A 54,277-nucleotide genomic window follows, 5' to 3' on the forward strand; every position below is an offset into this window, starting at 1 on the left:
AGGCAACACCGCAATCCCCCTTTACCGCGCCGAAGTGCCGGTGTACGCCGTGCTGTTTCAAGCTGCCGAGCAAATCGTGCAAGGCATGCTGGGGACTTACCACGAGCGCGTGGGCGATCAGCGCCAGCAGCAACAAACCGGGGTATTCCCCACGGGTTGGGCCAGGGTGTACGGCGGCAACAGTCGCCAGAGTTTCGCGGGAACGGTCAGCCCGACACTGGACAGTTCGCTGTCGGCCTTCCAGGTGGGCAGCGACCTGTACGCCACCACCACGGACAGCGGCCAGACTCACCGGCTTGGCTTCTTTGTGGGCCACAGCCGCCTGCAAGGCGACGTCAAGGGTTTCAACGCTGGCTTCCAAGACAAGGACGCAGGCCGCCTGACCTTGCGCGGCGACAGCCTGGGCGCCTACTGGACACTGATCGGCGCCAACCGCGCCTATCTGGACCTGGTGGTAATGGGCACCCGCTTCACCGGCAACAACGAGTCCGACCGGGGCATCAAGATGAAAACCAAAGGCAGCAATGCATTGGCGTCCGCCGAAGCGGGCTGGCCTTTTACTGTGAGTGCCCAATGGAAACTGGAGCCACAAGCCCAGCTCATCGTCGACCGCACGCGGCTGGACAGCCAGAACGACCGAATCTCCGCCGTCTCCTACGACGCTGACACGCATGTCACCACCCGCCTGGGTGCCCGCTTGCGTGGCAGCTATGAGGTGAGTGGTATGCCCCTGCAGCCATACGTGCGTGCCAACGTCTGGCATGCCCGCGCCGGCACCAACACCGTAAGGTTCGATGATGCTACCGACATAAACACCGAGCAAAAGTCGACCACGCTGGACCTCAACGTCGGCGCCACCTTGACCGTTGCCCAAGGCATCAGCCTGTACGGCCAACTGGGCTACAACCGCAACCTGGACAGCAATGCCCTCAACGGCCGCCAAGGCACGCTGGGGCTTCGAATGGATTTCTGATCCGCGTATGTGTATCGCACTGTATCCAGGGCCCGTTGCGATACACAACGTTTAACCCATGGCACTTGCTGAAACACAGCCGATACAGCACGACGTTCAACTGAGCACCCGGCACACATCAAGCCCCAGGAGGCTCGCCATGCACGCTCAGTTGAAACGCCACCCACTTTTCCTGGCTTTTGCCCTGTTGCCATTCGTGGCCATGGGCATGGCCCATGCCGAGATGCCCGAACCGCAAACCCCGGCACCGCAGCATCAATCGGCGTTCGGGACGCTCAAGCACATCAAGGCCGGCCTGCTGGACGTGGCCTACGCCGAGGTCGGCCCGGCCAATGGCCAAGTGGTGATCCTGTTGCATGGCTGGCCCTACGATATCGACAGCTACGCCAACGTCGCACCGCTGTTGGCCGCCAAGGGCTACCGCGTGTTGGTCCCCTATGCGCGGGGTTATGGCGACACGCGTTTTCTGTCGGATAAAACCTTGCGTAACGGTGAACCGGCGGCGCTGGCTCAGGACGTGATCGATTTCATGGATGCGCTGAAGATCAATCAAGCGGTGCTGGGCGGTTACGACTGGGGCGCGCGCTCAGCAGATATCGTCTCGGCGCTGTGGCCGGAACGGGTCAAGGCATTGGTGTCAGTCAGTGGCTACCTGATCGGCAACCAGGCCGCCGGTAAGAACCCGCTGCCACCCAAAGCTGAGTTGCAGTGGTGGTACCAGTTCTACTTCGCCACCGAACGCGGCGCCGCCGGCTACCAGAAAAACACCCACGATTTCGCCAAGCTGATCTGGCAGACCGCCTCGCCGAAGTGGGCCTTTGACGAGGCCACCTTCGAACGCAGCGCCAAAGGCCTGGACAACCCCGATCACGTGGCCATCACCGTCTTCAACTACCGCTGGCGCCTGGGCCTGGTACAGGGCGAAGCGCAATACGCTGCCCTGGAGCAAACACTTGCGCAGTCGCCGAGCATTGGCGTGCCGACTATCACGCTTGAAGGCGACGCCAACGGTGCGCCGCATCCATTACCCGAGGACTACGCCAAACGCTTTACCGGCAAGTACCAGTTCCGTCTGGTGAGCGGCGGCATCGGCCATAACCTGCCGCAAGAAGCGCCGGCGGCGTTTGCCAAGGCCATAGTGGACGCCGATCACCTGTGAAGCGACGTGAACTGCGTAGCAGCCGTGCCTAAAGTCGCCCAAAGGAATGCCGATACGCTTCTGGCGCCGCCCTTTGGCGTTCCTTTTGCGAGCCGTCATGGCACGCCGCATGCTTTGTTCCTGGCTCGACCACATGGAGTAAGAGTGAATGCCCGAACGCGCCCGCTTCCTGGAGCACTACCGCAAAGCCGACCGCATCATGCTGGCGTTGATCTGGCTGATGTTTTTATTCTCCCTGGGCCTGGCCTTCTGGCACGACACCTGGCTGCAAGCGGTGATCGTCGGCGGCGGCGCCAGCGTGGTGCTCACCCTGCTCTATCGCGCCCTCGGTGGCACCCGTTTGATGCGTTGTTTGCTGGGCGCCGGCCTGATGGTCATGGCGGCGCTGCAGATTAACCAGGCGCAGGGCTTGATCGAAGCGCACTTCGGTATCTTCGCGCTGCTGGCGGTGCTGACGTTTTACCGCGACTGGCTGCCGATCCTCGTCGCGGCGGTGACCATCGCCGTCCACCACGTGGTGTTTCACGCGTTGCAACATCAGGGTTTCCCGGTATTTGTAATGGACCATCATGGCGGTTGGAACATGGTGTTCGTGCACGCCTTCTACGTTGTGATGGAGACGGTCGCCTTGCTCTACCTCGCCATTCATAGCCAGGCCGAGGCGGTCGAAAGCCAGGAGATGCTGGAAAAAATGCTCGCCGTGACCTCCCAGCTCACCGTTGAAACCGCCCAGGGTGAAGGCAAGGTGCATGTGTCCCTGGCCAAGCGTTTCGACCACTTCCTGCAGCAGATCACCCACCTGATCGATGGCGTGACCCGTGACTCCCAAGGTCTCGGCCAACTCGGCCAGGCATTGGCCAGCGCCAGCGGTACCCTGGAAACCGGCGCACGCCATCAGTTGGCGGAAATCAACCAGATGACCGGCTCCATGCAGCGCATGGAAGACGCCACGGCCCATATCACCCAGCACGTCGAACACGCGGTGGAACACGCAGGCCAGGCCCGCGAACAGATCGTGCGCGGCCAGCAAAGCGTCGGCCGTGCCCAACATGAAATCACCCAACTGGCCTCACGCATCGACGGCACCAACCAAACCGTACAAGGCCTGGCCACCCAGGCCGAACAGATTGGCTCGGTACTCGAAGTGATCAACAGCATCGCCAACCAGACCAACCTGCTGGCGCTCAACGCCGCCATCGAAGCCGCCCGCGCCGGCGAGCAAGGCCGGGGTTTTGCGGTGGTCGCCGATGAGGTCCGCAGCCTGGCGCAACGCACTGCCGTCTCCACCCAGGAAATCAAACAGATCATCGAAGGCCTGCAACACGGCAGCCGCCAAGCCGTCGAGGCAATGCACGACAGCCAGGCAGGTGTAGCGCGTTGTGTGGAGGACAGCCAACTGGCGGTGGACATGTTGCAGGCCGTGGGCGCCGACATCGCGCATATCGACGAGCTGAACGGGCGAATCGTGACGACCACCCGCGAACAAACCTCGGCCAACCTGGAGATCGTCGGGCGCCTGCAGTCCGTGCAGAACATTGCACAAAACACCGCGGATGATGTGGAAACCCTCGCGCGCAGCAGTGAGCAGTTGCCGCCGATTGCGGTAAGGCTGGATGCGTTGGGGCGCAGGTTTCACCCCTGAAAAACGCCTCAACGTGAGGATGGCTCAGCCTGGCAAAATCCCCAGGTTTTTAGCCCGCATGCGCGCCAAGGCATACACGGTGCGCGTGCGAGGTATCGGTGCCCCGATGCGATCAGCCACTGAAACAAGCGTGCCAAGGATGGCCTCGATCTCCACCGGTTTGTGCCCCTCAACGTCTTGCAGCATCGAGGTTTTCACCTTGCCGAGCTTGCGGGTGATCGCAATGCGTTGCGCGGAATCAATCTGAGGCGCGATGCCCAGTGTGCGTCCCAAATCCAGCAACTCATCCATCATGCCGATGAACAGTGCGTGCAGGAATGGGTCGTCGATCAACTCATCGGTTGCGCAGCCCACCAACAGGCTGACCGGGTTGAAGCAGGCATTGCCCAGCAGCTTCAACCATATTTCTTCGCGCACATTGGCGTGGGCGTGGGCATCAAAACCTGCCTCACGAAAAGCCTCGGTGGTTGCATCTACGCGCGCGCTATTACCACCGGCCGGCTCACCGAACACCATTCGGCTTCCGGACATGTGCTTGATCACACCGGGACTCAACACGGTACATGAGGCAAATACAACGCAACCGACAACGGCTGCAACGGGCACAGCCTTTTCTATCACGCCACCGGGGTCGACAGCCTCAAGACGCATACCCGCCAAAGCGCCTGCCGACTGCAGGAAATACCACCAGGGTAAGCCGTTGAGTGCAGGAATAACCAGGGTTTGCGGGCCAATCAATGCCTTGGCCTGTTCCACCACACTGGGCAATGCCGGCGCCTTGACGGCAAATATGACCATCTCCTGAATGCCAAGCTCTTCAGGTGCGCAGGTCGCTTTCAGTGGGGCAACCAACACCTCATCGCCCGTGTGCAGCTTCAGCCCATGCTCGCCAATGGCGGCGAGTGTTTCGCCACGCGCGATCACGCTGACGTCGTGGCCGGCGGCGAACAATTTGCACGCCAGGAAACCACCGATTGCTCCAGCACCTACGACCGTGACGCGCATGGGTAAACCTCACTGAGGGAGTGGAACAGAATACTGGCTAAACAGGCCGGAACAAGCCCGTCTCATTGAAAAACAGCCGCACTTGGCCCACACCCATCAGCCAAGGCAAACACAACCACTGTGGCGAGCGGGCTTGCCCCGCGCTGGGTGGCGAAGCCGCCCCACTTCAGGCAACGCGGTTAGTCAGTTAGCAAGGCAGGGGCTGCTACGCAGCCCAACGCAGGGCAAGCCTGCTCGCCACAGGTTACTTTTGCAGCGCATCCAGCGTGCGTTTCAGTCGCCTCAGGTTGCTGTTGACGATCAGCTTGTGCGCCGGCCCCACCGGCAACATGTACAGACGCCCAAAGGTGTTATGGGTAAGCACCGATGAGGTAATCGTAAACACCCGATCAGTGATCGACAGACAAATCATCACATCCAGGTGCCGGTCGCGCTCGGTCAGCACCAACACGTCCGGGGCGCTGTGTTCTACCAGGAAAAAATCCAGCCGCTCGCCCACCTGCACGCTGATTCGCGGCGAGCCCGAGAACCCACCGATGCGTTTCACACCGAACAACGAAGAAATCCGGTCGCGGATTCGAAAGGCCAACCGCATGAACATGCCAGGTTCGGCGGTCATGATGTTCCACGCCGCCAGTGCAGTGATATCAACGGGCAACACAACCGACCTGTGGTCGTAGTAATCAAGCGCTGTCGGTGCACCCAGCGTGTGAACAATGTTCGTGGTAACCAACTGATTTTCTCCCTGAAAAACGCGGTTTGTGATGAAACAGGGCGATGCCTGCAGGGCGCAGGTTATTTTGCACCGCAACTCAAGTAAAGCGCGGGACAGGCTGGGTATCGTGGTAAGCCAAGATAAACCTGACCTCACGGGCTGCCTTCTTGATTGTGCCCCACGCGCGTTGGGGTTCACGTGCTAATTGCTCAAGCGCCTCAACTGCATTTATCCTCAACGCTTCCATCCGCCCCCACCCAGAGCCGCCATGGACCTCGCCACCCTCGCCCTATTCTTGCCCGCCTGCTTCGCCCTGAACATGGCGCCCGGCCCCAACAACCTGCTGTCCGTGAGCAACTCCACGCACTATGGCTATCGCACTTCTTGCCTTGCGGGTATTGGCCGTTTGCTGGCCTTTGCCGGCATGATCGCCCTCGCCTCTGCCGGCTTGGCGGTGGTGCTGCAGACTTCGGAGCTGTTGTTCTACGGGATCAAGATTCTCGGTGCGGCGTATCTGTTTTATCTGGCGTTCCAGTTGTGGCGGGCTAATCCGCAGAAAGAAGCTGAATCAGCCACGCACAAAGTGGGATTGTGGGCCTTGGCACGTCAGGAGTTCCTGGTGGCGGCTGGCAACCCGAAAGCCATCCTGATCTTCACCGCGTTCCTCCCGCAATTCGTAGTGCCAGGCCAACCAATCACCCCCCAATTCGCGCTGCTGGGTGCGATGTTCCTGGGCCTGGAATGGATAGCGATCAGCGCCTACGCTTACATGGGCACGCACATGCGCCGCTGGTTTGCCGAACCCAGCGGCAAGCGCCTATTCAATCGCTGCTGTGCCGGGTTGTTGTCGGCGGCGGCGACGGTGTTGTTGATGGCGCGCAGGGCGTGAGGGCGGCCCCGCGCACTCAACCACCATGCAAATCAAAAAATTTGAGCCAACAAAGTCAGCACCGAGTGCTGTTCTTCATGGCGGCACTAAAATGAAAGAATATTTGATTTAATATATTGCAGACGGGTACACCAAGACATAATATTTATTAAAATTATCATGAGCATCATCTATCCCACCTACCAACGTAAACCCAGGACAGCAGGTCAATTACTAAATGGATTTAAGAAAAGCCCCCTCCCTATATTTCCAACTTAAATTTGGGTACCCTCCACCACCCAACTTCGAAAAATTCGATGCCAATATAGGCGTCGCGGGATACTGCGCAGCGATACGAAAGTACTTGATGCCCGACTCAACGCCCGAAACGTTCAGTGTCGCGCAGCTACCCTTTGAGTCTCGCCTATACTGCAAAGGATCGATTTTCTCAAGGGTCCGGAGAATAAGAAATGAAAAACTTGATGAGTTCCTAAGCTCGCCCTTAAAGAATAGCGACTTCTGCGCTCCAGAAGTTGAAAAAACCCGTGCGGGTCGTTTCAATGCACAAGGAGAACGCACACTTTATCTGGCCGACCATCCTTTCGTTGCTTTAAAAGAATGTGAAGTTGAGCCAGGCGATCATTTCCTACTCAGTTACTTTGTATTCAAAACTGATACACAATTTGTAAGCGCCAGTGCTAGCAAATCCAAATACACCAAGCTTTTAAACTCACTACTCACAACTAAAGATAAAAACTTCTACGAAGTCATCACACGCACCTATAACAACCTCCTGAACTATAAAACCCATCATGGAATTGCTTACAACTCCGTAAAGATCCCAGAAAAATACTGCCACACAACGTGGGGAGAAATAGATTCTATTACAAATCTCGCCATGACCGAGGAAAAACTTTCCGCCGCCGAGCTACAAGTCGGCTGGCTTGCCCGATGCGACGAGCATTATCGCCCTTACTATATAAAAATTCTGTCACACGACGTAAAAAACGAAAAAAGAATATTCACATCGCAGGATTATCATAAAAATAAATCAAGATTCATGACTGAACATCGCAAGGCAATGAGGCAGATCTATCAACTCAGTAAAAGGACAAAAACACTCATCAAACGAAAAGACCATGAAGGCGTCAATGCCGCCCCGCTGAAACTGCTCACTCAAGAGTGGAGTTTATGACCGCGCAAAACAACAAACCAAACCAACTAGCACAGCTTTGAATACTTATAACTGGAGGAATGATGCAATTTGCAGTAGCACTTATAGAGTATTTGATTTCTGGCGTCGTGGCGTCGGCTTGGCTAACTGCGGTATTTGCCAACTACTACCCACTTGTGCTGCACACTATTCATGACTATAAAGAATTCATTATCATCATCTATCTACCCATTGCCTATATCCTGGGAATCTATGTGGACACCACGTCGTCGTTTTTCATACGACGATCGGGAGAAATAACCAAGTTGGCAAGCAAAGCAATAATACTTCCGCCTTCAATCCGTGACACAACGTTAGCAATGTATCGTACTGTCGCAGGAAAACCAAAAGAAGACCCTTACAAAAAAGGCGCCGCGATCCTCGCATTTTCCCCTTCCGATGCAATTAGGACGATGGAGGCTTATATCAGCAGAGATCGAATTGCCCGCGGCGCGACCTTAAATTCTTTTGCTGGGGCAGTCACTGCTTTATGTTACGCGCCTCCTGAGCACAAGTTTCTGGTGACGATTATCTGCAGCATCGCCTGCGTATACTCCTATATGATGCACAGACGACTAAGCCGGCTATCTTCAAGCTTTAAAAAAGTGGCCTTGGCGAATCTGCAAATGCGCACACCTACCGAAGCCGGGAAACTGCAAGCGTCTACAATTGAATGCGCGCAGGATTGCAATAAGCCCTAAGAAATCAATCCTCCTGAGGCTTCAACACACAGAACCCCACCATCCCAAACAACGGTGAATTAACCGACACCAAACTCCCGATTTTAATCGAGCAACCTGTAATTCAAGATGTCCTTGGCGTTCGTCAACACAGGTTGGATTTCACCCTTCTGTGGCCATTCTCATCAGTTCGAACCGGCACAACAGGCTCAAGTAAACTGTATTCTGTAGTGCTTTACCACCTCCCAAGACAAGGAAAAAGTCGATGAAAACCCTGGTAGTCGGTGCAAGCAAAGGCCTTGGTAAAGCCTTGATGGAAGGCCTTGGCGAGCCTGGGGACACGCTGATCGGTGTGTCCCGCAGCCGTCCTGAAAACCTCGCGCCGCTTGCCGGTGTACACCTGCATTGGGTCGAGGCCAACCTGGCCGAGCCCGCCAAGTCTGCGCAGGTCATCGTCGACGCAGTCGCAGAACACGGGTTGGACACGCTGATCTACAACCTCGGCATTTGGGAAGAATTGGCCTTCGACCCGGCCTACCGCTTCACGGCAGACAGCGACGACCAATTGGAGGCCATCGTCAGTTGCAACATCACCTCAACGATCCTGCTGATCAAACGGCTGCTACCGGTGTTACTCAAAAGCACTAACCCGAGGATTATCCTCACCGGCTCCACCTCCGGCCTGCCGCAAAGTGGCCGCCCGGAAGTCGCCTTTGGTGCCTCCAAATTCGCCCTGCGCGGAATCGCCGATGCATTGCGCGAAGGCTACCGACAACAGCACCTGGCGGTGACCTGCCTGAACCTGGGCTACCTGAACACCGAAGACCCGCTGAGCACACCACGTGCCGAGGCCGCGCAACGCGATGAAGGCCACTCGATTCCCGTGCACGATGTAGTGCAGGTGGTGCGTATGACCTTGAGTTTGTCTTCCGCCAGTTTCGTCAAGGACATCACCTTGCCAGCCATCCTTGACGAGCGCTTTTGAACCAGGAGAACGCAGCATGACCCGAGCCGAACTCGCCGACTTTTACCAAGGCTACATCGACTGCCTCAACCGCCAGGACTGGGAGCACCTGGGCCACTTCGTCCACCCGCAGGTGACCTACAACGCCACCACCGTCGGCCTGGCAGGCTACCGCGCGATGCTGGAACGCGACTTTCGTGAGATCCCGGACCTGGTGTTTCGCATCCAGCTGCTGGTAGCCGACCCGCCTACCATCGCCAGCCGGTTGAATTTCAACGTCAGCCCCAGAGGCGAGTTCTTCGGGCTGCCGATCAACGGCAGGACCGTGGCCTTCGATGAAAACGTATTCTACGAGTGCTGCGACGGGAAAATTGCGCAGGTCTGGTCGGTCATCGACAAAGCCGCGATAGCCCAACAGCTGACACCCGATAAACCTTGCTCGACCGTCTAGACTCTCTACACCCAACCACCCCGTGGAGACCCAAGATGAACAAAAACACCCTCTGCCTCTGGTACAACGGTACCGCCCTGGAGGCAGCCACTTTCTACGCCCGGACGTTTCCGAACAGCGCTGTGACGGCCGTGCATCACGCCCCTGGCGACTTTCCGGCGGGCAAGCAAGGCGATGTGTTAACCGTCGACTTCAGCGTGCTGGGCATTCCCTGCCTGGGCCTGAATGGTGGCCCGGCGTTCCCGCACAGCGAGGCGTTTTCGTTTCAGGTGGCGACGGACGACCAGGCCGAAACCGACCGCTATTGGAATGCCATTATCGACAACGGCGGCCAGGCCAGCGCTTGCGGCTGGTGCAAGGACAAATGGGGCGTGTCCTGGCAGATCACCCCGCGCGTCTTGTCTGCGGCGGTGACGCATGCCGACCCGGCCATCGCCAAGCGTGCGTTCGATGCGATGATGACCATGACCAAGATCGACGTGGCCGCCATCGAAGCTGCGATAGCTGGGCGTTGAACGCAACACAGACCAGTGTGGGAGCGGGCTTGCTCGCGAATGCAATCTTTCAGACAGGCAGATATTGACTGACCCACCGCTTTCGCGAGCAAGCCCGCTCCCACACCCGCCCGCAGTCTGGCATTCTTGCGGCCTCAGTCGTCGAACACGAGTCTCAGGCCCATGAACCATGGCGTAAAACTTGAACCGCGCACCATCCCGGTCCCAAGCTCGATCAGCGCCCCAGCCCAGGCGACACTCCAGCGCCTGGTCGGGGCTGATGGCGTGCCGTTGAACGCACTGCACAGCATGCCCGCGCCGCACGACCACGATGGCTGGCGCCAGCTGCAAGCCGTCGTCGACCAGAACTACACCAGCGCCAATGCCGGGCAGGCGGAAGCCCTGCGCGCCAACCTGCACACCATCACAGTAGAAAGCGCCACCGTGCACGTGGCCACACCGCCGGGCCACACGCCCTTTGCCTACATCGATCTGCACGGCGGCGCACTGGTGTTCGGTGGCGGCGAAAACTGCCGTATTGCCGCCGGCAAGCAGGCCGACCTGCACAACCTGATGTGCTACGGCATTGATTACCGCATGCCGCCTGATCACCCGTACCCGGCGGCGCTGGATGACTGCGTGGCCACCTACCGCCATGTACTCAAGCACCATGCGCCTGAGCACATCGTGATTGGCGGCCGTTCGGCAGGCGGTAACCTGGCGGCGGCAATGGTCTTGCGCGCCCGTGACGAAGGGTTGCCAATGCCAGCGGCGCTGGTGCTGCTCTCGCCGGAGGTCGACCTGACCGAATCCGGCGACAGTTTCCACGTCAACCGAGGCGTCGACGTGGTTCTGCCCATGCCGCTGATGAGCACCAACCTGCTGTATGCCAATGGCGCGGATTTGTCCCACCCGTACCTGTCGCCCCTGTTTGGTGATTTGGCCGGCTTCCCGCCGACCTTCCTGCAAAGCGGTACACGGGATCTGTTCCTGTCCAACACCGTGCGCATGCACCGCGCCTTGCGCCAGGCGCAGGTGCCGGCGCTGCTGCATGTGTTCGAGGCCATGCCCCATGGCGGCTTCATGGGCGCACCGGAAGATGCGGAACTGGCAGCCGAGGTCGCCGCATTTGTGCGCGAGCACCTTCGGCGGAGTTGACATATTCAGTCACATCCCCTGAAGATGCAGATCTTATTCAGGGTGTGCCAGCGCATGTCAGCAACGTCTTTCGTCAACCTTTGTGCCAGTGGCTTGATTGCCAAGGCGCAAGGTTGCGTGGCGCACGCCCTTAAATCGAAGAAACAGTCGCTCATGTGACCGGGGCGCGCTGTCCCGTCAGATGAGCTGACAGGACATTGAGCGCGGCGGCCCCCTCCTCCTTCTGCACAATCCCTCTGCCCTTCTGACGGTGACTTTAGCGGTCAACCATCAGGAGAAAGTGCATGTCATCGTTTCAAGGTATCTGGGTTCCCATAGTCACGCCGTTTCAGGATGGCGCCATCGACTTTATCGGCCTGCACCGGCTGGTCGGTCACCTGCTGGAAAAACACGTCGCCGGGATCATGGTCTGCACCACCACGGGCGAAGCCGCGTCGTTGAGCCGTCAGGAGCAGCTCGCCGTGCTCGATGCCGTGCTGCAATGGGTGCCCGCACAGCGGGTGGTGATGGGGCTGGCGGGCAACAACCAGATAGAACTGCTGCACTTTCAAAGCGAAATTCTCCAGCGCCCGGTAGCCGGTCTGCTGGTGCCCGCGCCCAGCTATATCCGCCCTTCCCAGGCTGGCCTCCAGGCGTTTTTCCGCACGGTGGCGGATGCCTCCAGCGTGCCGATTGTGCTCTACGACATTCCCTACCGCACCGGCGTGACCTTTGAGCAGGCCACGTTGTTGAGCATCGTCAAACACCCGCGAATCAGCGCGATTAAAGATTGTGGCGGCAACCTGGCCAATACCCTGGCGTTGCTGGCCAGTGGTGACGTGAATGTGTTGTGCGGCGAAGACGTCCAGATTTTTAACGCGCTGTGCCTGGGCGCCAGTGGCGCGATTGCGGCCTCGGCGCATCTGCACACCGAGGCCTTTGTGGCGCTGTGCCAGCAAGTGCGCGATAACCAATTGGCCGAGGCCAGGGCGACGTTTTTCACGTTATTGCCACTGATCAACACGATGTTCATAGAGCCCAACCCGGCGCCGGTGAAGGCTGGGTTGGCGTTGCAGGGCTTGATCGGCAGCGAACTGCGCGCGCCGATGCAAGCTGCCAGTGCGCGCGTACAACAGGCGTTGGGCGCGCTGCTGTAAACGCCCTGTCGGGTTCATGCGCCAAAAAAAGACATCCAGCGGACCGCCCGGTTGCGACCGGCGCGATCCCGGCCTATGTTCCAAGGCACGCCTTTACTTTGCTGCTCCACCTCTGTCTGCTCGCAACCAAGGTGAATTCATGCCCAGCCTCCCACGTCCCGCCGTGCTCGAACTGATCGGCAACACGCCGCTGGTCAAGGTCAGCCGTTTCGATACTGGCCCTTGCACGCTGTTTCTCAAGTTGGAATCGCAAAACCCCGGTGGCTCGATCAAGGACCGTATCGGCCTGGCCATGATCGACGCCGCCGAACGTGACGGCCGCCTGCAACCGGGCGGCACCATTATCGAAGCCACCGCCGGCAACACCGGCCTGGGCCTGGCGCTGGTCGGCCGGGCCAAAGGCTACCGTGTGGTGCTGGTGGTGCCCGACAAGATGTCGACTGAAAAGGTCTTGCACCTCAAGGCCATGGGCGCCGAAGTACACATCACCCGTTCCGATGTCGGCAAGGGCCATCCCGAGTACTACCAGGATGTGGCCGCTCGCCTGGCCAAAGACATTCCCGGTTCATTCTTCGCCGACCAGTTCAACAACCCCGCCAACCCGCTGGCCCACGAAACCAGCACCGCCCCGGAAATCTGGGCGCAAACCCAGCATGATCTGGACGCGATTGTGGTCGGTGTCGGCTCGGCCGGCACCCTCACCGGGCTTACGCGCTTCTTCAAACGCGTGCAGCCCGAACTGGAAATGGTGCTGGCCGACCCCGTGGGCTCGGTGATGGCCGAATACAGCCGCAGCGGGAAAATGGAAACGCCCGGCTCCTGGGCCGTGGAAGGCATCGGCGAAGACTTTATCCCCTCGATTGCCGACCTCTCCAGTGTGCGCCATGCCTACTCCATCAGCGATGAAGAAAGCTTCGACCACGCCCGTCAGTTACTCAAGGCCGAAGGCATCCTCGGCGGCTCATCCACCGGCACCCTGCTTGCCGCCGCACTGCGTTACTGCCGCGAACAAACCGAGCCAAAACGTGTGGTCACCTTCGTCTGCGACACCGGTACGCGCTACTTGTCCAAGGTCTACAACGACCAATGGATGAACGACGCGGGCCTGTTGCAATACAAACACTACGGCGACCTGCGCGACCTGATCGCGCGGCGCTTCGAAGACGGCCGGGTGATCAGCGTGAGCCCCGACGACAGCTTGCTCACCGCCTTCCAGCGCATTCGCCTGGCGGATGTCTCGCAGCTACCGGTGCTGGTGGACGGCCGTGAATTGGTCGGCGTCATCGACGAATCCGACATCCTGCTGGGCCTGCATCAGGACGCCACACACTTTTCCATGGTGGTGGCAGACGCCATGAGCAAAACCTTGCAAACCCTGGCCCCCAGCGCCAGCCTGGCCCAATTGCAGGCGGAACTGGATCGCGGCCTGGTCGCGATTATTGCCGACACATCCGGCTTCCATGGCCTGATCACCCGCGTCGACCTGCTTAACCACCTACGGAGATCCCTTGCATGAGCCTGCCCGATAAAAGCGCGTTTGCCACCCGTGTGATCCACGCCGGGCAATCCCCCGACCCAACCACGGGCGCGCTGATGCCGCCGATCTACGCCAACTCCACCTATTTGCAAGACAGCCCCGGCGTACACAAGGGGTTTGATTACGGGCGCTCCCACAACCCCACGCGGTTTGCCCTGGAGCGCTGCGTGGCCGACCTGGAGGGCGGCAGTGCGGCGTTTGCGTTTGCTTCGGGGCTGGCGGCGATTTCCACTGTGCTGGAACTGCTGGATGCCGGTGCGCATATTGTCTCCGGCAACGACCTGTATGGCGGCACGTTCCGGCTGTTCGACAAGGTGCGTCAACGCAGTGCCGGGCACCGTTTCAGCTTTGTCGATTTAAGCGACCTGTCGGCCTTTGAAGCCTCACTGCAGAGCGACACACGCATGGTCTGGGTCGAGACCCCGAGCAACCCGCTGCTGAGCCTCACCGACCTCAGCGCCATTGCGCGTATCTGTCGCGATCGCGGCATCATCTGCGTGGCCGATAACACCTTCGCCAGCCCATGGATCCAGCGCCCACTGGAGCTGGGCTTCGACATCGTGGTGCACTCCACCACCAAATACCTCAACGGCCACTCCGACGTGATCGGCGGTATCGCCATCGTCGGCCACAACCCGGAACTCGCCGAGCGCCTGGGCTTTTTGCAAAACTCGGTCGGCGCGATTGCCGGCCCGTTCGATGCGTTCCTGACCCTGCGCGGGGTAAAAACCCTGGCACTGCGCATGGAGCGCCATTGCAGCAACGCACTGGACCTGGCCACCTGGCTGGAACAGCAGCCGCAAGTGTCGCGGGTGTACTACCCAGGCCTGGCCTCGCACCCGCAGCACGCACTGGCGCGCAAGCAGATGCGCGGGTTTGGCGGGATGATTTCGGTGGATTTGAACAGTGACCTGGCGGGTGCCACACGTTTTCTGGAAAACGTGAAAATTTTCGCGTTGGCCGAAAGCCTCGGCGGCGTGGAAAGCCTGATCGAACACCCGGCGATCATGACCCATGCAAGCATTCCTGCGGCGACGCGGGCGCAGTTGGGGATCGGCGATGGGTTGGTGCGGTTGTCGGTGGGGGTTGAGGATGTGGAAGATTTGAGAGCCGATCTGGCTCAGGCGCTGGCCCTGATCTAGACGCCTGTGGGAGCTGGCTTGCCTGCGATACAGACACCTCGGTGTATCAGTTGCACCGCGGTGATGCTATCGCAGGCAAGCCAGCTCCCACACAAGCCAGCTTTCACAAGGGGGATTGTGTCAGGCTGAAGTGACGTTGGCCCGCGCCGAGTGCAGTTTTTTATAGCTCTCGATCAAGCGCAAATGCCGATCCAGGCCTTCCAGCTTCATGCTGGTCGGGGTCAAGCCATAAAACCGCACACTGCCATCGACCGAACCCATCACCGCATCCATCCGCTCGTTACCGAACATCCGGCGGAAGTTGGCCTCGTAATCGGCGAGGTCCAGGTCGTCGTCCAACTGCATCTCCAACACTGCGTTCACAGCCTGGTAGAACAGGCCGCGTTCAGCGGTGTTGTCGTTGTATTGCAGGAACATCTCCACGCACTCCTTGGCCTCCTCATATTGCTGCAAGGCCAGGAAGATCAGCAGTTTCAACTCCAGGATGGTCAACTGGCCCCACGCCGTGTTGTCGTCGAACTCAATGCCGATCAAGGTGGTGATGTCGGTGTAATCGTCCAGCTCGCTTTCGATCAGACGCTCGACCAACGCCTGCAGCGCCTCCTCATCAAGGCTGTGCAGGTTGAGGATATCGGCACGGAAAAACAGCGCCTTGTTGGTGTTGTCCCAGATCAGGTCGTCCACCGGGTAGATTTCCGAGTAGTCCGGCACCAGGATCCGGCAAGCCGTGGCGCCGAGGTGTTCGTACACCGCCATATAGGACTCTTTGCCCATGCCTTCGAGAATGCCGAACAGGGTGGCGGCTTCTTCGGCGTTGGAATTTTCACCTTCGCCCGAGAAGTCCCACTCGACGAACTCATAGTCCGACTGCGCACTGAAGAAGCGCCACGACACCACGCCGCTTGAGTCAATAAAGTGCTCGACAAAGTTGTTCGGCTCGGTCACCGCCTGCCCTTCAAAGGTCGGCTGCGGCAGGTCATTCAAACCTTCAAAACTGCGGCCCTGGAGCAGTTCGGTGAGGCTGCGTTCCAGCGCCACTTCCATGCTTGGGTGTGCGCCGAACGAGGCGAATACGCCGCCGGTGCGCGGGTTCATCAGGGTGACGCACATCACCGGGAACTCGCCGCCCAGGGATGCGTCCTTGACCAGTACCGGGAAGCCCTGGGCCTCCAGGCCTTCGATACCCGCGACAATGCCGGGGTATTTGGCCAACACTTCTGCGGGCACGTCCGGCAAGGCGAACTCGCCTTCAATGATTTCGCGCTTCACGGCGCGCTCGAAAATCTCCGACAGGCACTGCACCTGGGCTTCAGCCAAGGTATTGCCCGCGCTCATGCCGTTGCTGAGGTAGAGGTTTTCGATCAGGTTGGACGGGAAATACACCACTTCGCCGTCGGACTGGCGCACGAACGGCAGCGCAACAATCCCGCGTTCTTCATTGCCCGAGTTGGTGTCGAACAGGTGCGAGCCACGCAGCTCGCCCTCACGGTTGTAGACCTTCAGGCAGTAGGCATCGAGGATTTCACTCGGCAGCTCGTCCTTGGGCCCAGGCTGGAACCAGCGTTCGTCCGGGTAATGCACGAACGGCGCGTTGGCCAGCTCCTCACCCCAGAACTGGTCGTTGTAGAAGAAGTTGCAGTTCAGCCGCTCGATAAACTCGCCCAGGGCAGACGCCAATGCGCCTTCCTTGGTTGCGCCCTTGCCGTTGGTGAAACACATCGGCGAGTGTGCGTCGCGGATATGCAACGACCACACGTTGGGCACGATATTGCGCCACGAGGCGATTTCAATCTTCATGCCCAGGCCGGCGAGAATGCCGGACATGTTGGCGATGGTCTGCTCCAGCGGCAGGTCCTTGCCGGCGATGTAGGTGCCCGCCTCGGAGGTGGAATTGGGCATCAACAATGCCTGCGCATCCGCGTCGAGGTTTTCCACTTCCTCGATCACAAATTCCGGCCCGGCCTGCACGACTTTCTTCACGGTGCAGCGGTCGATGGAACGCAGGATGCCCTGGCGGTCCTTGTCGGAGATGTCCGCTGGCAACTCGACCTGGATCTTGAAGATCTGGTTGTAGCGGTTTTCCGGATCAACGATGTTGTTCTGTGACAGGCGAATATTCTCGGTGGGAATATTGCGTGTTGCGCAGTACAGCTTCACAAAGTACGCCGCGCACAACGCCGACGAAGCCAGGAAGTAATCGAACGGACCCGGGGCCGAACCGTCGCCTTTGTAGCGAATCGGCTGGTCGGCAATCACCGTGAAGTCATCGAACTTGGCTTCAAGCCGAAGGTTGTCGAGAAAGTTGACCTTAATTTCCATGCGGGCACACCAGAATAACGAGCTAAACAAATTGGCCGCCATTATGAAGATTTTCGCCGGGAAGTCTCAGGGTTTTGCGAATCGGCTGCCGATCGGTGCTAACGTCCACCCACCACACTTTGAGCCATCGGCCCATGTCCATTACCGATAACCTCCTCGCCTTTACCTTCGCCGCCACCCTGCTCACGCTCACGCCGGGGCTGGATACCGCGCTGGTGCTGCGCACCGCCACAGTCGAAGGCAAACGCCAGGCGCTGCACGCCACCTTCGGCATCAACGCCGGTTGCTTGCTGTGGGGCGCGGCCGTGGCGTTTGGCCTGGGCGCTTTGATTGCAGTGTCGGAGCTGGCGTACAACCTGCTCAAATATTGCGGCGCGGCTTATCTCGCGTGGCTGGGCCTGAACATGTTGGTGCGCCCACGCCGCTCACTGTCACCCGCCAAAGCCGAGGGCAAACCGGGCGGCAACTGGTTCCTCAAGGGCATGTTGGGCAATGTGCTGAATCCCAAAGTGGGCATCTTCTACGTGTCCTTCCTGCCGCAATTCATCCCCCAAGGCCAGCCGCTGATTGCCTGGACCTTTGGCCTGGTCAGCATTCATGTGCTGCTGGGCCTGCTGTGGTCACTGCTGCTGATTGGCGCCACCCGGCCGCTGTCCGGTTTCCTGCGCAGGGAAAAGGTGATCCGGTGGATGGACCGCACCACCGGCATGATCTTCGTGTTGTTCGCCGCGCGCTTGGCATTGAGCAAGCGCTGAACCTTAGCCGAGGCGGATCGACAGTTCGATATCATCGGCAAACGGCACCGACAGATAGCCGTTCCCAGGTTCGCGCACGTGCGCCAGGTATTCAGGGCAGTAGTTGGTGTTGTCAGCCACCACCAGCGCGCCCGGCCGCAGGTGCTTCTCTACCAGGTTCAACACATCGCCATACAGCGACTTGGCGCCATCGAGCAGCAGCAGGTCGACCGTTTGCGGCAGGTTTGCAGCCAATGAGACCAGCGCGTCGCCTTCGCGCACCTCGATCAGGTCGCTGACGCCGCCTTCGATGAAATGTTCGCGCGCCAGGGCAATCTTTGACGGTTCGAATTCGCTGCCGATCAACACGCCGCCGCCGTTGTCGCGCAGTGCGGCAGCCAGGAACAAGGTGGACAACCCGAACGAGGTGCCGAACTCGACAATAGCTTTTGCATGGCTGCTGCGGGCCAGCATATAGAGCAGGTTGCCGGTGTCACGCGAGACGGGCAGCCACAGATCCTTGAGCATCGTGTAAAGCTCAAGGTACTCGGTTTTGCTGTGCATCAGGCGGTTGCGCTCTTGCGGCGACACAGTGTCGATGAGCGGGCTGGTCGCCGCATTGGCGTGGGCGTAGAGGCGTTCGATCAGGGCTGCAAGAGGCGCGGTGGTCAGGGTGGTCATGATTGATTTCCGTCGAAGGGGGACTAAGATGCGATTAATTCGTCGCATTAAAAGTATGCGAGTGATTCATCGCCTTCGCTATTCGCGTTCGCCCAGCGCTCGGAGCCCGAAATGACCACCCGCCAGACTCCCCGTATTGCCTCGCGCAAACAGCCACAACAGGCACGCTCGACCGAGTTGGTGGCGGCGATTCTCGAAGCCGCTATTCAGGTTTTGGCCAAGGAAGGCGCTACGCGTTTCACCACCGCGCGGGTCGCGGAAAAAGCCGGCGTGAGTGTCGGCTCGGTGTATCAATATTTCCCCAACAAGGCCGCGATCCTGTTTCGGCTGCAAAGTGATGAATGGCAGCAGACCACCCAAATGCTGCGCGACATCCTCGAACAAACCGAAATAGCACCGCTGACCCGCCTGCGTACCTTGGTGCATGCATTTATCCATTCCGAGTGCGAGGAGGCGCTGATGCGCGGTGCGCTCCACGACGCGGCGCCGCTGTACCGCGATGCACCGGAAGCGGAGCAAGTGCGCGCGGCCGGCCGGCAAGCCTTTGAGACATTCATGCACGAGTTGCTGCCCGAGGTGCCCGACGCAACCCGCGCACTGGCGTGCGACCTGATCCGCAGCACGCTGGGTTGCGTGGGCAAGGACTTTTCCTTCAGCCCGCGCACCGCTGCCGAAATCGAGGTGTATGCCGATGGCATGGCCGCTATGTTCAGTGCTTATGTGAATACACTCAATCGGCCCTGATTGCTTACGAAGCCGTAGCGGAAGGTTCACACGGCGATTGAAGGCACCAGCGCTCGATGGGAGTATCGGCGACTGTGGGAGCTGGCTTGCCTGCGATGGCGGTGGGTCAGTCACCGATGTATGCACGGATAGACCGCTATCGCAGGCAAGCCAGCTCCCACTTTGGATCGATGTGCATCGTGCAAATGAGCTTCGAACAATAGACCTGTTTAAGCACGCCCAATCGCTGCTATGTTGCGCGCCTGATCCAGCCAAAGGATGTGCCATGGAACCGCTAGCCACAAACGCCGCGTTGTTGATCATCGACATGCAGCAAGGCATGAATGACCCCACGCTGGGGCGCCGCAATAACCCCGACGCCGAGGTGCAGATACAGCACCTGCAGCGTGCATGGCGGCAGTCCAATCGCCCCGTGGTGCATGTGCGGCACATGTCCCGCAGCGAAGGCTCGGTGTTTTGGCCGGGCCAACCGGGCTGTGAGTTCCAGCCGGCACTGGCACCGCTCAAGCATGAGCATGTGGTGGAAAAAAACGTCCCGGATGCGTTCGCCGCCACCGGCCTGGAGCGTTGGCTGCATGTGCGTGGGATCCGGCAATTGGTGATCGTTGGGGTGATCACCAACAACTCTGTCGAGTCTACGGCGCGCTCCGGCGGCAACCTGGGTTTTGAAGTAACCGTGGCGGCGGACGCCTGCTACACCTTTGATCAAGCCGATTTATCGGGCCGCCTCTGGCCTGCCGAGGATGTGCATGCACTGTCGCTCAGCAACCTGGTGATGGATTACGCCAGGGTCACAGCCACTGCCGATATCCTGGCCATGCTTTAAAAAACGCCTGCCTGCGCGAGCATGTCGATAAGCCCTTCTGGCCATACCGTGTCTGCCGTCGAATGCAGCGCCTCGGTGGACCACCAATGGTGATCCGCCATGACCTGGGCTTCTTGCACAGTCCATTCGTCTCGCGACAGGTGCTCGTTTTGCGCCTGCACAACAAAGTACTGCTCAATGGCCAACACCGTTTCACCACTGGGTAGCATCAGCTCAAATCGGCGATCTGCTACCGGCGCTTGTACGTCACTGACCACAATGCCGGTCTCTTCGCGCAGCTCACGGATCGCAGCGGTGGGAAAGGTTTCTCCGGCTTCAACACCGCCGCCGGGCGTCGCCCAGTAATTCCTGCCGGCCAGTGCCCCGTCCTTGTGGACGAACCGGAACAGCAGCACTTTTCGAGCCGGGCTGATCACCAAAAGGCGTGCCGCCTTGCGCTCACGCATTGTCTCTCTTCCTTTCACCAAGCCGCTCTACCAGTCTTACCAGATAACCATCCGGGTCCTGTACCAGAAACTCGCGCTGCCCAACCTCGACCTCGCCTGCCCGGTACCACACGTCTTTGCAGGCCTTGAACACGGGATAGGCCGCCCTCTCCAGCCGTTGAATAACCGGATGTACCGCCACGACATCAATTTGCAGGTTCATGCCGCGCCCGAATGGCCTTTCCAACGCCCCCGTGAGCCATTGACTGGCGAGTGGGTCGACTTGTTCAAGCATCACCTGGGCTCCGTCCAGGTCAAGATACGCGAAGCCGTCTTCCAGGCGCTGATAAGCCACCGTGAACCCCAGACAACCGACCCAGAACTCAAGGCTGCGGTTCAGGTCGGTCACCATCAATTCCGGGACCAGATTATTTCTATGCATCATCCAGCTTCCATGGCGGATTTGAGTAACTGCGCGATCGTGTTGCGCAACTCACCGTGTTGATCTTCAGCGTAAGGTATGGCGGTTTTCCAGTCGTAGAACCACACCGGCATCTTGCGTTTGCCCTCCGGCTCCGAGGCGTAACGCGGGAAAATATGGCAATGCAACTCCGGTTCCGAGTTGCCCAGAATCTCGTAGTTCATGCGCAGGGCACCGGTAGCCGCCAGCACGGCATCGCCAAGGCGCGCCATATCGAGCAGGTAGATTGCACGCGCCTCGGCATCCAGATCATTGAGGCTGGCAACCACCGGGTCGGGCAACAACAAACAATAGCCCGGCAAGAACTGCACATCGCCCATCACCGCCCAGCCTGAGGCCATGCGGCAAATAACCTTATCGTTGGCGCCGTTGCGGGCCAGCGCTACACGTTCCGTGATCAGTGGCATGCATTGTCCTTAATGAGAAGATGTCGACGGCATCTTAACTGTGATAACACTGTGGGGCTCAGCACTTCCAACCTGGCGACCGCCTATGCGAATCACCTGCCTTCATACCGCAGCCAGCAACATTGCCGTCTTCGACGCAGCCGCACAAGCACTGGGAATCGCACCCGCCGTTTTGCAGCATGAAGTGCGTACCGACCTTCTGGCTGCGGCGGAAGAAAGGGGTAATCTCACGCCTGAAATTGCGGCCTCAACCGCCAACGCATTACTTTCACTCGCTCAGCACGCCGACGTCGTAGTGCTCACCTGCTCGACGTTGGGGCCATCGGTTGATGAGCTTGACGAGTGTACCCAGTCATCCATCCTCAGGGCGGACCAAGCCCTCGCTCTCACAGCCGTTCAAGCAGGCGGCAAGGTTGTGGTGTTATGCGCCGTCGAAACCACCCTCGCCCCGACCTCGAGCCTGTTCCACCGCGCAGCGTTGCACTCAGACGCAACCGTTGACGTGCAGCTGGTTCCAGGCGCCTGGGCGCTGTTCAAGGCGGGCGATATTGATGGCTACCTGTCGACCATCGCCAAGGCGGCCGATCAGGCCTATATCGATGGCGCATCCGTGATTGCGCTGGCTCAGGCCTCCATGGGCGGGGCCGCTGTTCTCGTGACGGCAGGGCCGACGCCGCTGACCAGCGCGACCGGCGGCCTGAAGGCTGCCTTGAAGGCAATCAAGGGTTAATCCAAGTGCGCCTTCCGGCAGGTTAATTTCTCAGGACAAAATCAATTGTTGTTGTACACAAAATAAAGCTAAAGCTTTATAACCCTCGGGCCGAGACAGTCAGTGATATCAAATCGCCTCTTCGCCCAGTGGTCGTCTCGATGAAAATAAAAAACAAGCTCGTTCTCGCGTTCGTCTCTGTCGCCTTTATCCCGGTTAGCCTGGTTGCAGTTATCTCCGTCATGAACACGCGGACTCAGGCGGTCGATCAGTTTATTGATGGCAGCACCCGCGAAATACGTCAGATCGATGGCAATATCCGGCAATTCTTCGACGGCACCTTGCAGAACGTCGATCAAATGTCCGCTGATCCTGTATACACTTCAGTGAACACTCTAAAAGATTATCAGCCTGCAAACGCCGCGAGTCAGCCAATGCCCGCCCAGGCGCAGCAGGTAATCGACCAGTTTGCCCGTTTTGGCGCCACCCACCCTTCCGCTGCGATTCTGTCCATTGGCCTCGAAGACGGCACCTACGCCAAATGGCCCGATGACCCACAACTGGCCAAATACGACCCGCGCACCCGCCCCTGGTACAAGGCTGCCATGGCCAGCCCCAACAAGACCGTGCGCACACCCGCTTACTACTACGACAAGGATGATGTGGCGCTGGTGGGCACCGCACGTGCGCTGCTCGACAGCAGCGGCAAGGCCAAGGGCGTGTTCGTGGTCAGCGTGTCGCTGAAGAACCTCACCGAATTGCTCAAGAGCATCAAGCTGGGTGAAAGCGGCTACGTGATGTTGATCGAAGACGGCGTGGTGCTGGTCGACCCGCGCAACGCCGCGCACAACTTCAAGCCGCTCAAGGACCTCGGCGCGCCCTATGCGCACCTGGCCGAGACGCCCCAGGGCTCAACCGAGGTGGTCATCGACGGCGTGCGCTACATGGCCAACGTGTGGACCTCGCCGGGCCTGGGCTGGCGGTATGTGGGGCTGATCGAATACAACGAAGTCATGGCAGCGGCGACGCGCATGACCTACCTGACCACGGCAATCGTGGCCGTGCTGGTGCTGATCTTCGGGCTGATCGCCGCGGCGTTTTCCAAGGTGATCGTCAAACCGATCGGCCAGGTCAGCACCGGCTTGCAGTCCATCGCCCAGGGTGAAGGCGATTTGCGCCATGAGCTGCAAGTACAGGGCAAGGATGAAACTGCCGAGCTGGCGGGCTGGTTCAATAAATTCCTCGCCGCAATCCGTCAACTGATCCAGCATATTGGCGCGGCCTCCACCAATCTTCAGGACGCGTCACGGGTCAACAGCGAAGTGGCACACAACATGAACGAAGCCGCCGGGCGCCAGCGTGAGGCGGTGGAATTGGTGTCTACCGCGTTCAATGAAATGGTCGCCACCGCCAACGAAGTCGCACGCTCGTGCAGCGGCGCGGCGGAGTCGGCCGAGAACGGCCATCGCCGTGTGGCCGAAGGCAAACAGCAGATCGAAGTCACCACCGATAACGTCAACCGCCTGGGCCGCCGCCTGACCGAGTCATCCCAGGCCATGGTCGAGCTGGAAGCCGGCAGCCGCAGCATCAACCAGATCCTCGGCACTATTCGCGCCATCGCCGAGCAGACCAACCTGCTGGCCCTCAACGCCGCCATCGAAGCCGCCCGCGCCGGTGATCAGGGCCGTGGTTTTGCCGTGGTGGCCGATGAAGTGCGCGCGCTGGCCAAGCGCACCTCCGACTCCACCGGCGAGATCGAGCAGTTGCTCGGCACCCTCGGCAGCAAGACCGAAGAAGTCACCCAGAAGATGAGCAGTTGCCTGGACCTGTCCCGCGCCAGCGTGTCGTCCATCGAAAACGCGCGGGACAGTTTCGAGGGCATCCAGTTGTCGGTAAACGAGATCCGCGACCAGAACCTGCAGATTTCCGCCGCCGCCGAGGAACAACACAGCGTGGCCGAAGAAATCAACCGCCATATCCAGCAGATCTATGACGAGGCAAGGTTGGTGGAGAGCCTGGCCAATGCTGCGCAGGATGATTCGGGGCGGTTATCGAGCCTGTCGCAGGAGCTGAATGGCTTGGTCGGGCGTTTTAAATCCTGATGTGCGCAGCGTAGGTAAAGTGAGCCTGAGTGCCAAATTACCTATCTATACCTGCTGTCTATACCTGCTGTGAAACCATCCAGTCGATAAAGGTTTGCAGTCGCACGCTGAAGGGCTCGCCCACGGCACTCGGGTTTCGCGCCTCGAACAGGAAATACGCGATCTGGATGCGCATCGCGGGGTGATGCTGTACGAACAAGGCAACGTGCTCTTCGAGGGTGTACGGCCAGGGCGCGTCGGGGCCGCGCAATATGTTGGTCGCTCGAATCAGCTTGCGAGCCGCTTCGCGTTGCAGCCGCAGGCGCTCGGTTGGGGTATTGGCCTGATGGATGAGGTTGAGATAGCCGCTCAACACGGATTCAAAATCACCATTCAACGCCAGGGCGATTTCGCGCGAAGGCTGGAAGCGTTCAAAGCGCAGCGAAAGATCCTCGCCCCACACACAACGGCAATGATGCTTGAGCCAGAAACCCCATTTATTTGCGTTTTCGGGCGCCAGTACTTCGGCGCGGTGGCCGATATCGAAGTCAATCTTGGTGACCACCGGGTGGCGTTGCTCCAGCGCCTGGCGCAGCGTTTCCAAGTGTGCCAATACCTGTGCATCCGGCGGTTCGAGCAGAATCAGGCTAAGGTCCAGGTCCGATTCGCCTGGGCTTGCTTCGCCCCTGGCGACACTGCCATACACATAAATGCCGTCCAGCCCGGACTGGGAGAGGCTGGCGATGACATCCGCCAGCAGCGGCTCAAACTCAGGCTGGAAGGCGGCATTGCCCAGCGTCAGCACACAGCCCTGGGCATCCACACCGGTCACCGTACTCATGGGTGATGCACCTCGATCACCAGGCCTTCCGCCTCACTCGGCACACAGAAATGGCGGGTGATCAGGTCAAACTCGGCGTCGGTGGCGGCGAAATCATGCTCGCCCTGGGCATTGCGCGTCTGTAAACGGCTGCGGCAGGTGGCGTCATCCAGCTCCAGATAGTGCAGGCAGTGCGGCGCTTGCGCAGCCTGAGCCAAGCTCAGCAGCCACTCGCGATTAGCCAGCGTATTGGCTGGGAAGTCCAACACCACGTTGATGCCCGATTGCAGCACGTTGATCACCAACGGCCCGAGCACACCTCGAATACGCTGGGCGCAGCTCACGTAATCGGCAATCGAGAGGACTTCGCCTGGGTAAAGTGTGGCGAGCCAATGGTCTTCGCTCAACAGGATGGCGGCGTGTTCAGCGGCCAAAGTGTTGGCCAGGGTGGATTTGCCGGAGGCGATCTTGCCGCACAGCAGGTGCAGGGTTGGCATGGACAGGGTTCCTTTTGTCAGGCCCTGAAGCATGCCAGTTTTCAGGGTTCTGCATAATGAGAACCTATTCTGTAACAGTGAATGGGCACCCTGGTTTCGACAAATTAACGACAAGGGATGGTTATGATTCGCGATGCATTGCCCAAGGACGCCAAGCACATCGCTCAGGTGCATGTGAGCAGTTGGCAACAGGCTTATGTAGACCTGATGCCAGCAGATTTTCTGGCCTCGCTGAGCACAACACTGCCGCAGAAAGAGGCTAACTGGGCGCGCTTGATTGAAAGCCAAGACGCTGGCGTATTAGTCGCCGAAGTGGATGGCAACGTTATCGGCTGGCTGTCGCTGGGCCTTTGCCGGGATACGGACACGCCTGAGGTCGCATCGGGAGAGGTCATGGCTATCTACGTGTTGGCGGACTACTGGGGTCACGGCATCGGCGCGCAATTGTGGCAGGCGGGTTTCCAACGTTTGGTTGAACAGGGTTATAAACGCATTTCCTTATGGGTTTTAGCCGCCAACCAAAGAGCCGTACGTTTCTATACACGCTTTGGCGGCACTGAAGACCCGGGTAGCCGTCGCACGCTGGTGCGCGGTGGCGTGACGCTGGAAGAGGTGCGCTATGTGTGGACCCGTTGAGGCGCTGTCAAACCCTGAAATAATATTTCGACACGAATTGCGCTGAACTATCCGCCAGGCTCTACGCTCCTTCCCTATGCGCTGCCCCGCCCCGGGGCGTTGGATAAAACAAGGAGCCGCGACCCCATGACCACCCTTCCCGCCTACCCACTCGTCAGGCCTGGCCCGCTGCACTCGACCCTGTTGGCCGGCACCGTGCCGTTGTTTCTGGGCACGTTGCTCAGTGACATCGCCTACGGCCAGACCTATCAGATCCAATGGGCCAACTTCGCGTCCTGGCTGATCGCCGGTGCCTTAGTGTTTTGTGGCTTTGCATTGTTGTTCGCGCTGGTCAACCTGGTGCGCGCCGAGCATAAAGGCGGACGCCCCGCCGCGTACTTCCTGCTGTTACTGATCACCTGGGGACTCGGGCTGGTCAACGCCTTCCAACATGCCAAGGACGCCTACGCCATGATGCCTGTTGGCCTGGTACTGTCGGTGATCGTGACGGTTCTGGCGATTGTTGCCACATGGGTCGGCCTGACCAACCTGCGCTCGGGAGCTGCCAAATGAACCCACTCAATACGCTGACCTTGCTGAGCGCAGCGCTGTTGCTGAGCGCGTGTGGCGACGCCGGCGACAAAACCCAGGCACGCGGTCCCGATCCCAAACTGCCCGAGCAACAAAGCAGCCTGCTGCCGAGCATGAAGATTGCCGAGCCGACACCCTGGGGCGAGCAAAAACCCACGGTGCCGCAAGGCTACAGCGTCACGGCCATCGCCACCGACCTGGCCATTCCACGCCAGACGCTGGTGCTGCCCAACGGCGATATTCTCGTTGCCGAAGGCCGTGGCGGCAGTGCGGCCAAACTCAAGCCCAAGGACGTAATCGCCAGCGTGATCAAGGCCCAGGGCAACACCAAGGTCAAGAGCGGTAACCGCATCACGTTGCTGCGCGATGCCGACGGTGACGGCAACTACGAGCTCAAGACCGTGTTTGCCGACAACCTCAACGCGCCCTATGGCCTGGCTTTCGCCGACGGCAAGCTGTACGTGGCCAACCAGGATGCCCTGGTGCGCTTCGACTATACCGACGGCCAGACCAAAGCCAGCGGCGCGCCGACCAAAATCACCGACCTGCCGGCGCAGATCAACCATCACTGGACCAAATCCCTGGCCATCAGCGAAGACGGGCGCCAGCTCTATGTGGGCATTGGCTCCAACAGCAACATCACCGAGCGCGGCATGGAAGTGGAGATCGACCGCGCCATGGTCTGGCAGATCGACGCAGCCAGCGGCGCGCACAAGCCCTACGCCACCGGCCTGCGCAACCCGACCGCACTGACCATTCAGCCGGGCTCGGGGCAATTGTGGACGGTGGTCAACGAACGCGATGAACTCGGCCCCGACCTGGTGCCGGACTACCTCACCTCAGTGCGCGAAGGCGCCTTCTACGGCTGGCCCTACAGCTACTGGGGCCAGAACGTCGACCCCCGCGCGCAACCGCAGAACCCACTGAAAGTGGCGGCCGCGATCAAGCCGGATTACAGCCTGGGCTCGCATGTTGCGGCACTCGGCGTGGATTTTTCGATACCGGCCATGGGTGAACAATTCGCCGACGGCGTGTTTGTCGGCGAACACGGCAGCTGGAACCGCGACAACCCGGTGGGCTACAAGGTGATCTTCGTACCGTTCAGCAACGGCAAGCCGACTGGCGAACCGATTGATTTCGCCACCGGTTTCCGTGGCGACGACGGCAAGACCCGTGGCCGCCCGGTGGGCGTGACGGTCGACCCCAAAGGTGCGCTGATCATTGCTGACGACTTGGCCAACACCGTTTGGCGGGTGACACGCAATCGGTAACCGCCGTTGAACCTTGTCACTGTGGCGAGGGAGCTTGCTCCCGCTGGGCTGCGAAGCGGCCCCTGCTCTTTGCTTCAAGAGCATGGGACTGCTACGCAGTCCAACGGGAGCAAGCGCCCTCGCCACAGGGGACGGGTTTACAGGTCAGTGATTTCCTTATGCCGCGGCACCAGCGCCTTCATCACGCTCCACGCCACGAGGTAGGCCAGGGCACAGATCGCAAACATGATCATATAGCCGGTGTGAATGTCGTTGATGGACTTGTAGTAGTCGAACACCCAGCCACCGATCTTGGTCATCACTACGCCGCCCAGGCCGCCCGCCATACCGCCGATGCCGACCACCGATGCCACGGTTTTTTGCGGGAACATATCCGACACGGTAGTGAAAATGTTGCACGACCACGCCTGGTGCGCCGAGGCGCCCACGCCGATCAACAACACCGGCACCCAGAAGCTCAGGTAACCGAACGGTTGCGCCAACAGCACCACCAGAGGGAACAGCGCGATCACCAGCATGGCTTTCATGCGGCCGTCATACGGGGCATCACCGCGCGCCATAAAGTAGCTGGGGAACCAGCCGCCGCCGATACTGCCGACCATGGTCATGCTGTACAGCACGGCCAACGGCATCACGATATCCGCGCCTTTCATGTTGTATTGCGCCGACAGGTACGTGGGCAGCCAGAACAGGAAAAACCACCACACGCCGTCGGTCATGAACTTGCCGAAGGCGAACGCCCAGGTCTGGCGGTAGGTCAGCAGCTTGAACCACGAGACTTTTTTCGGCGTCGCCCCCACAGGCTCAGGCGCGAAAGGCTGTACGGTCTGGTCACTGCGAATGTAGGCGAGTTCTTCGGCGGACAAGCGCTTTTGCTGCTCCGGTTTCTCATAGAGCATCGACCACACCGCCACCCACACAAACCCGAGCATGCCGATCACGATAAACGCGGCTTCCCAGCCCCACATGCCGGCAATCAGCGGCACACAGATCGGCGCGAGGATTGCACCCACGTTGGCGCCGGAGTTGAAGATGCCGGTGGCCAGGGAGCGTTCTTTTTTCGGGAAATATTCCGCAGTAGCCTTGATCGCGATGGGGAAGTTGCCCGCCTCGCCAATCGCCAGCACGGCGCGGGAGAGCATAAAGCCAGCAATCGACACCGGGATCACCGCCAGGCCGATGGCGGCGCTGAGCGAGGCAATCCCCGCGCCCATCGGCACCGAGAACGCATGCATGATCGCGCCGGTGGACCAGATGGCAATCGCCACCACATAGGCCGCCTTGGTGCCGATCTTGTCGACAAACCGCCCGGCAAACAGCATGGCAATCGCATAAACGAACTGGAACACCGCAGCGATGTTGGCGTAATCGGTGTTGCTCCAGCCAAATTGCGTCGACAGTTGCGGCGCCAAGAGGCTGAGCACTTGGCGGTCGAGGTAATTGACGGTGGTGGCAAAGAACAACATCGCGCAGATGGTCCAGCGATAGTTGCCGACGGCCTGGCCGACGCGGTGGGCGTTGATGGGCTCATTCAAATTCATGGCATCACTTTTTATTTTTGTTAGATAGGACATATGTAACGTCATATGTCGTCGTACAACTGCGACTTTTATAGCCGGGCGCCTTGGCGGTGTCAATCTGAAAGATTGCCGTTTCTTCAGGTATTACTTGGGCGTATAAACAATCAGTTCAAAGCGGTTGTAGGATGACAAACGCGAAACACCCGGCTAGGCGCCTTGCCCGGTACATCGTCGAGCAGGCCGTAGGGCTGCATGCCTAGCTTTTCCAACACACGGATCGAAGCCGCATGATCGGGTCGCACCAGGCCGAAAACCTCCGGCAGATTCAGTGTTTGGAAGGCCAGCGCCAGCGCATCCCGACCCAGCTCGGTGGCGTAGCCCTGCCCCCACGCCTCCACGGCGAAGCGATAACCCAGGTTGATGCGCCGCTCGGTCAGGTAATTAAGCGGCGCTATGCCGCCAAAGCCAATGAGGTGCCCAGGCGGCTCCTTACGGGCGATCGCCCACCAGCCATAACCCTGGGCGGCCCACTGTTCGAGCCAATGGTTGAGCACACGCTGGGCGTGCTCCAGGCTGGCCATCGGCCCTGCAGGGTTGAACATATTTGTCTGCGGGTCACCGAAGATCGCGAACAATCGCTGCACATCGTTGGCTTCGGGCTTGCGGTAGATCAGCCGTGAGAGGGTGTCAGGCATGCGCATAATTCCTTGTTGATGCCATGAAGTTCAACGCATCAGCAAAAAAACGCAAATAGAGGTGAATTATTTCATGTCGGCTTGTATCTGAACTGACAGAGCGGTGCCATCGCAACGATGGCACCTCCCCTGTTCAGTTTTAGAGTGACCCGCATGAAATTACGTAAGAAAAGCGTCAAACCCATCGGTTTGAAAGACATCACCATCGTCGACGATACCAAGGTGCGCAAGGCGATCACCGCCGCCGCACTGGGTAACGCCATGGAGTGGTTCGACTTTGGTGTCTACGGGTTCGTCGCCTATGTGCTCGGCAAGGTGTTCTTCCCCGACGCCTCGCCCAGCGTACAAATGATCGCTGCCTTGGGTACCTTCTCCGTGCCCTTCCTGATTCGCCCGCTGGGCGGCCTGTTCTTCGGTGCCCTGGGTGACAAATACGGGCGGCAGAAAGTATTGGCCGCCACCATCGTGATCATGTCCCTGAGCACCTTCGCCATCGGCCTGATCCCCGGCTACGCCTCGATAGGCATCTGGGCGCCGATCCTGCTGCTGTTGTGCAAAATGGCCCAGGGCTTCTCGGTGGGCGGTGAATACACCGGCGCCTCGATCTTTGTCGCCGAATATGCACCGGACCGTAAACGCGGGTTCCTTGGCAGCTGGCTGGACTTCGGCTCCATCGCCGGTTTTGTGCTCGGTGCCGGCGTCGTGGTACTGATCTCGACGATCCTCGGTGAAGCTGACTTCGAGGCCTGGGGCTGGCGCCTGCCGTTCTTCCTCGCCCTGCCCCTGGGCATCATCGGCCTGTACCTGCGTCACGCGCTGGAAGAAACCCCGGCCTTCCAGCAGCACATGGACAAGCTCGAACAAGGCGACCGCCAGGGCCTGACCCACGGCCCCAAAGTCTCGTTCAAGGAAGTCGCGACCCAGCATTGGCGCAGCCTGCTGACCTGCATCGGTATCGTCGCGGCCACCAACGTGACGTACTACATGCTGCTCACGTATATGCCCAGCTACCTGTCGCACAACCTGCATTACAAAGAAAACAGCGGCGTACTGATCATCATCGCGATCATGGTCGGCATGCTGTTCGTGCAGCCATTTATCGGCTTTGTCAGTGACAAGATCGGCCGCAAGCCCTTCATCATCGCCGGCAGCGTGGGCCTGCTGTTCCTGTCCATTCCGGCGTTCATGCTGATCACCAGCGGCAAGATCGGCCTGATCTTCGCCGGCCTGCTGATCCTGGCGGTGGTCCTCAACTTCTTTATCGGTGTGATGGCCTCGACCCTGCCGGCGATGTTCCCCACGCACCTGCGCTACAGCGCGCTGGCCAGTGCGTTCAACGTCTCGGTATTGATCGCCGGTGTCACCCCCACCGCCGTGGCGTGGCTGGTGGAAAGCACCAACGACCTGTTCATGCCCGCCTACTACCTGATGGTGTTTGCCGTGGTCGGCCTGATCACCGGCCTGACCATGAAGGAAACCGCCAACAAGCCACTGCGCGGCGCCGCGCCTGCGGCCTCGGACATGGCAGAAGCCAAGGAAATACTGCAAGAGCACCACGACAATATCGAGCAGAAGATCGAAGACATCGACACTCAGATTGCCGAACTGGAAGCCAAGCGCCAGAACCTGGTGCAGCAGCACCCACGCATCAACTGACTACTGACCTGGTGTGGCGGCCCCTGCCGCCATGCCTTTGGAGTGCCTAAGCATGGTTCCAAGCGTCACCGCAGCACACTCGCTACTCAGCGCCGACGAACGCGCTGCCATCGCCGAAATAGAAGCCACCACCAGCATCCTGCAACTGGTTACCCGCTTGACCGGCATGCGCTTTGCCGGCATCGCCAAATTCACTGACCTTGAGTGGGTCGTCTGCTCGGTGCACGACACGGCCGACATGGGCATTCATGTCGACGACGTACTCGACCTCGAAACCACACTGTGCAGTGAGTTCTGCATTAACCCGCAGACCCTGTTCATCCCGCAGATCAGCCACAACGGCCGCTTCGCCGCGCGCCCGGTGGTCAAGCAGTTCGCCATCGAAAGCTACGCCGGTGCGCCGATCTTCCTGCCTGATGGGCGCCTGTTCGGCGCATTGTGCGCGCTGGATTCGCGCGCGATGCTGTTTGAAGACCCCAACCTGCCGGAAACCCTGAGCCTGTTTGCGCGGCTGATTGGCTGTATTTTTTTCGCTAACTTGAGCTCGGTTGATCAGTGAGCTTGCCGCGCAAGGCGGCCATATCGCGCTTGGGTGGCACACCGAACAGCCGGCTGTACTCGCGACTGAACTGTGACGGGCTTTCATAACCCACCTTGAACGCCGCACTGGACACGTCTTGATGTTCGTTGAGCATCAAGCGCCGCGCTTCATTCAAGCGCAGCCATTTCTGATACTGCAAAGGGCTCATCGCGGTCAGGTGACGAAAGTGATGATGAAAGGTGGCAGCGCTCATCTGCACCCGCGCAGCCAATTCCTCCACCCGCAACGGCGCGGTGTAATTGAGCTTCAGCCAATCGATCGCCTTGGCGATCCGATAGCCCTGCCCGTCAACGGCGCAGATCCTGCGCAGGCGCCCGGCCTGGTCGGTCTTTAACAGCCGGTAATGGATTTCACGCTGAATCAACGGCGCGAGTACCGGGATCGCCTCGGGTTCGTCCAGCAAAGCGACCAAGCGTGCGAACGCTGCCAGCATGCCTTCGGTGACCGTGCCGATTCCCACCCCTTTCATCACTGCCCGCTCCCGAGTGGGCGGCAACTCACTCTGGGCGATCAGCTCGGCGAGGATGCGCAGGTCCAGTTTGTAGGTCAGGCCCAGGCAGGGCCGGGCCGGGCTGGCAACCAGCACTTCGGAGTTGGCCGGGATATCCAAAGACGTCAGCAGAAACCGCGTCGGGTCATAGGGGTAGCCTTCACCGCCGACCCACAGTTGTTTTTCACCCTGGGCGACCAGCACGACGCACGGCTCGACCATGCACACCACCGGCGCTGCCGGCTGCTCACGCCGATAAAAGCCCAGGCCCGGGACTGGCATGGGGTAATCGCCGGGCGCCGTGACCTGCGCGTTGATCGCCTGGATCAAGGCGTCCAGGGGCAATGGATTAATCGTCATAAAAGGCTCTTTTAACGCGTGACCGAACTGTACCGCGCACACCAAGCAAGTGTCACCGACAACCCACAAGACTCAGAGGATCAGGCAAGTAATCCACTGGAACGCACTACAGAACGCCGGTCCATGCCGGGAAAATGCGCGGACCAACCTTATCCGGGATCACGCCATGAAAAGCCTTTTGCTCGCCCTGAGCGTGCTGCTGACGTCTTTTTCTTCATTGGGAGCCGATATGTCCAACGGTGCTGACAACTTCTACAAAAGCGACAAAGTGACGGTGCAAAACGTCACCTTCAACAACCAGTACGGCATGGCGGTGGCGGGCCATTTGTTCATGCCGAAAAACCTCGCCCCCGGCGCAAAAAACCCAGCCCTTGTGGTTGGGCACCCGATGGGCGCCGTCAAAGAGCAGAGCGCAGACCTCTACGCCACCAAAATGGCCGAACAAGGCTTCGTCACCTTGTCTCTAGACTTGTCATTCTGGGGCGATAGCGCAGGCTCACCACGCAATGCGGTGCTGCCCGACCTCTACGTCGAGGACTTCAGCGCTGCCGTGGATTTCCTCGGTACCCGCCCGCAAGTTGATCGCGAGCGCATCGGTGTGATCGGTATTTGCGGCAGTGGCAGCTTCGCCATTGCCGCCGCGAAGATTGACCCACGCTTTAAGGCAATCGCTACCGTGAGCATGTACGACATGGGTGCGGCCAACCGCAATGGCCTCAAACATAGCGTGACGCTGGCGCAACGTCAGCAGCTGCTGCGCCAGGCCGCCAACCAGCGTTATGTGGAATTCCAGGGCGGCGAGACCGTCTACACCGGCGGCACGCCAGCCACCCTCACCGGCGATGCGGTGGGTGATGAGTTTTACGATTTCTACCGTACGGCGCGCGGCGAATTCACACCCGTCGGCGGCTCACCGCAAACCACCACGCGGCCGACCCTGACCAGTAATGTGAAGTTCCTGAACTTCTACCCCTTCAACGATATCGAGACGCTATCCCCTCGCCCGCTGTTATTGATCGCCGGCGCCGACGCGCACTCACGTGAATTCAGTGAAGACGCCTACCAACGCGCGGCCGAGCCCAAGGAACTGCTGATTATCCCGGGCGCAGGCCATGTCGATCTTTACGACCGGGTCGATCTGATCCCTTTCGACAGACTCGCCACTTTCTTCAAAGGCCACTTGAAATAATGTCCGATAAATCACAGATGCATAGCTGGGCCGCGGTGTTTGCGATGTCGTTGGCGGCGTTCGCACTGGTGGCCTCTGAGTTCATGCCGGTAAGCCTGCTGACGCCGTTGGCCGCCGACCTGCAGATTTCCGAAGGCCAGGCCGGCCAAGGCATCTCGGTGTCCGGTCTGTTCGCCTTGCTCACCAGCCTGGTCATCGCTGCCGTCGCTGCGCGGGTTGAGCGCAAGCGTCTGCTGTTGGCGTTGACCGTCCTGATGATCCTGTCTGGAACCGTGGTGGCGCTGGCGCCGAACTACCTGACGTTCATGCTCGGTCGCGCGCTGATCGGCGTGGCCATCGGCGGTTTCTGGTCGCTGTCGGCGGCGACCGCCATGCGCCTGGTGCCCACGGCCCAAGTACCGCGCGCGTTGGCGATCGTGAATGGCGGCAACGCACTGGCGACAGTGATCGCGGCGCCCTTGGGCAGTTTTCTCGGCGCACTGATCGGTTGGCGTGGCGCATTTTTCTGCGTCGTGCCGGTGGCGGTAGCGGCTGGCCTATGGCTGCTGTTCAGCTTGCCCGCGATCAAGGTGCAAGGCCAGGCCAAGACTGGCAACGTGCTGCGCTTGTTCAAACAGACGCCTGTGGCCCTGGGCATGCTCGCCATCAGCGGCTTTTTCATGGGCCAGTTCATGCTGTTCACTTACCTGCGTCCGTTTCTGGAAAGCGCCACGCGGGTCAGTACCTCCACACTCTCGTTGCTGCTGTTGGTGCTCGGCCTGGCCGGGCTGGCGGGCACTGTGCTGATAGAGCGCGTGCTGAAAAACCGCCTGTATCCTGTGCTGATTGCCATTCCATTGATCATGGCGTTGATCGCCGTGGCCCTGGTGGCCTTCGGCGGCTCGCCGATCACCACAGCCGTGTTACTCGGTTGCTGGGGTTTCGTGGCTACCGCCGCGCCGGTGGGTTGGTGGACCTGGCTGGCGCACGTGTTGCCGGACGATGCCGAGGCCGGCGGTGGATTAATGGTGGCAATCATTCAATTGGCGATTACTGCCGGTGCCACTGTCGGTGGCGTGGCGTTCGACCACAGCGGTTATCAGGCCACCTTTGAACTGAGCGCAGCCACGCTGGGGGTAGCTGCGCTGCTGGCAGGCCTGGCCGCGCGGCACTCAGCGCCGGGGTTGATGGCCAGCCGCCCTACCTGAAAAACTGACTCGGCGTCTTGCCAAACTGTTTCTTGAACATGCTGGTAAAGGCGCTCGGGCTCTCGTAGCCCAGTTCGATGGCAACATCGATAATCTTCTGCCCCACCGCAATCCGCTCCAGCGCCAGCAGCAAGCGCGCCTGCTGGCGCCATTGGCCAAAGGTCAACCCGGTTTCCTTGCGAAACAGACGCTGGATGGTCTTCTGGTCCAGCTCAAGGCGCCCACTCCAATCCTCCACCGTCGACGCATCCCCGGGATCCTGCTGCAGCGCCAGGCAAATCCGGTTGACACGCGGGTCGCCGGGCTGCGGCAACGACAGCGGCAAGGCCGGCAGAATCGCCAGCTCATCGAGGATCAGGTGCATGATCCGCGCATCGCGTGAGTCCTCGGCATACGGCGGTTTCAAACTCACCGACGCCTTGATCAGCTCACTGAGCAACGGTGAAACGCTCACCGCCTTGGTCTCGGTCGGCAGGTTCGGGAACGCATCGGGGCGCACAAACACACTGCGCATTTTCAACGGGCCGACACAGCGCAGCGAGTGGACTTGCCCGCAAGGCATCCAGAAGCCACGATTGGACGGCACCGTCCATTGGTTGTGCGCCGAGTGCACCACCATCACGCCCTCGATGGCGTAGAGTAACTGGTGCTTTTCGTGGCTATGCTCGGGGATCACCCAGTTTTCGGGGTAATCGGTAGCGGAACTGATGACAGCCCAGTCGCCTGCGTCGATTTCCTGCAAAAATTCATTCAGTGGTTTGATCATTTCGCCCTTTTTGCGACAGTTGCCTCCCGAATTTCGTGAGACAGGCATTGGCACCGAATTTAGCATAACCGCCGAAACAATTAGAAATGGGTGCCGGGCTCAAGTACTCGCCACCTCAGTTTGCTGCCCTGTATGGAATGCCTGCATGACGACCGTTACCGCGTCACCCGCCGCTGCAACCACTACACCCCAAGTGAGCCCCTTGGTTATGCGCGTCCTCGGCGCCTGCGCCTTGGCCCACCTGATCAATGACCTGATCCAGGCCGTGCTGCCCTCGATCTACCCGATGCTCAAGGCCAACTACGGGCTGAGTTTCACCCAAGTGGGCCTGATCACCCTGACCTTCCAATTGACCGCCTCGCTGCTGCAACCCTGGATCGGCTACCACACCGACCGCCACCCCAAGCCCTGGCTGTTGCCGGCCGGCATGGTGTGCACCTTGATCGGCATTCTGATGCTGGCGTTTGTCGGCACCTTCCCGGCGATTTTGCTGGCGGCGGCCCTGGTGGGCGTCGGCTCGTCGACCTTTCACCCGGAAACCTCGCGCGTCGCACGCCTGGCCTCCGGTGGGCGTTATGGCCTGGCGCAATCGACCTTCCAGGTCGGCGGCAACACCGGCAGCGCCTTCGGCCCATTGCTGGCGGCGGCGATCATCATTCCTTACGGCCAGAGCCATATCGCCTGGTTCGGGCTGTTCGCCGTGTTTGCGATTCTGGTGCTGTACGGCCTGAGCCGCTGGTACCGCAACCACCTCAACCTGTTCAAGCTCAAGCAAGGCGGCAAGGCCACTCATGGCCTGTCCAAAGGCCGCGTGACCTTTGCCCTGGTGGTGCTGGCGCTGCTGGTGTTCTCCAAATACTTCTACATGACCAGCCTGACCAGCTACTTCACGTTCTACCTGATCGAGAAGTTCCAGCTGTCGGTGGCCAGTTCGCAGATGTACCTGTTCCTGTTCCTTGGCGCGGTGGCCGTGGGCACCTTCGCCGGTGGCCCGATTGGCGACAAGATCGGGCGCAAGAAAGTCATCTGGTTCTCGATCCTCGGCGCGGCGCCCTTCACCCTGGCCCTGCCCTACGTCGACCTGTTCTGGACCGCCGTACTCAGCGTGGTCATCGGCTTTATCATCGCCTCGGCCTTCTCGGCCATCGTGGTCTTCGCCCAGGAACTGGTGCCGGGCAATGTGGGCATGATCGCCGGTATCTTCTTCGGCCTGATGTTCGGCTTCAGCGGCATTGGTGCTGCGCTGCTGGGCTTGCTCGCTGACAACCACGGCATTGAGTACGTGTATAAGATCTGCTCGTTCCTGCCGCTGGCGGGCATCCTCACGATATTGCTGCCTTCGACCAAAGGCGTCTGACCCGCCGATTATCGGCTGGCCGTGTGCTATTAGCCGGAATGCTCTGAAAAACCTGCGTGTGCGCTTACAATCCCGATTTTCAAGCGCACACCCAGGCAGCCCGGCACGACATGACGCTCGACCCTCCTACGATTCTGATTCTGACCATCGCGCTAGCCGCCGCTGCCGCGTTGTATCTGGCCATTGAATGGCGCAGCGTACGCGAGGCTTCCCTGCTGTTCTGGGCCGCAGGTTTTGCGACCATCAGCGTCGGCTCCACCCTGGCGTTGCTGCGCGGCAGTGGCCTGTTAATGATCGGCATCTGGTTCGCCAACGGCTTGCTGGTGACTGCGCACTTTCTGTTCCTGCTCGGCGTGGCGCGTTTTACCCAGGCGCGCCTTTCACCGCTATGGCTGTTGATGCTGCTGGTGTGGCTGGGAATGCTGATGCTTCCAGCCGAGCTCCCATGGTCCAAAGCCATGCTGGCGGTGCAGTCGCTGCTGGTGGCAGCGCCGACTCTGCGCGCCAGCTTTTTGCTGCGCCCGCACGGCAAATCACTCAGCATCGGCGCGGTGCAGTTGCGCTATGTGCTGCTGATCCATGGCGCGTTTTATGTAGCCAAAGCGTTGTCAGTGATGATCCCCGGCACACTGATTGACCTGGCTGCCTTCAAGGGCGAAATCATCCAGGTGTCCCTGGTGGAAGGTGCGATGGCGATCATGTTGATCGCGCTGTCGATGACCGGCTCCGAACGCTACCGCCGCGAGCAGCACATCGCGCGGCTGGCGGCCCGCGACCCACTCACTGCGCTCTTCAACCGCCGCGCCCTTGACCTGCAAGCGCCCCGCCTGTTGGCGCAAGTCTCGTCGGCCCAGCCAGGCGCCGTGCTGTTGATCGATATCGACAACTTCAAAGGGGTCAACGACCTCTACGGCCATACCGCCGGCGACCGTTTGCTCATCGCCCTCAGCGAGATGATCCGCAGCGTCGTACCCCAAAGTGCGTTAGCTGCGCGCCTGGGTGGGGACGAGTTTTTGATTCTACTGAACAACACCTCGACCCAGCAGATTGTCGAGCTGGGCAGCCGCTTGCGTGAACAGTTCCAGCAAGTCGCCGCTGAAACCTTTACCACGCCGGCGCCGGTGACCTTGAGCATCGGCGCCAACCTGTTCGACCAACCACCGGCAAGCCTGGCCGCGCTGATCGAACAAGGCGACACCACGCTCTACGAAACCAAGCGTGGCGGGCGCGACAGCATTCGTCTGGTGGACCAGACCGGCACGTTCGGCTAAAGGTCGTAATGCACCGCTACGCTGCGCCCGGTCTTCACCGACTCCAATGCACTATCGGCCAGGTGCAAGGCATACAGGCCATCACGCACGCTGGTCGGTAGCTCTCGGCCAGCGTTCAGCGCGTCAATAAACTGTGTTAGCTCATTGCGATAAGCATCCGCGTAACGCTCGAGGAAAAAGTGCTGCAACGGCTCCAGCGCTTCGGTGTGGTCGGCACTCCAATGGCGCAACGTGCTGGGGCGGTGGTTGTCGGTGAGCAGCACGCCCGTGGCGCCGGACACTTCCACGCGCTGGTCATAGCCGTACACCGCCTGGCGACAGCAGTTGATGTGGCATTGCTTGCCGGAGGCCGTGCGCAGCAGCACCATCACACTGTCGTAGTCGTCGATGTCGGCCAGGCTCGGGTCCACCAAGCGGCTGGCGAAGGCACTGACTTGCACCGGCTCCTCGCCGAGCAGGTGGCGGGCGGTGTCGAAGTCATGGATGGTCATGTCGCGCAGGATGCCACCGGAGTGTTCCAGGTAGTCACGCGGCGCCAGGCCGGGGTCGCGGCTGGTGATGATCACCTGGCGCACGGCGCCGATCTGGCCGGCGTCCAGCGCTTGGCGCAGGCGCAGCATGTCGGGGTCAAAACGTCGGTTGAAACCGAGCATCACCTTGCCGCCCAGGCGTTCGACGGCTTGGGCGGCGCTGCGGGCCTTGGCGATATCCAGGTCGATAGGCTTTTCGCACAGCACCGCCTTGCCTGCGGCCACCGCTGCCAGCAGCAAGTCGATATGGGTGTCGGTGGGCGTGCCGATCACCACGGCATCAATGTCTTGGCGGGCAAGCACGGCGGCGCAGTCATAGGCCGCTTCGCAGCCCAATTGTGTGCTGAGCGCGTCGACACCTTCGTGCCAGGGGTCGGCCACCAGCACCAGCGTGGCGTTGGGGTGAGCGGCGACGTTGGCGGCGTGGATTTTGGCGATGCGCCCGGCACCTAAAACGGCAATACGTAGCATGGTCGAACTCCTGGCGTTGTTATTGAGGGAGCTTCAGTCCGGCAGGTTGAACGGTGTCACGATCTGCACCTGTGACGGCGCAATCGGCCCGGCTTTCCATAGCCGGTGGTGTTGCAGGATGTGCAAAAACACGCTGCGGGCATCGATCTGCAGGTTGTGGTCGATGATCGCGGCGACTTTTTCTTCCAGCAGCAGCTGGCGATTTTCTTCGTCCAGGTCATGGCCGATAAACACTTCCAGCGGGCGCTCGAGCGCGGTGAAGGCATCGACAATCGCGCGGTTACCGCCGCCGACGCTGTACACCGCCTTGAGTTCGGGGTGTTGCTTGAGGGCCTGGGTGACGCGCTCAAACGTGCGGTCGTACACGCCATAGCCGCCGCTGATATCCAGCACCCGCAGGTGCGGGGCACGCCCACGCAGCCAGGCGCGAAAGCCCATCTCGCGCTCTTCTTCGCCACGGAACAGTTCGCTGCCGATCACCACCGCTACGTCCTGGGGTTGCGCCGGCAGCCAGCGCGACATCAGGTAGGCCGCGGTTTGGCCGGCGGTGCGGTTGTCCATGCCTACATAACCGATGCGCTCGCTTTGCGGCAGGTCGGTGACCAGGGTTACCACGGGAATGCCGGCCGCGATCAGCTGCTTGACGGCCTGATTCACCGCCGGCTCATCCGCCGCTTTAAGCACCACGCCCTGGCTGCCGGTGTCGAGGCAGCGCAGTAATTGGTCATGCATGGCCTGGGGTTCGATTTCTTCAAACAGGTGAAAACGCGGCGCGATGCGAAACGGCGCCAAGCTGCCCAATTGCGCGGTGATCGCCGCCTGCACCGCCGCGCTGAAGCGCTGGGGTGTGTGCATGATCACATCGACGTGAAACGTGCGCCCCACCGCCAGACCGTTTTTTTCCTGGGCCTCCAACTCATCCAGCGCCTGCTCGATGCGCCGGGTGGTCTGCGCATGCACGCTGCCGCGCTGGTGCAACACGCGGTCGACCGTGGCTTTGCTCACGCCGGCCTGGGTCGCGAGCTGCTTGATGGAGAAGTGTTTTGCGCGTTCGAGCATGCGGTTCGCCTGAGGTGTTTTTGAGGTCTTTTTTGGGCGTTACTGAGGTTTTGCAATGCTAGTCTCAGTTTTGCCCGGCGTCGAGCCGGGTCGATAAAACAACAACAATTTCAGGAGAACCGCATGCCTCACACCGATCTCGCCAGCGCATTCAACGGCCAATATTTTGTTGTCACCGGCAGCACTCAGGGGCTGGGCGCTGCCGTGGCACATACCCTGGCGCAGCGTGGCGCTGCCGGGCTGATCGTCTGCGGGCGCCGCCGCGCCGAGGGCGAAGAGCAGGTCCGGCAACTGGCACAGCTCGATTGCCAGGCATTTTTTGTCGAGGCCGACCTGGAAAACGTCGAGGATTGCCGTGCGATCATCGACGCAGCACGCACCCACTTCGGCACCTTGCACGGGCTGGTGAACTGCGCCGGCATGTCGGATCGCGGCACTATTCTCGACACCTCGCCCGAGCTGTTTGACCGGCTGTTTGCGGTGAACGTGCGGGCGCCGTTTTTTCTGATGCAGGAAGCACTCAAGCTGATGATCAGCACCGGCGTGGAAGGCGCGGTGGTGAATATCCAGAGCATCACCGGGCATGGCGGGCAATCGTTTTTGAGCGCCTATGCGGCGTCCAAGGGCGCGCTGGCGATTTTGACCAAGAACGTGGCGTTCAGCGCATTGCGTAATCGCATCCGCGTGAATGGCCTGAATATCGGCTGGATGGACACGCCTCACGAGGATCAGATCCAGCGCCAATACCACGGCGCGCAGGACGGCTGGCTGGCCGAGGCCGAGCGCGCGCAGCCGTTCGGGCGGCTGCTCAAGCCCGAAGAAGTGGCGCAAAGCGTGGCGTTTTTGCTCTCGCGTGAAGCCGGGATGATGACCGGCTCGGTGATCGACCTGGAGCAAGGCGTGGTCGGCTGCACCGACAGCGGCAGCCCGCAACCGCACCAGGCGCTGAGCCTGCCGGGAGGTGTGTGATGTCGGCGTTCGTGACCGGCGCGGCGGTGCGCCTGGCGGATTTCAGCCGTATTTGCGCCCAACGGACCAACGCCGAGGACTACCCGCTGTGTGCCGAGGTGGTGAGCAATGTGCCGATCTATCAGGCCGGCACTTTACGCAACAGCGAGCGCTTGCGCGTCATGGATGAGCTGCATCACCTGTTCCGCGACGGGCCTGGGGTGATGGTGGTGCGCCAGGCCTATGAAGACCTGGCGGTGGTCGATCGCCATAGCCAGGTATTCGAGGCGATCTTTGCCCATGAGGCTGCGCAAGGCGTGGCCTCCGACCATTTTGCCCAGGCCGGCAGCAACGGGCGCATCTGGAATTCGCTGCAGAAAGCCGCGCTGCAGTCGCCGGAATCGTTTGCCGAGTACTACGCCAACCCGCTGCTCGGTTTGATCGCCGAAGCGTGGCTGGGGCCGAGCTTTCAGATGACCGCGCAAGTGAACGTGGTCCACCCTGGCGGGCAGGCGCAACAGCCGCACCGTGACTATCACCTGGGCTTTCAGACCACTGAGGTGGTTGAACGCTTTCCGCTGCCGCTGCATCTGTTGTCGCAATACCTGACGCTGCAAGGCGCGGTGGCCCATTCGGATATGCCGCTGGAAAGCGGGCCGACCCAACTGCTGCCCTTCTCCCAGCAATACCCGCTGGGTTACCTGGCCTGGCGCTGCGCAGAGTTTATCGACTACTTCCAGCAGCACGCCGTGCAATTGCCGCTGAACAAGGGCGACCTGCTGTTCTTCAACCCGGCGCTGTTCCACGCGGCGGGTACCAACCGCACGACCCACCATCGGCGTATGGCCAACCTGCTGCAAATCTCGTCGGCGTTCGGCAAGCCCATGGAAGCCCTCGACCGCGACCGCATGATGCTCGCGGTGTACCCGGTGTTGCTGGCCAACCCTGCGTTGAATGCCGAAGCGGTGATCGCCTGTACGGCCGACGGTTATGCCTTCCCCACCAACCTCGACACCGACCCGCCCTTGCACGGGCTCGCCCCGCAAACCGGGCAGCAATTAATGCAACAAGCCCTTGACGAACGCTGGCCCTATTCAGACTTCGCCGCTGCCGTGGCGCAACTGCGGGCCAAGCGCCAGGCGTGAATCCCACTGCTTTTACAACAACAAAAAGAACGGAGCATAACCATGAAGAAGCAACTCCTCGCAGCACTGCTGACCCTCGCTGTTACGCCCTGGGCCTGGGCGGATATACGTATCGGCGTGAGCATCGCCCAGGTCGACGATGTGTTCCTCGCACAGATGCGTGACTACATGGCGGCCCACGCCAAGGAGCTACCCGGCGTGACCCTGCAATTTGAAGACGCCCAGGGCGATGTGGTGCGCCAACTCAATCAGGTGCAGAACTTTACCGCCCAGGGCATGGACGCGATTATCGTCAACGCGGTGGACACGGCGGCCACGCAGAAAATGACCGTCAATGCCCAGCAGGCCAAGATCCCGCTGGTGTACGTCAACCGCCGCCCGGAGTTCCAGGACGTGCCGCCGGGCGTGGGTTATGTTGGCTCGGATGAGATCAAGGCCGGGGAAATCCAGATGCGCTACCTGGCAGAGAAAATGGGCGGCAAGGGCAACCTAGCGATCATGCTCGGGCTGTTGTCCAACAACGCCACGCACAACCGCACGCTGGGGGTGAAGACGGTGCTCAAGGATTACCCGGACATCAAGATTGTCGAGGAGCAAAGCGCCGAATGGCAGCGCGGCAAGGCGATTGACCTGATGAGCAACTGGATTGTGTCCGGACGCAAAATCGATGCCGTGGCGGCGAATGCCGATGAAATGGCGATTGGCGCCGCCATGGCGATCAGCCAGGCGGGCATGCAACCGGGCAAGGATATCCTGGTGGCCGGCAGCGATGGCGGCGCAGCGGGGCTGGACGCGGTGAAGAAGGGCCAGTTGCTGGTGACGGTGTATCAGGACAACAAAGGCCAGGCCGTCGGCTCGATTGATCTGGCGGTGAAGATGGTCAAGAAGGAACCCTATGTGGCTGAGCTGACCATTCCTTATCAGCAGATCACCAAAGACAATTACCAGGCGTTTCTGAACCCTTAATCCCTTGCCTATGGCCAGGTTTTCTTGTGGCGAGCGGGCTTGCCACAATAAGTTTGCTCAGCCATGGGGGATTTCATCTCAGCCTCAAGACCACCAGGGCACCGAGCCCGAAGAGGCAGGCCACGCCCACTGCATAGGCCAGCGTGCGCCAGGGTTGCAGCCCTGCCAGATACGTCACCGTGTGCGCCAATCGGGCCAGGGTAAACACGCCAAAGAGCCAACCCGTGACATCCTGGGAACTCCCCAGCGCCACACATAATCCGCCCAACACAAAAAACAGCGGGATGTTTTCCAGGTCATTGGCCCACGCCCTTTGCGCCCTCACGACGTGCGGCAATTCTTGTGGCTGCGCCATGCGGCTGAAGAACGCCGCATCTTCAAGGTTGGTGAACGCCCGCCGCCGAATCCGCCAAAAACCCTGATAGCAGGAAATCGCAAACATTTTCAGGCACAGCACCAGCACACAGCCTGCGTAGATAGCCAGCAGGTCATTCATCGCGCAACCCATTGACGACGATATAAAGCAACGGCCCCACCGAAACAAACACCGCCGTCAGCGCAAAATACGGCAGCACAGACACGACTGACCGCCCGCGCCCGCGCGCATCCCGATACATCCACACACACGCCAGCACCGCCATCAGGTACAGGTCGATCACCACCTGCGCGGTGTCCGGCCGCGACATCAATTGCCGCCCGAAAGCCAGCAGCGATTGCTCGGCGGTGAGCATCGTCACCAGTGTATAGAGTGAAAATCCAACTAACCCGACCAGGGCAATAGAGGGTCTGTGCATGGTCTCGTCCTTGAAGTGAATGAAGCTCACGATAGTGATAAGGTCTTGGCCCTCGCAATGACCTCACAGGTTATGAACCCGCCATGGACACTACTGCCGGCGACCAACTGCGCCAACTGCGTCGCCACGCCAAGCTGAGCCAGCTGGACCTGGCGCTGATCACCGGCGTTTCGCAACGCCACCTCAGTTACATCGAAACCGGTCGCGCCAAGCCGAGCCCGGGCACGTTGCACAATTTACTGACCGCGCTGGATGTGCCGCTTGAGCAGTGCAATCGCGTGTTCCTCGCCGCCGGCTACGCGCCACGCTACACCGCCACCCCGCTCGCCTCACCGGCCATGGCCGCGATTCGCGAAGCCGTCAGCCATGTGTTGCACGCCAATAACCCGGCCCCGGCGATTCTGCTCGGCAGCCAATGGCAAGTGCTGGCGGCGAATGCGAGTACCGGCGTCCTGTTTGAATTGTTGGGGCTTGAACCGGATGCGGCAGACGGGCTGAACCTGCTGACCACGCTGCTGCAAACCGGCGGCTTTGGCGACCACCTGATCAACGCCGAAGAGATCCGCACGCTTGCCTGGCAACGCGCCAGCCGGGAGGCGTTGGGCAATCCTGAATTGGCGGTTTTATTAGCCAGCCTGCCGACGCCCACCCACACCGAACCACCCGGCCACATGCCGCCCTTGGCGCTGACGCGCATCCGCTCACCCCAGGGCGAGCTGAGCTTTCTGTCGACCTTCACCACGTTCGGCATGCCCCAGGACATCACCCTCACGTCGCTGCGTATCGAGCATCTGATTCCGGCTGACGAGCCGACGTGGCAAGTCATGCGCGCCGCCTATGCGGAGCATGCCGCGCTGGTTTTGTGAAATATCTGTCCGTAGACTGCCGCCATACCTCCCACTTGAAGGCGGCGAAAAAAACGTGATGCAAGTTACCGAAGTCTCCATTGCCCAACTGCGCGCGGCGCTTGAAACCGGCCAGACCACTGCCGTTGAACTGGTAAACGCCTACCTGGCGCGGATCGATGCCTATGACGGCCCGCAGACCGCCACCGCCTTGAACGCCGTGGTAGTGCGCAACCCTGAAGCCCTCAAAGAAGCCGAAGCGTCCGATGCGCGCCGGGCCAGGGGCGAAACGTTGGGGCCATTGGACGGCATTCCCTATACCGCCAAGGACAGCTACCTGGTCAAGGGCCTTACGGCCGCATCCGGCAGCCCGGCCTTTGCCAAGCTGGTTGCGCAGCGCGACGCCTTCACCATCGAACGCTTGCGAGCGGGCGGCGCCATCTGCCTGGGCAAGACCAATATGCCGCCGATGGCCAATGGCGGGATGCAGCGGGGTGTGTATGGCCGTGCCGAAAGCCCTTACAACGCCGACTACCTGACTGCACCATTTGCCTCCGGTTCGTCCAACGGCGCGGGTACCGCCACGGCGGCAAGCTTCGCCGCCTTTGGTGTGGCTGAAGAAACCTGGTCGAGCGGGCGTGGCCCGGCGTCCAACAATGGTTTGTGCGCCTACACACCGTCCCGTGGGGTGATTTCGGTACGCGGCAACTGGCCGCTCACGCCGACCATGGACGTGGTGGTGCCCTATGCACGCACCATGGCCGACCTGCTGGAAGTGCTGGATGTGGTGGTCGCCGAAGACTCCGACACCCGTGGCGACCTGTGGCGCCTGCAGCCCTGGGTGCCAATCCCAAGCGTAGCGTCGGTGCGCCCCGTGTCTTACGCCGACTTGGCGGTAAGCAGCGAAGCCCTCGCCGGTAAACGTTTCGGCGTGCCGCGCATGTACATCAATGCCGACCCCGAGGCGGGCACCAGCGAAAAGCCCGGCATTGGCGGGCCGACCGGGCAGAAGATCAACACCCGCGCCAGCGTGATCGACCTGTGGGAAGCTGCACGCAAGGCGCTGCAAGCCGCCGGCGCCGAAGTGATCGAGGTGGATTTCCCGCTGGTGTCCAACTGCGAAGGCGATCGCCCTGGCGCGCCAACCGTGTTTACCCGTGGCTTGGTTTCCAAGGAATTCCTGCACGACGAATTGTGGGAACTGTCGGCCTGGGCCTTCGATGACTTCCTGCGCGCCAACAACGACCCGGCGCTCAACCGCCTGGCGGATGTCGACGGGCCGAAAATCTTCCCGCACGACCCGGGCACCCTGCCCAACCGCGAAGATGACCTGGCCGCCGGCATGGACGAATACGTGCGCATGGCCGAGCGCGGCATCACGCCGTGGAACGAGATCAGCACGGTGCCGGACGGTTTGCGCGGCCTGGAGCAAACCCGGCGCATCGACCTGGAAGACTGGATGGACACGCTTGGGCTCGATGCGGTGCTGTTCCCGACCGTGGCCGATGTAGGCCCGGCAGATGCCGACGTGAACGAAGCCAGTGCCGACATCGCCTGGAGCAATGGCGTGTGGGTCGCTAACGGCAACCTCGCCATCCGCCACCTCGGCGTGCCCACCGTCACCGTGCCGATGGGCGTGATGGCCGACATCGGCATGCCCGTCGGCCTGACCTTTGCCGGTCGTGCTTACGATGATTCGGCGCTGCTGAGCTTTGCCAGCGCGTATGAAGCCACCGGCAGCAAACGCCTGATCCCGCCGCGCACACCGCCGTTGTAAACATTGTGGGGGCTGGTTTCCAGTGACAACGATGCTGACTGACCCGACGCTATCGCAGGCAAGCCAGCTCCCACAGTTTTGGTTGTGTTGCACATCAAGCCATGCATCAGGTGACTGACAGACCGTCTTCGCGAGCAAGCCCGCTCCCACATTTTGACTGTATTTCAAGTCGAGCTATGTAGGGCTCCCACAGACCGAACGCGGTCAACCTGTGGGAGCTGGCTTGCCTGCGATGGCGACCTTCCAGTGACAACTATGCCAACTGACCCGACGCTATCGCAGGCAAGCCAGCTCCCACAGTGCTGGTTGTGTTTCAGGTCAGGCCATGTAGGGCACGGCGATCAGCAGGATGGCGGTGCCGTGGGCGAGTGCGGCGGGCAGTACGCCGTAACGCATGCGCACCAGCGCACAGGCCAACCCTTCAAGCAGGGTGAACAGCAACACCGGCCAGCCCAGTTGGGTAACGCTTAAGGCCAGGAACCCATGGCAGGCTGCAAAGGCCACGCCGCTGATCAACGCAGCGCGCAATGGCGAAACCTGTTGCTCCAGGTAACCCTGCAAAAAGCCGCGGAACAGCACTTCCTCCAACGCATTGGCGCCATAGGCCAATACCACCATGCCCGGCAACCACACCCAGTAGCCGTGGAACTGGCTTGCATCAATGCCTTGGTAAACCCGCAGTGGCACGCCGATCAAACAGCCGACCACAACCCCCACCGCCATGCCAACCAACGGGTTGCCAATGGACCAACGCATCAACCGCCACAACTCGGGTGCCAGGCGTGAGAGCAGCATGATCAGCAGCACCGACAGCCCGCCGAGCGCCGCCAGTACGAAGGCATTGCCACTGAATGCGATCTGCACATCGCGACTCACCGCCCACATACCCAGCGGTGTCATCACATCGCGCATCAGCACAAACGCCACCAGCAGAATCAGGATGCGCATCGCCACCTGCGCTCTCGGTGTCAACGCGAACCACGCACCAAACAGCAGCAGACCCGGCGCCAAGTGCACGGCGTAGTCGATCAGTACCTCAAGCCCTTGGGTAATCATCGGTCACTCAACCGTGTGCGACAGCAATCATGTCGATCTCGACCGCCGCCGACTTGGGCAACTGCATCACCCCCACCGACGTGCGCGTGTGCACACCGGCAGCGCCGAGGATTTCGTGGAACAGGTCCGACGCGGCGTTGGCCACTTCACTTTGCTGATCAAAGTCTTCTGCGCTGCGCACATACACGGTGATACGCACGAGGGTCTTGACCTGATCCAGCGAACCCAGCGCTTGCTTGAGCAACCCCAGGCAACGCAACGCGCTGATACTGGCGGCGATTTGCGCCTGGGCCAGGGTCAGGCTTTCACCGACCTTGCCCGGCAGCATGAGGGTATCACCGACACGCGGAATCTGGCCGCTGATGTACAGTTGGTTGCCATCGCGCACCAACGGCGTGTAGTTGCCGCCGATTTTGAATTCCTCCAGCAGGTAGCCGATGCGTTCCTGGGCAGCCTGGTATTTTTCGTCGCGTGTCATGGGCGTGCGTCCTCGTTGCGGCGTTTCCACTCATCCACCACATCGCCCAAGGTTTTGGGCATGTCGTTGCGAATCCAGGCCATGAACGGCCGGTCGAACTTGAACGTCGGGCCGCAGTGTTCGAGCATGAAACGGCGAACGTTCTGGGTATTTTTGTAGTGTGGGGTCACGGGAGTTGCGCGGGTGATGGCGTCGCTGTGCCAGTCAAAATCCATGTTGTCTCTCGGGCGGCTTGTTATTTGCGCAGTAGCATAGCGATCGGCTTGTTGGGCTGGAAGCGACAAGGTGTACCGCCCTCAGTTATTTATTGTGTTGGGACGTCGTACAAGAAGCTATGTGATTTACGACGCCATCTAGCTTAATCTTTTCGAGATATTTCAAAATTTCACTTTCCTTGCCCCCCGAAAATATTGCATGGTTGTACGACGACTTAAGTTGTCGTGTTCACCCCAACAACAATAAGGAAACACCCATGCCAAACGTCAAAGTGCTGATCGGTTTTCTGTGCCTGTTCACCGGCTACGTCGCAGCTGCGCCTGCCCCGGCCGAAAAGGATGTGGCTCAAGCGGTCGACCAACTGACCCAAGCCATGCTGCACCTGGACCTCAAGGCGCTGCACGCGCTGACGTCCGACAAGCTCACCTATGGCCACTCCAGCGGCAAGGTGCAGAACAAAGCGCAATTTATCGCTGACCTGGAAACCCACACCAGCGCGTTCAAAACCCTCGAAATGCAAAACCAGACCATCACCCTGGACGGCGACACCGCACTGGTGCGCAACCACTTTCACGCCCTGGCCGTGAACAGCGGCGTCGAAGTGCCGACCGATATCGACAACTTCCAGGTCTGGCAGAAGCAAAAAGGCAAATGGCTGCTGATCGGGCGTCAGGCTTACAAATACTGACGCCAAGCGGTGCGGCTTACCACCGCACCGCTTCCCGGACCTTCAGCAGCGCCTCACCCAGCGCGGCCATGCTCACCGAACCCAGCGCCAGGCGCAGCGCGTGCGGCACCGTGGCCGAGACCGCAAACGGCTCGGCGGTGGACACGGAAATCTGCTCGCGCTGCAAGGCCATGGCCACCTGATCGGCCCGCGCCTCGTCCCCCAGCGGCAACCACAAAAAATACGAACACGGATGGCTGATGTAAGGCACGCCTTTGAGCACCTGCGCAGCCAAGGCTTGGCGTGCACGTGCGTCCTGGCGCTTTTGTGCTTCGAGCTGCGCGACGGTGCCGTCCTCGATCCAGCCCACCGCAATCGCGCTCATCACACCGGGCACGTTCCAGGTGGTGGCCATGATCGTGCGCTCCAGTTTTTTCACCCACTCCAACGGCGCGGCGATAAACCCGACGCGCAAACCCGTGGCAACGCTTTTGGATAACCCGCCCACGTACACCGTGCACTCAGGCGCCAATGTGGCCAGCGGCGGTGGCGCGTCTTCGGCCAAAAACGCGTAGGCCGCGTCCTCAATCAGCATCAGATGGTGCTCACGCGCGATGGCAATCAGTTGCACTCGTTGCGCAAGGCTCATCACCCACCCCAACGGGTTATGCAGGGTTGGAATGCTGTACACCGCACGCACCGGGCGCCTGCGGCACAGCGCGTGCAGGAACGCCAGATCCGGGCCGCTGGCGGTCACGGGAATGGCGACGATTTCCAGGTGCAGGGTTTCGGCCAACACCTTGAAGCCTGAATAGGTCAGCGCATCCACGGCAATTACATCCCCAGGCTTGAGCAACGCCATCATCGTCACCGCCAGGCCGTGCTGGGCGCCGCTGACCATCAGCACCTGCTCCGCCTCAACCGCCAGGCCTCGGCTCAATAGATGCCGTGCCACGGCAGCGCGCTCATGCAAGCGACCGGCATGCGGCTGGTAACGCAACAGCGCTTCCAGGTCGCCCGACAGCGCCAATTGGCGCAGAGCGGTGCGCAGCAGGTCTGCCTGACCGGGCAGCGAGGGGTAATTGAAGTTCAGGTCGAGCATGCCGGTGGCCACATTCATCTGCCCACTGCCCTGCCCCGGCGGCAACGCGATTTCCCGCACAAAGGTGCCGCGCCCGGTTTCGCCGCTGACCAGGCCCATGGCTTCAAGCTCCGTGTACACCCGGCTCGCGGTGACCAACGCCAGGCCATGTTCAGCCGCCAATTGCCGGTGCGTGGGCAGGCGTGTGCCGGGCGCCAGTGCGCCTCTGCGGATGTCTTGGGCAAAGGTGTCGACCAGCGACTTGTAGCGGGCGCGCGGCATAGGCGGTGTATCCATGACAATTTTTTGATTGTCTTAATCCTGGCCCCTAGGATGGTGTTTACGCAACCACCTAGTTCGAGCCCTCACCATGGAACGCACCGCAAGCCTCACTGCACCGGATACCAGCGCCCAAGGCTGGATTAACGGCTTTATCGGCGTCGTCATCTTCAGCGGCTCCTTGCCAGCCACGCGTCTGGCGGTGATGGAGTTCAACCCGGTGTTTCTGACCATGATCCGCGCCGCCATTGCCGCCATGCTCGGCGTGCTGTTGTTGTGGTTGTTCAGGGAAAAACGCCCTGCACGCCACCAATGGGGGCCGCTGGTGATCGTCGCCCTGGGTGTGGTGATCGGTTTTCCACTGCTCACGGCACTGGCGCTGCAATACGTGACCTCGGCGCACTCCATCGTGTTCATTGGCCTGCTGCCGCTGGCCACTGCAGTGTTTGGTGTACTGCGTGGCGGCGAGCGGCCGCGCCCGGTGTTCTGGGTGTTTTCGATTCTCGGCAGCCTGCTGGTGATGGGCTACGCCGTTGCCCAAGGCTTGAGCGCCGCGCCGGCCGGTGACCTGCTGATGCTGTTGGCCGTATTGGTGTGCGGCCTGGGATACGCCGAAGGCGCCACGTTGTCGCGCAGCCTGGGCGGCTGGCAGGTGATCTGCTGGGCGCTGGTGGTGTCGTTGCCGGTGGTGGCGCCGTTGAGCGTGATGCTGGCGCCGGCAACCCTCACGAGCATCAGCCTGCCGGCGTGGCTGAGCCTGGGCTATGTGTCGCTGTTCAGCATGCTGATCGGCTTTGTGTTCTGGTATCGCGGCCTGGCCCAGGGTGGCATCGCTGCGGTCGGCCAGCTGCAGCTGCTGCAGCCGTTTTTCGGCCTGGCGCTGGCGGCGGGCCTGCTGCATGAGCAGGTCAGCCTGGGCATGCTGCTGGTGACGGTTGCGGTGATCGGCTGTGTGGCCGGGGCCAAGAAGTTTGCCCGTTAGCGCTGCGGCGCAACCATCTTGAATTTGATGTTGATGTCATTGGACACCACGCTGTTGCCCGCCCATTCACCCTCACCAATCTTGAAGTCGCTGCGCTTGAGGATGAACGCCCCGTCAAACACGCCGATGCCGCTTTGCTCCTTGAGCTGCACCTCAATATCCACCGGCCGCGTGATGCCCCTGATCGTCAGGTTGCCGGTGATCTTGTAGCGGTTATCGCCCAGCGCCGTGGCGCCATTGGACTCATACACGCCCACAGGATAGGTCGCGGTGTCGAACCACGCCGGTTGCTGCAATTGGGTATTGGCGTCCTGGCTGCCGGCGTCGATGCTGGCGAGCTGGATCTTGAGCAACGCATGCGCCGCCTCGGGCTTTTGCGTGTCGAAGGTCAGGGTGCCTTCAAAGTCACTGAAGGTGCCATACACGCGCTGCCCGAATTGCTGGAAGGTAAAACTGATCTGGCTGGCGGTGCGGTTGACGTCTTTGTATTCCACGGCCTGCGCGTTGCCGAGAAACACACCAAGGAGCACCGCCAGGCTTACAAACAGGGGCATTCGACACTTCATGCAACACTCCGCAAGACAAATGAACAGATGTACTGAGCTAACACGCCATGCCATGGTTTTATTCCCTTTCGCAGCGTGCCCTGCTAAACAGAGTAGTCGCCAAAAGAAACAATAAGGACTTTGCATGCACACCCCTTCCCTGCAGGACATCACCGCGCCCGAAGGCATCTGCTACGGCTGCGGCGGCAGCAACCCCCATGGCCTGCACATCAAAAGCCGTTGGGATGCCGATGGTATCCATGTGATCGCCGAGCACCTGCCCGAAGCTCAATACAGCGGCTGGCCGGACCTGGTCTACGGCGGCCTGATCGCCATGCTGGTCGACTGCCACTCCAACTGGACGGCCATGGCCTACCACTACCGCAACGAACTGCGCGAGCCCGGCAGCCTGCCGCGCATCGACTGCGTGACCGGTAACCTGGGGATCAAATTCATCAAGCCCACGCCCATGGGCGTCACGCTGACCCTGCGCGCGCGGGTTGAAGGCGACGTGGGGCGTAAAAGCCGCGTGGTCTGCGAGGTGTACGCCGGTGACGTGCTCACCGCCCTCGGCGACTCGGTGTTCGTGCGCGTCGACACCCGGCAACTGTCAGATTCTGCCCATGGCCGCGAACGTTGATCCTGGTCTACAGTGATGACCACCGCTAATCGAGGACTGCTCCGATGACTCGTCTCACCGCGAAAGACTTCGCCCCCGAACTGCTGGAACTCTACGACGGCTACGCCCACGGCAAGCTCAACCGCCGCGAATTTCTCGACCGCGCCGCGCTGTTCACCTTCGGCGGCCTCACCGCCTCGGCCCTGCTGGCAGCCCTGAGCCCCAACTACGCGCTGGCCGAACAAGTCAAATTCACTGACCCAGACATCGTCGCCGACTACATCACCTACCCCTCGCCCAAAGGCAACGGCACCGTGCGCGGCTACCTCGTACGCCCGGCCAAGGCCAGCGGCAAACTGCCCGCCGTGGTGGTGGTGCACGAAAACCGA

The 54,277-nt window shown here is 60.5% G+C and carries 59 protein-coding genes and 1 pseudogene (1 of these 60 cut by a window edge); 37 read left to right on the forward strand and 23 right to left on the reverse strand.

The window, feature by feature from the left end; genetic code table 11:
* The 3 genes from GIW48_RS17740 to GIW48_RS29945 all read left to right on the forward strand — a co-directional run.
* Window positions 1-973, forward strand: a 973-nt coding sequence (locus GIW48_RS17740; RefSeq protein WP_236490675.1) for an autotransporter domain-containing protein, incomplete at its 5' end; no start/stop codon positions are given.
* A gap of 139 nt (window positions 974-1,112) precedes the next feature.
* Window positions 1,113-2,132, forward strand: a complete 1,020-nt coding sequence (locus GIW48_RS17745) for an alpha/beta fold hydrolase (RefSeq protein ID WP_170037623.1) — start codon at window positions 1,113-1,115, stop codon at window positions 2,130-2,132.
* 937 nt (window positions 2,133-3,069) lie between these two features.
* Window positions 3,070-3,774 (forward strand): methyl-accepting chemotaxis protein, encoded by a 705-nt coding sequence (locus tag GIW48_RS29945; protein WP_268935044.1) that lies wholly within the window; start codon window positions 3,070-3,072, stop codon window positions 3,772-3,774.
* A 24-nt stretch (window positions 3,775-3,798) separates the two neighbouring features.
* Here the strand turns inward: GIW48_RS29945 and GIW48_RS17755 are convergent, their stop codons facing one another.
* Window positions 3,799-4,779, reverse strand: coding sequence for a ketopantoate reductase family protein (locus GIW48_RS17755; RefSeq protein WP_099549658.1), 981 nt, complete (start codon window positions 4,777-4,779; stop codon window positions 3,799-3,801).
* Between the two features lie 244 nt (window positions 4,780-5,023).
* Window positions 5,024-5,497 carry a DUF2867 domain-containing protein gene (locus GIW48_RS17760; protein ID WP_419789520.1) on the reverse strand — a complete coding sequence of 158 codons (474 nt, stop codon included), beginning with the start codon at window positions 5,495-5,497 and terminating at the stop codon, window positions 5,024-5,026.
* A 265-nt stretch (window positions 5,498-5,762) separates the two neighbouring features.
* On the opposite strand from GIW48_RS17760, the gene GIW48_RS17765 reads away from it, so the two are divergent.
* From GIW48_RS17765 to GIW48_RS17810, 10 genes are all read left to right on the forward strand, one after another.
* Window positions 5,763-6,383: a LysE family translocator gene (locus GIW48_RS17765; protein ID WP_236461541.1), complete on the forward strand. Its 621-nt coding sequence runs from the start codon at window positions 5,763-5,765 to the stop codon at window positions 6,381-6,383.
* Window positions 6,384-6,729: 346 nt separating this feature from the next.
* On the forward strand, window positions 6,730-7,557 hold the full coding sequence (locus GIW48_RS17770) for an RES domain-containing protein (protein ID WP_169986233.1): 828 nt from the start codon (window positions 6,730-6,732) through the stop codon (window positions 7,555-7,557).
* 62 nt (window positions 7,558-7,619) lie between these two features.
* A complete protein-coding gene (locus GIW48_RS17775) occupies window positions 7,620-8,276 on the forward strand; it encodes a hypothetical protein (protein WP_236461538.1) in 657 nt (218 codons plus the stop codon).
* A gap of 244 nt (window positions 8,277-8,520) precedes the next feature.
* Window positions 8,521-9,240, forward strand: a complete 720-nt coding sequence (locus tag GIW48_RS17780) for an SDR family NAD(P)-dependent oxidoreductase (RefSeq protein ID WP_099549653.1) — start codon at window positions 8,521-8,523, stop codon at window positions 9,238-9,240.
* A gap of 16 nt (window positions 9,241-9,256) precedes the next feature.
* Complete coding sequence (locus GIW48_RS17785) at window positions 9,257-9,670, forward strand: ester cyclase (RefSeq protein ID WP_099549652.1); 414 nt, start codon at window positions 9,257-9,259, stop codon at window positions 9,668-9,670.
* A gap of 35 nt (window positions 9,671-9,705) precedes the next feature.
* Window positions 9,706-10,185: a VOC family protein gene (locus GIW48_RS17790; RefSeq protein WP_017138934.1), complete on the forward strand. Its 480-nt coding sequence runs from the start codon at window positions 9,706-9,708 to the stop codon at window positions 10,183-10,185.
* 162 nt (window positions 10,186-10,347) lie between these two features.
* Complete coding sequence (locus GIW48_RS17795; protein WP_177033207.1) at window positions 10,348-11,322, forward strand: alpha/beta hydrolase; 975 nt, start codon at window positions 10,348-10,350, stop codon at window positions 11,320-11,322.
* Between the two features lie 284 nt (window positions 11,323-11,606).
* Entirely contained in the window at window positions 11,607-12,458 is an 852-nt protein-coding gene (gene dapA, locus GIW48_RS17800; protein WP_236461535.1) for a 4-hydroxy-tetrahydrodipicolinate synthase, read from the forward strand.
* A 139-nt stretch (window positions 12,459-12,597) separates the two neighbouring features.
* Window positions 12,598-13,974 carry a pyridoxal-phosphate dependent enzyme gene (locus GIW48_RS17805; RefSeq protein WP_236461530.1) on the forward strand — a complete coding sequence of 459 codons (1,377 nt, stop codon included), beginning with the start codon at window positions 12,598-12,600 and terminating at the stop codon, window positions 13,972-13,974.
* A complete protein-coding gene (locus GIW48_RS17810; RefSeq protein ID WP_099549649.1) occupies window positions 13,971-15,137 on the forward strand; it encodes a cystathionine gamma-synthase in 1,167 nt (388 codons plus the stop codon). Before GIW48_RS17805 ends, GIW48_RS17810 begins: the two co-directional genes overlap by 4 nt.
* A 120-nt stretch (window positions 15,138-15,257) precedes the next feature.
* Here GIW48_RS17810 and GIW48_RS17815 read toward each other — a convergent pair whose 3' ends face one another.
* Window positions 15,258-17,456, reverse strand: coding sequence for an OsmC domain/YcaO domain-containing protein (locus GIW48_RS17815; RefSeq protein ID WP_169986243.1), 2,199 nt, complete (start codon window positions 17,454-17,456; stop codon window positions 15,258-15,260).
* Window positions 17,457-17,590: 134 nt separating this feature from the next.
* On the opposite strand from GIW48_RS17815, the gene GIW48_RS17820 reads away from it, so the two are divergent.
* The gene (locus GIW48_RS17820) at window positions 17,591-18,211 is read left to right on the forward strand and encodes a LysE family translocator (RefSeq protein ID WP_017138939.1); all 621 of its coding nucleotides are present in this window, start codon (window positions 17,591-17,593) and stop codon (window positions 18,209-18,211) included.
* Between the two features lie 3 nt (window positions 18,212-18,214).
* Here the strand turns inward: GIW48_RS17820 and GIW48_RS17825 are convergent, their stop codons facing one another.
* Window positions 18,215-18,871, reverse strand: coding sequence for an O-methyltransferase (locus GIW48_RS17825; RefSeq protein ID WP_236461527.1), 657 nt, complete (start codon window positions 18,869-18,871; stop codon window positions 18,215-18,217).
* A 111-nt stretch (window positions 18,872-18,982) separates the two neighbouring features.
* Here GIW48_RS17825 and GIW48_RS17830 point away from each other — a divergent pair, with 111 nt between their 5' ends.
* Complete coding sequence (locus GIW48_RS17830; RefSeq protein ID WP_017138941.1) at window positions 18,983-19,615, forward strand: TetR family transcriptional regulator; 633 nt, start codon at window positions 18,983-18,985, stop codon at window positions 19,613-19,615.
* Between the two features lie 265 nt (window positions 19,616-19,880).
* Entirely contained in the window at window positions 19,881-20,441 is a 561-nt protein-coding gene (locus GIW48_RS17835) for a cysteine hydrolase family protein (RefSeq protein WP_177033215.1), read from the forward strand.
* Here the strand turns inward: GIW48_RS17835 and GIW48_RS17840 are convergent.
* From GIW48_RS17840 to GIW48_RS17850, 3 genes are read right to left on the reverse strand one after another with little or no spacing between them, the layout of a single operon-like run.
* Complete coding sequence (locus GIW48_RS17840; protein ID WP_099549645.1) at window positions 20,438-20,887, reverse strand: NUDIX hydrolase; 450 nt, start codon at window positions 20,885-20,887, stop codon at window positions 20,438-20,440. The two genes, GIW48_RS17835 and GIW48_RS17840, sit on opposite strands and share 4 nt — an antisense overlap.
* Complete coding sequence (locus GIW48_RS17845; protein WP_236461523.1) at window positions 20,880-21,311, reverse strand: bleomycin resistance protein; 432 nt, start codon at window positions 21,309-21,311, stop codon at window positions 20,880-20,882. The genes GIW48_RS17840 and GIW48_RS17845 overlap by 8 nt, the downstream gene beginning before the upstream one ends.
* The gene (locus tag GIW48_RS17850; RefSeq protein WP_170037656.1) at window positions 21,308-21,754 is read right to left on the reverse strand and encodes an HIT family protein; all 447 of its coding nucleotides are present in this window, start codon (window positions 21,752-21,754) and stop codon (window positions 21,308-21,310) included. The genes GIW48_RS17845 and GIW48_RS17850 overlap by 4 nt, the downstream gene beginning before the upstream one ends.
* Before the next feature lie 85 nt (window positions 21,755-21,839).
* Between GIW48_RS17850 and GIW48_RS17855 the strand changes: the two genes are divergently transcribed.
* Window positions 21,840-22,484 (forward strand): aspartate/glutamate racemase family protein, encoded by a 645-nt coding sequence (locus GIW48_RS17855; RefSeq protein ID WP_236461520.1) that lies wholly within the window; start codon window positions 21,840-21,842, stop codon window positions 22,482-22,484.
* Window positions 22,485-22,552: 68 nt separating this feature from the next.
* On the opposite strand, the gene GIW48_RS17860 is transcribed toward GIW48_RS17855, so the two are convergent.
* Window positions 22,553-22,822: a hypothetical protein gene (locus tag GIW48_RS17860; RefSeq protein ID WP_225933074.1), complete on the reverse strand. Its 270-nt coding sequence runs from the start codon at window positions 22,820-22,822 to the stop codon at window positions 22,553-22,555.
* Here GIW48_RS17860 and GIW48_RS29950 point away from each other — a divergent pair.
* A pseudogene (locus tag GIW48_RS29950) lies at window positions 22,823-23,662 on the forward strand (cache domain-containing protein); the annotation flags it as partial. It lies immediately after the preceding gene.
* A gap of 198 nt (window positions 23,663-23,860) precedes the next feature.
* Window positions 23,861-24,565, forward strand: coding sequence for a methyl-accepting chemotaxis protein (locus GIW48_RS29955; protein ID WP_414860371.1), 705 nt, complete (start codon window positions 23,861-23,863; stop codon window positions 24,563-24,565).
* 58 nt (window positions 24,566-24,623) lie between these two features.
* Here GIW48_RS29955 and GIW48_RS17870 read toward each other — a convergent pair whose 3' ends face one another.
* Window positions 24,624-25,385: a nucleotidyltransferase domain-containing protein gene (locus tag GIW48_RS17870; RefSeq protein ID WP_017138947.1), complete on the reverse strand. Its 762-nt coding sequence runs from the start codon at window positions 25,383-25,385 to the stop codon at window positions 24,624-24,626.
* Window positions 25,382-25,861 carry an AAA family ATPase gene (locus GIW48_RS17875; RefSeq protein WP_236461516.1) on the reverse strand — a complete coding sequence of 160 codons (480 nt, stop codon included), beginning with the start codon at window positions 25,859-25,861 and terminating at the stop codon, window positions 25,382-25,384. Before GIW48_RS17875 ends, GIW48_RS17870 begins: the two co-directional genes overlap by 4 nt.
* 123 nt (window positions 25,862-25,984) lie before the next feature.
* Here GIW48_RS17875 and GIW48_RS17880 point away from each other — a divergent pair, with 123 nt between their 5' ends.
* The 3 genes from GIW48_RS17880 to GIW48_RS17890 all read left to right on the forward strand — a co-directional run bounded on the left by GIW48_RS17880 (window position 25,985) and on the right by GIW48_RS17890 (window position 28,338).
* Entirely contained in the window at window positions 25,985-26,497 is a 513-nt protein-coding gene (locus GIW48_RS17880) for a GNAT family N-acetyltransferase (protein WP_017138949.1), read from the forward strand.
* Window positions 26,498-26,623: 126 nt separating this feature from the next.
* Window positions 26,624-27,049 carry a DUF2231 domain-containing protein gene (locus GIW48_RS17885; protein WP_017138950.1) on the forward strand — a complete coding sequence of 142 codons (426 nt, stop codon included), beginning with the start codon at window positions 26,624-26,626 and terminating at the stop codon, window positions 27,047-27,049.
* Entirely contained in the window at window positions 27,046-28,338 is a 1,293-nt protein-coding gene (locus tag GIW48_RS17890; RefSeq protein ID WP_236461513.1) for a PQQ-dependent sugar dehydrogenase, read from the forward strand. Before GIW48_RS17885 ends, GIW48_RS17890 begins: the two co-directional genes overlap by 4 nt.
* 137 nt (window positions 28,339-28,475) lie before the next feature.
* On the opposite strand, the gene GIW48_RS17895 is transcribed toward GIW48_RS17890, so the two are convergent.
* Both GIW48_RS17895 and GIW48_RS17900 read right to left on the reverse strand, forming a co-directional pair.
* Complete coding sequence (locus GIW48_RS17895; RefSeq protein ID WP_099549644.1) at window positions 28,476-29,879, reverse strand: MFS transporter; 1,404 nt, start codon at window positions 29,877-29,879, stop codon at window positions 28,476-28,478.
* Between the two features lie 143 nt (window positions 29,880-30,022).
* Complete coding sequence (locus GIW48_RS17900) at window positions 30,023-30,553, reverse strand: GNAT family N-acetyltransferase (RefSeq protein ID WP_236461510.1); 531 nt, start codon at window positions 30,551-30,553, stop codon at window positions 30,023-30,025.
* A 153-nt stretch (window positions 30,554-30,706) separates the two neighbouring features.
* Here GIW48_RS17900 and proP point away from each other — a divergent pair, with 153 nt between their 5' ends.
* Together proP and GIW48_RS17910 are read left to right on the forward strand one after the other, a co-directional pair.
* The gene (proP, locus tag GIW48_RS17905; protein WP_017138953.1) at window positions 30,707-32,209 is read left to right on the forward strand and encodes a glycine betaine/L-proline transporter ProP; all 1,503 of its coding nucleotides are present in this window, start codon (window positions 30,707-30,709) and stop codon (window positions 32,207-32,209) included.
* A gap of 52 nt (window positions 32,210-32,261) precedes the next feature.
* Window positions 32,262-32,768 carry a GAF domain-containing protein gene (locus GIW48_RS17910; protein ID WP_017138954.1) on the forward strand — a complete coding sequence of 169 codons (507 nt, stop codon included), beginning with the start codon at window positions 32,262-32,264 and terminating at the stop codon, window positions 32,766-32,768.
* Here GIW48_RS17910 and GIW48_RS17915 read toward each other — a convergent pair.
* Window positions 32,743-33,660: an AraC family transcriptional regulator gene (locus GIW48_RS17915; protein ID WP_236461507.1), complete on the reverse strand. Its 918-nt coding sequence runs from the start codon at window positions 33,658-33,660 to the stop codon at window positions 32,743-32,745. The genes GIW48_RS17910 and GIW48_RS17915 overlap by 26 nt on opposite strands.
* Window positions 33,661-33,826: 166 nt before the next feature.
* Here GIW48_RS17915 and GIW48_RS17920 point away from each other — a divergent pair, with 166 nt between their 5' ends.
* Window positions 33,827-34,849 carry an alpha/beta hydrolase gene (locus GIW48_RS17920; protein ID WP_099549642.1) on the forward strand — a complete coding sequence of 341 codons (1,023 nt, stop codon included), beginning with the start codon at window positions 33,827-33,829 and terminating at the stop codon, window positions 34,847-34,849.
* Window positions 34,849-36,036, forward strand: coding sequence for an MFS transporter (locus tag GIW48_RS17925; RefSeq protein ID WP_236462803.1), 1,188 nt, complete (start codon window positions 34,849-34,851; stop codon window positions 36,034-36,036). The genes GIW48_RS17920 and GIW48_RS17925 overlap by 1 nt, the downstream gene beginning before the upstream one ends.
* On the opposite strand, the gene GIW48_RS17930 is transcribed toward GIW48_RS17925, so the two are convergent.
* Window positions 36,029-36,850: an AraC family transcriptional regulator gene (locus GIW48_RS17930; RefSeq protein ID WP_236462806.1), complete on the reverse strand. Its 822-nt coding sequence runs from the start codon at window positions 36,848-36,850 to the stop codon at window positions 36,029-36,031. The two genes, GIW48_RS17925 and GIW48_RS17930, sit on opposite strands and share 8 nt — an antisense overlap.
* Window positions 36,851-36,947: 97 nt before the next feature.
* On the opposite strand from GIW48_RS17930, the gene GIW48_RS17935 reads away from it, so the two are divergent.
* Both GIW48_RS17935 and GIW48_RS17940 read left to right on the forward strand, forming a co-directional pair.
* Window positions 36,948-38,159: an MFS transporter gene (locus GIW48_RS17935; protein WP_017138958.1), complete on the forward strand. Its 1,212-nt coding sequence runs from the start codon at window positions 36,948-36,950 to the stop codon at window positions 38,157-38,159.
* A gap of 110 nt (window positions 38,160-38,269) precedes the next feature.
* The gene (locus tag GIW48_RS17940) at window positions 38,270-39,430 is read left to right on the forward strand and encodes a GGDEF domain-containing protein (RefSeq protein WP_017138959.1); all 1,161 of its coding nucleotides are present in this window, start codon (window positions 38,270-38,272) and stop codon (window positions 39,428-39,430) included.
* Here GIW48_RS17940 and iolG read toward each other — a convergent pair.
* Window positions 39,427-40,431 (reverse strand): inositol 2-dehydrogenase, encoded by a 1,005-nt coding sequence (gene iolG / locus GIW48_RS17945; protein ID WP_236462810.1) that lies wholly within the window; start codon window positions 40,429-40,431, stop codon window positions 39,427-39,429. The two genes, GIW48_RS17940 and iolG, sit on opposite strands and share 4 nt — an antisense overlap.
* A gap of 33 nt (window positions 40,432-40,464) precedes the next feature.
* Entirely contained in the window at window positions 40,465-41,490 is a 1,026-nt protein-coding gene (locus GIW48_RS17950) for a LacI family DNA-binding transcriptional regulator (RefSeq protein ID WP_236462813.1), read from the reverse strand.
* A 123-nt stretch (window positions 41,491-41,613) separates the two neighbouring features.
* Between GIW48_RS17950 and GIW48_RS17955 the strand changes: the two genes are divergently transcribed.
* The 3 genes from GIW48_RS17955 to GIW48_RS17965 are packed head-to-tail and all read left to right on the forward strand — an operon-like array spanning window position 41,614 to window position 44,549.
* Entirely contained in the window at window positions 41,614-42,459 is an 846-nt protein-coding gene (locus GIW48_RS17955) for an SDR family oxidoreductase (RefSeq protein ID WP_017138961.1), read from the forward strand.
* Window positions 42,459-43,583, forward strand: a complete 1,125-nt coding sequence (locus GIW48_RS17960; RefSeq protein WP_236462816.1) for a phytanoyl-CoA dioxygenase family protein — start codon at window positions 42,459-42,461, stop codon at window positions 43,581-43,583. Before GIW48_RS17955 ends, GIW48_RS17960 begins: the two co-directional genes overlap by 1 nt.
* 42 nt (window positions 43,584-43,625) lie before the next feature.
* A complete protein-coding gene (locus tag GIW48_RS17965; RefSeq protein ID WP_017138963.1) occupies window positions 43,626-44,549 on the forward strand; it encodes a sugar ABC transporter substrate-binding protein in 924 nt (307 codons plus the stop codon).
* 73 nt (window positions 44,550-44,622) lie between these two features.
* On the opposite strand, the gene GIW48_RS17970 is transcribed toward GIW48_RS17965, so the two are convergent.
* Both GIW48_RS17970 and GIW48_RS17975 read right to left on the reverse strand, forming a co-directional pair.
* Window positions 44,623-45,045, reverse strand: a complete 423-nt coding sequence (locus GIW48_RS17970) for an MAPEG family protein (RefSeq protein WP_017138964.1) — start codon at window positions 45,043-45,045, stop codon at window positions 44,623-44,625.
* Window positions 45,038-45,343 (reverse strand): DUF2834 domain-containing protein, encoded by a 306-nt coding sequence (locus tag GIW48_RS17975; RefSeq protein ID WP_026013836.1) that lies wholly within the window; start codon window positions 45,341-45,343, stop codon window positions 45,038-45,040. Before GIW48_RS17975 ends, GIW48_RS17970 begins: the two co-directional genes overlap by 8 nt.
* A gap of 83 nt (window positions 45,344-45,426) precedes the next feature.
* Between GIW48_RS17975 and GIW48_RS17980 the strand changes: the two genes are divergently transcribed.
* Complete coding sequence (locus GIW48_RS17980; RefSeq protein ID WP_099549636.1) at window positions 45,427-46,209, forward strand: helix-turn-helix domain-containing protein; 783 nt, start codon at window positions 45,427-45,429, stop codon at window positions 46,207-46,209.
* Between the two features lie 55 nt (window positions 46,210-46,264).
* The gene (locus GIW48_RS17985) at window positions 46,265-47,965 is read left to right on the forward strand and encodes an amidase (RefSeq protein WP_177033235.1); all 1,701 of its coding nucleotides are present in this window, start codon (window positions 46,265-46,267) and stop codon (window positions 47,963-47,965) included.
* Window positions 47,966-48,283: 318 nt separating this feature from the next.
* On the opposite strand, the gene GIW48_RS17990 is transcribed toward GIW48_RS17985, so the two are convergent.
* Genes GIW48_RS17990 through GIW48_RS18000 form a run of 3 tightly spaced genes read right to left on the reverse strand, consistent with a single transcriptional unit; the run spans window position 48,284 to window position 49,714 of the window.
* Window positions 48,284-49,021, reverse strand: coding sequence for a CPBP family intramembrane glutamic endopeptidase (locus GIW48_RS17990; protein ID WP_236472912.1), 738 nt, complete (start codon window positions 49,019-49,021; stop codon window positions 48,284-48,286).
* A 7-nt stretch (window positions 49,022-49,028) separates the two neighbouring features.
* Entirely contained in the window at window positions 49,029-49,499 is a 471-nt protein-coding gene (locus GIW48_RS17995) for a RidA family protein (RefSeq protein WP_017138969.1), read from the reverse strand.
* Complete coding sequence (locus tag GIW48_RS18000; RefSeq protein ID WP_099549633.1) at window positions 49,496-49,714, reverse strand: DUF6434 domain-containing protein; 219 nt, start codon at window positions 49,712-49,714, stop codon at window positions 49,496-49,498. The genes GIW48_RS17995 and GIW48_RS18000 overlap by 4 nt, the downstream gene beginning before the upstream one ends.
* 257 nt (window positions 49,715-49,971) lie before the next feature.
* On the opposite strand from GIW48_RS18000, the gene GIW48_RS18005 reads away from it, so the two are divergent.
* Window positions 49,972-50,403 carry a nuclear transport factor 2 family protein gene (locus GIW48_RS18005; RefSeq protein WP_017138971.1) on the forward strand — a complete coding sequence of 144 codons (432 nt, stop codon included), beginning with the start codon at window positions 49,972-49,974 and terminating at the stop codon, window positions 50,401-50,403.
* A 16-nt stretch (window positions 50,404-50,419) separates the two neighbouring features.
* Here GIW48_RS18005 and GIW48_RS18010 read toward each other — a convergent pair whose 3' ends face one another.
* Window positions 50,420-51,745: an aminotransferase-like domain-containing protein gene (locus GIW48_RS18010; protein WP_236463003.1), complete on the reverse strand. Its 1,326-nt coding sequence runs from the start codon at window positions 51,743-51,745 to the stop codon at window positions 50,420-50,422.
* 88 nt (window positions 51,746-51,833) lie between these two features.
* Between GIW48_RS18010 and GIW48_RS18015 the strand changes: the two genes are divergently transcribed.
* Complete coding sequence (locus GIW48_RS18015) at window positions 51,834-52,724, forward strand: DMT family transporter (protein WP_236463000.1); 891 nt, start codon at window positions 51,834-51,836, stop codon at window positions 52,722-52,724.
* On the opposite strand, the gene GIW48_RS18020 is transcribed toward GIW48_RS18015, so the two are convergent.
* Window positions 52,721-53,278, reverse strand: coding sequence for a YceI family protein (locus tag GIW48_RS18020; protein WP_395599751.1), 558 nt, complete (start codon window positions 53,276-53,278; stop codon window positions 52,721-52,723). The genes GIW48_RS18015 and GIW48_RS18020 overlap by 4 nt on opposite strands.
* A 136-nt stretch (window positions 53,279-53,414) precedes the next feature.
* On the opposite strand from GIW48_RS18020, the gene GIW48_RS18025 reads away from it, so the two are divergent.
* Both GIW48_RS18025 and yghX read left to right on the forward strand, forming a co-directional pair.
* Window positions 53,415-53,909: a PaaI family thioesterase gene (locus tag GIW48_RS18025; RefSeq protein ID WP_065931619.1), complete on the forward strand. Its 495-nt coding sequence runs from the start codon at window positions 53,415-53,417 to the stop codon at window positions 53,907-53,909.
* 44 nt (window positions 53,910-53,953) lie between these two features.
* A protein-coding gene (yghX, locus tag GIW48_RS18030) for a YghX family hydrolase (RefSeq protein WP_170037701.1) crosses the window boundary here: on the forward strand, window positions 53,954-54,277 show its start. Its footprint extends 564 nt past the window's final position; only the first 324 of its 888 coding nucleotides appear in the window; the start codon lies at window positions 53,954-53,956; its stop codon lies off the right edge, out of view.

It is taken from the genome of Pseudomonas sp. PA-6-3C (assembly GCF_021605825.1).
Classification (GTDB): Bacteria; Pseudomonadota; Gammaproteobacteria; order Pseudomonadales; family Pseudomonadaceae; genus Aquipseudomonas; species Aquipseudomonas edaphica.

Excerpts from the sequence above, each read along its gene's own strand:
- GIW48_RS17745 (WP_170037623.1), top strand. The coding sequence starts at position 1,113 with ATGCACGCTCAGTTGAAACGCCACCCACTTTTCCTGGCTTTTGCCCTG.
- GIW48_RS29945 (WP_268935044.1), top strand. The coding sequence starts at position 3,070 with ATGGAAGACGCCACGGCCCATATCACCCAGCACGTCGAACACGCGGTG.
- GIW48_RS17755 (WP_099549658.1), bottom strand. The coding sequence starts at position 4,779 with ATGCGCGTCACGGTCGTAGGTGCTGGAGCAATCGGTGGTTTCCTGGCG.
- GIW48_RS17765 (WP_236461541.1), top strand. The coding sequence starts at position 5,763 with ATGGACCTCGCCACCCTCGCCCTATTCTTGCCCGCCTGCTTCGCCCTG.
- GIW48_RS17770 (WP_169986233.1), top strand. The coding sequence starts at position 6,730 with ATGCCCGACTCAACGCCCGAAACGTTCAGTGTCGCGCAGCTACCCTTT.
- GIW48_RS17775 (WP_236461538.1), top strand. The coding sequence starts at position 7,620 with ATGCAATTTGCAGTAGCACTTATAGAGTATTTGATTTCTGGCGTCGTG.
- GIW48_RS17780 (WP_099549653.1), top strand. The coding sequence starts at position 8,521 with ATGAAAACCCTGGTAGTCGGTGCAAGCAAAGGCCTTGGTAAAGCCTTG.
- GIW48_RS17785 (WP_099549652.1), top strand. The coding sequence starts at position 9,257 with ATGACCCGAGCCGAACTCGCCGACTTTTACCAAGGCTACATCGACTGC.
- GIW48_RS17790 (WP_017138934.1), top strand. The coding sequence starts at position 9,706 with ATGAACAAAAACACCCTCTGCCTCTGGTACAACGGTACCGCCCTGGAG.
- GIW48_RS17795 (WP_177033207.1), top strand. The coding sequence starts at position 10,348 with ATGAACCATGGCGTAAAACTTGAACCGCGCACCATCCCGGTCCCAAGC.
- dapA (WP_236461535.1), top strand. The coding sequence starts at position 11,607 with ATGTCATCGTTTCAAGGTATCTGGGTTCCCATAGTCACGCCGTTTCAG.
- GIW48_RS17805 (WP_236461530.1), top strand. The coding sequence starts at position 12,598 with ATGCCCAGCCTCCCACGTCCCGCCGTGCTCGAACTGATCGGCAACACG.
- GIW48_RS17810 (WP_099549649.1), top strand. The coding sequence starts at position 13,971 with ATGAGCCTGCCCGATAAAAGCGCGTTTGCCACCCGTGTGATCCACGCC.
- GIW48_RS17815 (WP_169986243.1), bottom strand. The coding sequence starts at position 17,456 with ATGGAAATTAAGGTCAACTTTCTCGACAACCTTCGGCTTGAAGCCAAG.
- GIW48_RS17820 (WP_017138939.1), top strand. The coding sequence starts at position 17,591 with ATGTCCATTACCGATAACCTCCTCGCCTTTACCTTCGCCGCCACCCTG.
- GIW48_RS17825 (WP_236461527.1), bottom strand. The coding sequence starts at position 18,871 with ATGACCACCCTGACCACCGCGCCTCTTGCAGCCCTGATCGAACGCCTC.
- GIW48_RS17830 (WP_017138941.1), top strand. The coding sequence starts at position 18,983 with ATGACCACCCGCCAGACTCCCCGTATTGCCTCGCGCAAACAGCCACAA.
- GIW48_RS17835 (WP_177033215.1), top strand. The coding sequence starts at position 19,881 with ATGGAACCGCTAGCCACAAACGCCGCGTTGTTGATCATCGACATGCAG.
- GIW48_RS17840 (WP_099549645.1), bottom strand. The coding sequence starts at position 20,887 with ATGCGTGAGCGCAAGGCGGCACGCCTTTTGGTGATCAGCCCGGCTCGA.
- GIW48_RS17845 (WP_236461523.1), bottom strand. The coding sequence starts at position 21,311 with ATGATGCATAGAAATAATCTGGTCCCGGAATTGATGGTGACCGACCTG.
- GIW48_RS17850 (WP_170037656.1), bottom strand. The coding sequence starts at position 21,754 with ATGCCACTGATCACGGAACGTGTAGCGCTGGCCCGCAACGGCGCCAAC.
- GIW48_RS17855 (WP_236461520.1), top strand. The coding sequence starts at position 21,840 with ATGCGAATCACCTGCCTTCATACCGCAGCCAGCAACATTGCCGTCTTC.
- GIW48_RS29955 (WP_414860371.1), top strand. The coding sequence starts at position 23,861 with ATGGTCGCCACCGCCAACGAAGTCGCACGCTCGTGCAGCGGCGCGGCG.
- GIW48_RS17870 (WP_017138947.1), bottom strand. The coding sequence starts at position 25,385 with ATGAGTACGGTGACCGGTGTGGATGCCCAGGGCTGTGTGCTGACGCTG.
- GIW48_RS17875 (WP_236461516.1), bottom strand. The coding sequence starts at position 25,861 with ATGCCAACCCTGCACCTGCTGTGCGGCAAGATCGCCTCCGGCAAATCC.
- GIW48_RS17880 (WP_017138949.1), top strand. The coding sequence starts at position 25,985 with ATGATTCGCGATGCATTGCCCAAGGACGCCAAGCACATCGCTCAGGTG.
- GIW48_RS17885 (WP_017138950.1), top strand. The coding sequence starts at position 26,624 with ATGACCACCCTTCCCGCCTACCCACTCGTCAGGCCTGGCCCGCTGCAC.
- GIW48_RS17890 (WP_236461513.1), top strand. The coding sequence starts at position 27,046 with ATGAACCCACTCAATACGCTGACCTTGCTGAGCGCAGCGCTGTTGCTG.
- GIW48_RS17895 (WP_099549644.1), bottom strand. The coding sequence starts at position 29,879 with ATGAATTTGAATGAGCCCATCAACGCCCACCGCGTCGGCCAGGCCGTC.
- GIW48_RS17900 (WP_236461510.1), bottom strand. The coding sequence starts at position 30,553 with ATGCCTGACACCCTCTCACGGCTGATCTACCGCAAGCCCGAAGCCAAC.
- proP (WP_017138953.1), top strand. The coding sequence starts at position 30,707 with ATGAAATTACGTAAGAAAAGCGTCAAACCCATCGGTTTGAAAGACATC.
- GIW48_RS17910 (WP_017138954.1), top strand. The coding sequence starts at position 32,262 with ATGGTTCCAAGCGTCACCGCAGCACACTCGCTACTCAGCGCCGACGAA.
- GIW48_RS17915 (WP_236461507.1), bottom strand. The coding sequence starts at position 33,660 with ATGACGATTAATCCATTGCCCCTGGACGCCTTGATCCAGGCGATCAAC.
- GIW48_RS17920 (WP_099549642.1), top strand. The coding sequence starts at position 33,827 with ATGAAAAGCCTTTTGCTCGCCCTGAGCGTGCTGCTGACGTCTTTTTCT.
- GIW48_RS17925 (WP_236462803.1), top strand. The coding sequence starts at position 34,849 with ATGTCCGATAAATCACAGATGCATAGCTGGGCCGCGGTGTTTGCGATG.
- GIW48_RS17930 (WP_236462806.1), bottom strand. The coding sequence starts at position 36,850 with ATGCCTGTCTCACGAAATTCGGGAGGCAACTGTCGCAAAAAGGGCGAA.
- GIW48_RS17935 (WP_017138958.1), top strand. The coding sequence starts at position 36,948 with ATGACGACCGTTACCGCGTCACCCGCCGCTGCAACCACTACACCCCAA.
- GIW48_RS17940 (WP_017138959.1), top strand. The coding sequence starts at position 38,270 with ATGACGCTCGACCCTCCTACGATTCTGATTCTGACCATCGCGCTAGCC.
- iolG (WP_236462810.1), bottom strand. The coding sequence starts at position 40,431 with ATGCTACGTATTGCCGTTTTAGGTGCCGGGCGCATCGCCAAAATCCAC.
- GIW48_RS17950 (WP_236462813.1), bottom strand. The coding sequence starts at position 41,490 with ATGCTCGAACGCGCAAAACACTTCTCCATCAAGCAGCTCGCGACCCAG.
- GIW48_RS17955 (WP_017138961.1), top strand. The coding sequence starts at position 41,614 with ATGCCTCACACCGATCTCGCCAGCGCATTCAACGGCCAATATTTTGTT.
- GIW48_RS17960 (WP_236462816.1), top strand. The coding sequence starts at position 42,459 with ATGTCGGCGTTCGTGACCGGCGCGGCGGTGCGCCTGGCGGATTTCAGC.
- GIW48_RS17965 (WP_017138963.1), top strand. The coding sequence starts at position 43,626 with ATGAAGAAGCAACTCCTCGCAGCACTGCTGACCCTCGCTGTTACGCCC.
- GIW48_RS17970 (WP_017138964.1), bottom strand. The coding sequence starts at position 45,045 with ATGAATGACCTGCTGGCTATCTACGCAGGCTGTGTGCTGGTGCTGTGC.
- GIW48_RS17975 (WP_026013836.1), bottom strand. The coding sequence starts at position 45,343 with ATGCACAGACCCTCTATTGCCCTGGTCGGGTTAGTTGGATTTTCACTC.
- GIW48_RS17980 (WP_099549636.1), top strand. The coding sequence starts at position 45,427 with ATGGACACTACTGCCGGCGACCAACTGCGCCAACTGCGTCGCCACGCC.
- GIW48_RS17990 (WP_236472912.1), bottom strand. The coding sequence starts at position 49,021 with ATGATTACCCAAGGGCTTGAGGTACTGATCGACTACGCCGTGCACTTG.
- GIW48_RS17995 (WP_017138969.1), bottom strand. The coding sequence starts at position 49,499 with ATGACACGCGACGAAAAATACCAGGCTGCCCAGGAACGCATCGGCTAC.
- GIW48_RS18000 (WP_099549633.1), bottom strand. The coding sequence starts at position 49,714 with ATGGATTTTGACTGGCACAGCGACGCCATCACCCGCGCAACTCCCGTG.
- GIW48_RS18005 (WP_017138971.1), top strand. The coding sequence starts at position 49,972 with ATGCCAAACGTCAAAGTGCTGATCGGTTTTCTGTGCCTGTTCACCGGC.
- GIW48_RS18010 (WP_236463003.1), bottom strand. The coding sequence starts at position 51,745 with ATGCCGCGCGCCCGCTACAAGTCGCTGGTCGACACCTTTGCCCAAGAC.
- GIW48_RS18015 (WP_236463000.1), top strand. The coding sequence starts at position 51,834 with ATGGAACGCACCGCAAGCCTCACTGCACCGGATACCAGCGCCCAAGGC.
- GIW48_RS18020 (WP_395599751.1), bottom strand. The coding sequence starts at position 53,278 with ATGCCCCTGTTTGTAAGCCTGGCGGTGCTCCTTGGTGTGTTTCTCGGC.
- GIW48_RS18025 (WP_065931619.1), top strand. The coding sequence starts at position 53,415 with ATGCACACCCCTTCCCTGCAGGACATCACCGCGCCCGAAGGCATCTGC.